This window comes from Microbulbifer maximicatervae (SeqCode), assembly GCF_052467825.1.
Genome location: NZ_CP174327.1, coordinates 4055831 through 4113501, shown reverse-complemented (window position 1 = coordinate 4113501; position 57671 = coordinate 4055831). Strand labels below are relative to the sequence as shown.

The following is a 57671-nucleotide window of genomic DNA, read 5'->3' as shown; positions in this document are numbered from 1 at the left end:
CAACATGTCGCAGAAGGAAACTTAACCACCCTTTTAAGTGAGCTCGAAGATAGGGATGAAGGGGTGTACGCAGTTTACCCCGGCAATCGATATATCGCGCCAAAAGTCAGGCTACTGATCGATTATCTTGCCGAGCATCTCACTTGAGAAAAGGGAAGAGGAAGATTTAGGGCTTGGTGTAGCAAAGGGTTCACAGTGGTTTATTACTAGCGGAGGTGGTTTCTTCAATTTGTTGGCTTACCCACTTGCTGCAGAATTCCGCAATCCGCTTCCATTTTGGCTCCAGCATTAAATAGTGACCATAACCTTCCGCTCGGTAGAAGGTGGTATTTTTTCCTTGCCACTCAGCAATTAACCTTGCTGTGGAAGGGGGGATTGCCAGGTCATCGGTTCCCGAAACCATTAAGGTGGGGCAATTGATTTTTTGATAGTCAATTCTGGTTGTTTTATTACTGTCAAAAATCCAGAAGAACAATTCAAATAGGACTTGCCCAGATTCAGGACCTAATCGATCAAAGACCTTGTGCTGGTCGCCTGGATTAAGTTTATTCAACCCGAATTTCGCCATTGTTGCGAAATCCGGTAACAGGATATCATTCCAAAATTCACCTGCAGCCATAAACAACTTGCCCAGCGCACGCTCTTCTTCTGTGGTGGGCAGTATTCCCCAGTTCACGCTTCCGTTAAGCAATACGATTGCCCGTGCCAAATCCATAGTTGCCAATTTTTGTGCAATAACACCGCCCAGGGAGTGGCCGACTACAACAGGTTTTTGATTTAAAGATTGTACAAATGCCCGGATGTCATCAACGTAGTCGGCAATACTCAGTCCTTTAAGGTGTTGCTGATTTTGTTCTGACTTTAGATCTTCATGGTAGCGGTAGCTTGGGCTGTGACAATAGAATCCTTCCTCTTCAAAATGCTGGTGGAAGTTCTCCATTGTCCAGGGGCCGGCATTGGTTCCGTGGATAAAGACGATAGGGGTATCCAAAGCCAGCTCCCGGTTTTTCAAGGCTTCCTTAGACTTTAGATGCGAGGATATCCGCAGTCATAATTTGTGGTTCTGATGCGAGCAGTTCATCCGCTTTACCAAGCAATGCTGCAGCGATCTTGCCGTTAAGATGTGCAGTTAAGCCGCCTTCATCGCTAAACGTGTCGAAAATAGCAAATCGCGTAGCGTTGATTTGTACGGCATACCAGCTCAGGGTTCCTCGCTCTTCCACAGCGAGCGGTTGGGCTGAGGTGAGCAGCGCCTTTACCTCATCAGCCTTATCCGCTTTGGCGTCGATCAGTGCCACGATGGCCAGCTTAGCTTCAGTCATTGTTTTCTCTCACGTTGTTTGGTGATGAGTATCCTAGGGGAAGCTCAGGCTTGACTATCAGTGTCCAAAAAGACAATGATCAGACAAAATTCGCCACTTTGAGGATTTATGGCCCAGATAGTCATCTTGTCTATGCCGGGAGTTTTGCCGTCGGCTCTGGCTGGCGTTCAAGATATGTTTGCCCTAGGTGGCCTCCGCTTATCTGAAAGCCAGCACTCCCTGGACCCTGCCTATCAACAGTCCTGGTCCCCCGAAATCCTGGTCGCCAGTTCTGATGGCGCCGACATTATAGACAGGCAGGGCAGGTACTTTGCTGTAAGTCATGGGGTATCACAAATATCCAGTTGCGATGCCGTGATAGTCCCCGGATTTATGCCCAACCAGTTTGGTGTGCCCCCTGAAAAGTTACTGGACCAATCGACTTGCGAATGGTTGCGAACCCAATATAGGCGCGGGGCAATTATCGCGGGTTCTTGTAGTGGCGTTTTGGCGCTGGGTGAAGCGGGTCTGCTAAATGGACGACAGTGCACAACCACCTGGTGGTTACACAATGAGTTGAAATCCCGCTTTATCAATGCCTGCCCGCTATGGGCCAGTGGACTGTTAGTAGACGAAAATATAGTGACAGCGGGTGGCCCTTTATCTTGGGTAGATGTAACTCTACAAGTGATCAAGATGCTAGCTGGTGAAGAAGTTGCAACCAAAGTGGCTGATCTCGCTGTTGTGGATTCCCACCCGCGTTCGCAAACTTTGCATGTACCAAAAGGCTACAAGGTATCAAAAGAGCAGTTTCTGGTGGATGCAGAGAATGTAGTTCGCCAATATTTTGGCCAACAGTTAAGCAGTCAGTTGCTGGCAAAAGAACTGTCGATATCTGAGCGAACATTACACCGGCGTCTAAAACAATTAACAGGCCAAGCGCCTAAGCAATTCATTGATAGCGTCCGTATGGAATATGCACGCAGCCTTTTACTAAACCCAGCCAATAAGGTTGCCAGTGTCGCGCAAGAATTAGGCTATTCCGATGATGCAGTATTCCGACGTGTATTTAAGTCGCATGTGGGGATGAGTCCCAGTCAATTTAGGCAGAAATATCAGAAAAGCTGATTATCTTGGTGATAGAAGTCAGTGCCCCAGGTTCCTGGAAAAAGCCCAGCTAATTTGGCGGTAGATAGACATTCACCGTCTGTGCAATCTCCTGCGATAGTTCTTTCCCAAATAAGCAGGTGACGAGTTCAAAAGCGAACTCGATAGCGGTCCCGGGTGATTGACTGGTCACCAAATTCCGGTCGACTACCACTCTTTGATCACTAGTTTCCTTTACATATTGACTAAGTTCACCGCGAAAAGTCTTGTAGCAAGTGGCCTTGAAATTGGTAATTAACCCTTGCCGACCAAGAACGATTACCGGAGCAGTGCAAATTGCCCCTAGCCAGCGGCCCGACTCAACTTGCTCTCGGATGAGCTTTATTAGGGGGGCCGAGTTATGCATTTGCTCGGCACCTTCCTTGCCGCCTGGCAGAGCTATTAGATCCCACGTAGAGTCCAAACAATCCTCTATGGAGCAGGGGGCTTCAATAACAAGGTTACGCAGGGTAGTTATACGCCTACTTGGCATAATCGATGCTAAGGCAAGCTCTGCATCCGTTCGGCTCAAAATATCGTAGATGGCAATGGTTTCGATATCCTCATTACCATCGGCGACGGGAATCAATATGTTGGGCATTGATATAACTCCAAATTAGTTAGATTATCTATACGCTTTTAAAACTGAAAATATACCTTTGTATCTTTCGTCTTTAATAATTTATAGCTAATGTGCATTGCGAAAATGTTTGTGCCAATTTGAATGCTATTTGAGTTGGATAAGGATTGCTGGTGTAAGTCAAACTAAATTGTAGTTGAGCAGCTGTATTTAGCTGATTTTTGTACCATTTATATGGCTGACTATCATTTAAAGGCAGAACTAAAGGTGATTTTTAATTGTTTCATCATTAATGACATGAGTGGACTTATTCTTAAGGGGGGGTTAAATGCAAGAATAGAATGCAAACCACTCATATTAGGAGTATGCAATATACTAACCATAACTGCCAAAATGTTCGAAGTGCCAAAATTTTTGGTACGGTTAATACAATTTGATACTTGAGGTCCTTAAAGAAATATAAGCTTTTATCTGATAGTATTAAACATTTAAAGTCAAAGTGATTTTGTTTCGTGGAACTAGGCAATTAAACCTTTGGGTCGACTATGCCGGTAGTTCTGTTATTCCTTTATATCTAATAAGTTGGGGCAGTTATGAATTGCATCTACAAGCAAGTACTTGTGATTTTAGCCGTTTTTCTTGTATCTGCATGCGGCGGCAGTGGCGGCGGAGATGGTGACGGTAATACGGGTGGTGGATCCAGTTTTCGAATCACAGAGGAGAATGCCAATGTGGTTGCTTCACAAGCCATGGACTCAACTGCCACTATATTAAAGCTTGGAATACAGCTACAAGAAGCTCTTGATGCCACAATTCTATCTGGAGAGGAAAGTTATGAGTTTTACTGTGACGGTTCTGGAAGTATCTCCATTGATGTGGTGAGCGAAGCAGAGGTGCTTGTAAAATTTAACAGTTGCGAGAACTCGCAGCTAGAGATTGGATTTAGTGGGCAGGCTGAGTTAATCCCCGAATCTGTATATTCTAATTCTGCTCAAGAAGTTTTCTTTCAAGGACGGGTCAATATTGATGAGGATTTAAGTTTACATGATAACACCTACGTATCTGTTCTAGGTAGCTTCACCCTCGGTTTACAGGCAACCTGGTACGGTGATGTTATTGATGTGAAACATATTTCTGAGAACCCACTCAAACTAAGAGATGAGTCAAACAGTATTACTTTTTCAAAGATAGAGGCAAATATTGAATATGACCTAGATCAAGGTTTAAATATGTGGCCTAGGTCGAACTTCTTTGGCGAATATTCTGTGAAGTTAAATAGTAGTTTACTAGGAGGCGAGATCAGTTGTGATACCAAAGAGCCATATGGTATGGGAGCGTGGAATCCGAAAGATTTTGAAATTTATTGTTCTGACAGTAACCCTGATGTTTTGCTTCTTAGTGAGGGGTATGCTGGAGGGACTATGGATGTATCAATTCTTGACGCAGATAGCCAGGAGTATCGCCCAGTTTTAGGCATGTACTGGAATGAGTTTGAGTCAGTTTATGAGTATCAACCTGGATTTCCTCAACCAACCTTTGAAGTTCCTGGACTCCCATCTATTGAATTCAGTATGGATATCAATGATGCGGTTTACTCCTCGAGTTCGGGCTATTTTTATATAGCCATACCTGACAATGGGTCAGAGTATGCCAATCACTTGATAGAGTATGAGCTATCGTCAATGAGTATCACCCGTAGTCTTGCACTAAAGGGGGAGGCTGGTCCGCTGGCAATATCTGGTGATGGAGCAATTTTGTATCTGGGTTATATTAATTTTCCTGAAGTGCAGCGTGTAGATCTTTCTGATTTTACCCTATCAACTTTACTTGATTTGGGAGAAGAGGATGGGAGACTGCATTATCCACGCAATATAACAGTATCTCCAGCTGCTAACGATACGGTTGCTGTTGCGACTTACCATCTAGGATTTGACTCGGATAGTAAATATTCGGCAAAAATAAAATTCTTCCGAGATGGGGTTGAGCAATCGGTTGTGGGAGACTGGTTTTCTAGTCCAACACGAATCACTTTTGATGAGATTGGAAGCAGATTAATTACATACACAGATGATTCAACCGCCTATGATATTGACGTTTTTTCGGTCGGTATAAATGGGTTGGATCATGTACTGAACTTAAAAGATTATGCAAGTGGACCTTCCGACATTCTTATGTATGACGGGGCTCTTTATAATGGAATTGGAACTGTAGTTAATCCAGACTCTGGGGAATTGTATGGTAGGAATTCAGTTGTTAACGGATATGATAATGAGGAATATCGAAAGCTTGCGCCTTTGATTACACCGGGTGGTGAATATACCTATATATTTGCTAAATATCTTGAGATATATGACCGGGATCGATATACCTACTTGGGAGTATTCGATCCAGGTGTGGAAGGTAAATTTCTACGTTTAATTAACATTAATGATAACAAATTTGCTTTCGTAACTGATGCTGGAGTTAAGATATTTAGTCATCAGGATGTTCCAGTTGATCGAGATGCGAATTGTGGGCAATATTTTATTCCCGATATGAGAGTTGATCTCGATATTAGCTTTTCCGGTTGTTTGTTCGGTGATGCAGTCTACAGTGCAGAGTATGATAAAATTTATGCATCAATTCCGGGAGTTGCAGGTGTCAATGGTAATTCTATAGCTGTTATAAATAGAGAATCACTGAATTTTGAAAAATATATACCTGTTGGTTCTGAACCTTACGAACTAGAAATAAGCAAGAATGACAAATTCCTTTACATTTCTTATCTGGGCACGAATAAATACTCTGTACTTAATTTAAACGATTTATCCCTCGAAATGAATGTAGACCTGGGAACAAGGGATAACTATTCTGGACCAATTTTTGCTGGTGATCTAGAACCTTTCCCTACAGATGAAGGCAGTGTGCTTATTTCTACAGCCAGGCAAGGGTATACCACAGATTTTGAAGGAATGGAGGTATATGTGGATGGCATTAAACTATCGACAGAATCAAGTGACATTCCTGCTGGAATCCGTGCAAATCGAATCCGTTTCGCAGGTGATAATTTAGTATTTGGTTATAATACTGATAGTACCGGTTTTGAAGTGAGTGAATTCAAAGTTGATTCTAGTGGAGTCACCTTCGTCAATGAGTATGATGATCTAATTTGGGGATTTCCAAATGAAATCGCTTATTCTTCCGAGAGACTATATAGCTCACTTGGATATGTGATTAATACTGATTCCATGGAGCTAGTTGGACAGATGGAAGGCTTGTCGACAGATAATTGGACACGCCATCATTTTGTAATTGATGAAAACCGGGGAGTGATGTATTTGTATGCATCAATGTTGACATCCGCCAATGATCCAGCACTCAAGGTGTTTAGTCTGGATACATTTGAAGAGTTAGCTTCAGTAAAAATGCCAACATTTGCGATTCTTCTGGGGGAAGGCAGGGCGCTCATTGATCTTAATGAAGATGAATTACTTGTCGTGCTTGGGGGTGTTATGTACAAAATTAATAAGGATGATATTTTACATTAAACAAGAAAATGGGCCCGGCAGGGCCCATTTTAGTTACACTGAATAAAAATTAAGTACCTTATACTAGAGTACGCTGCATCCGATATCTTCAATCTTCCATTTTTTAGTGACTGTGCTGCCACATTGCGCTTAATGACACTGCCGGCCCAGTTGGTATGTACTTCCGGACCTTTGGCGATATCCAGACCGCGAACTGTCACCTCGGTGGCCAGCAGAATTGAGGCGCTCAGGCAATTGCGAGTCTCAGTGTTGCTCCCTTTCCCCTATTCATAATTCAGCAGTCCAGCTAATGCCCTTTGCAATAATAGCCAATCCAAGAGAGTGGCTGCCCAGGGTAGTCGTAAGCGGAAAGAAGCGGGCTAAATTTGTTAGTTGTGATTATTTATGATGTATTCCAGGTGCCTTGTATCAGTGCCGCAGCAGCCGCCCAATATATTGAACCCGCTATTCTGATTTAAGCGAAGCATAAGATTACCCCATTCTGATATGCTGTCGGAGTGCGTTGTTTTGCTGTTTTCTAGTTCATTGTGCGTTAGTGATGAAGCATTGGCTTGTATGCCGATTAGTCTGTCAGGTAATTGACTTGAAGCGTTTATAAAAGAAGGATGAGAACAATTAATAAAGTACCCAGAAGGTTTAGGCGAAACCTGGCGATCAATATGTGAAATTGCTTTTTGAATGGTATGTCCATCTAAAAGGCGACCATCTGAGCCAATGACAAAGCTAATAAAATATGGCTTAGAGTGCTTTGACATTAGAGATGCAATGCCAAGTGCCTCTGGTATAGATGGTAGGGTTACTCCCATGAGGTAGTCAGCATTAGAGGCTCCGAGCTTATCAATTTGCCAACGATGATAAGAAAGAGATTCTTTGTAAGTTAGGCCTTGCTCTGGTTTGTAGCAGTCATTTTTACAGCCGACTAGGCCTCCTACATATACATTTCCTTCTTTTGGCAAGATATTCGAAAGAAAATTAACAGCGTCTTCATTGATAGACGTAGGTGCCTTGGCTAGAGAAACTCTCTCTGAGCTAGCCCTCCATGTGGGAGTTGCAAGCAAAAGAGGGAGTTTTGCATCAATTGCAAGGTTTATGTATTCACTGTAGATTCGTTTAAGGCTTTCAGCACCAGCTTTGCTATAGATTAATTTAGCATGGTCGACATGGCTGCAAAGGCTTATATCTTTGTTACGCCTGACTCTTTCGAGTATGGCCGCTTCAGTAAGAATCAACTTTTCTGAAAGAATTCCTTGCATGATGCTCTCCGGTGTAAGCTGTCGGGCGCTGAAGTTGAACACCCAGTTATATTTAAACTTTATACTGCCGCCATTAAAATTGCCATGCAAGAAAGACTAGGATTAAAACCCAGCTACTGACAAAGTAAACTCCAACGAGTCATAAAGTGTACTTGGTACTTTTGGAGCGAATGAGCTGCACAACCAATTCCCACTAGCAAAACTAGCGAGTGTAAGGGCAGGAAATATGATTAGCTGGATGTCGTTAGTGGTTAATAACTCAGCCCTAGATTTGAAAGCTCTGAAATTCGATATTATGCGCCTCTATCTCCTGACGTTCTTTAGCTAATCCAAGCTCATATTCTTCGCTATTTTCTAACAAGGATACAACTTTAGAAATTCCTATCTTAGAAAAATATTTGGCGTCTTCAGTCAACAATTTTGAAGAGGTTTTAGGCATTGCATGAAGCGTACCGTTACCAATCTTTGTCACTTCAAAAACTGAAGGGATCATAAAAATCCTTCTCACATAATACTTATGGATGCTCCAAGGGCTGGAGTATCCTGTCTGCGATTGTTATTGTTTATGGAATCCTGGGCACATTTCACGAAGTTGACTGCTTGCCAATTGCACCATACTCTTGTTGAAATTTTGAGCAAAGCTTCTGGCCTGCGCTATAAGATCTTCATGGTTAACACAATACTGAGAATCAGCTCCAACCCAAAGTATCTCCCATTTAGTATTTTTAAAAACACATGAAGTAAATGGAATATCGAAGCCTGGGCGAGAAGGGCCAATTCCATCTGCTACTACGATGAAGTAAACATTATCCTCTTTAAACGCCTTCTCTGCTAAGATCGCTGCAGTTTCAGGTTTGTAACTATCCTTTTTCGATTCAAAAGAGCAATCAGAAAGTGCCTTGCCAGAAGCCAACCATAGTAGAGCTAAAGTCAGTATTTTTTTCATGTCTGTACCAACGTCGCGAGTAAGAGCAGCCGAAGTAGAGTATAAGCAGCCCAACCATCGAGTGGGTGATCTTGCAGGGCTTGTTGAGTTAAAACGAAGCTATAGTGCCAGATTGTAGGAAAACTCTCAGGAATCGTGTGCTCAGGTAGAGGTTAATTCTTGCAGAAAATACAAGCCACCTAAAAATTGACTGCCAGAATAACGCTTAACCGGTTGAAACGGAGTTGTTTTTTCACGCTAGCGTAGTATTACGGAGTGAACGAATCAACGCAGTGGAAGTCGGGTTAACTATTTTTTTAGCTGCGTATCCTGCCCGATAGCACAGCCTTGACAAATGGCCATTTGTTTTCAGTGTAGGCTTCACGGTCTTGAGGGTTATCTTGGGCAAGCTTTTGTTTTAATACTGCGTATTTCTGAGCGATGGTACGGTTATTACGCAATATATCGCGAAATTTAAGGCGCTCTTGCCAAAGATTACTTTTGAATGGGATAAGGTGAAGATGATGCGTGCGGTATTCAGGTTTAGGTTTACAAAACCAATGCATAACATCATCTTTGTATGGGTAATAGCAATAATTAATCACCGATAGGGCTTCAATAGCAGGTTTGGAGCTGGGTAAGTCTTTTACCCCAAACATTATGTCGATGATGGGTTTTGCAGATAGACCCGGAACTGAAGTGCTACCAACGTGCTCGACAGCTCCGCACAGCCATTCGCCAGCTACATTTAGAAGGATTCCTTTCTCCTTCTCAAATGCATCAGGCCAAGCACTATTGTAGTTTTCTAATTCAATTTTCATTTCAAAGAAGAAAGGCTGTTGACGCCCGATTAATTGGTAGGCCGATATTACCCCAAACTGATACGTAGCGAAAACTTCATAATATTGGCTTATCCATCTGAGTTGTTTGCTAGCAGTAAACTAAACCCATACATCATTTTCTGCCATTAACCTGCTTTCAGTACCGCCAGTGTTAACAACACCTTTAGGCTCAACAATCATGATTTGGCATTCATCTGTTGCAGATGGTTTATGTTCAACACCCCTTGGGATAACAAACATTTCACCTGAGTTAATTTCAACCTTGCCATCACGGAGTTCAATAAGTAGTGACCCTTCAATTACAATAAACACTTAATCTGTTTCAGGGTGATTATGCCATGCAAAGTCACCTTCAACTTTAACCAGTTTAAATTGATAATCATTCATCTCTGCGATAACACGCGGAGACCAATGTTCGGTAAATTTTGCGTATTTCTCTTTAAGATTTATTGCATTGAACTCCATTCAGAATCCTTTCTGCTAAGTGCCGCTAACGAGTGTGTAGAAAAACTCACCCCTCACTTTATATTGTACTTTTACGTGAAAAATAGCCTACTGACCAGTGAAAACTCAGCCAGAATTTTCGTAGAATCGCCACTTGAGGTTAATATTTGATCACACCTAAGGGAGCAAAAACACACATTAGTTTTCTACAGCCTGAACCACTGGATAAGGCACGCCGTACTAACGCACTAGTTTTATGTTAACTTGCGAAGCCGGTGAGCAACCCAAAAGCGAAGTAGAAATGTAGGCGTTGCCCCTCATTCATTATGTTTTTCAGCGCATTTCTAGATATGCAATCGACGCCGGAACCTTCTTGGGTTCAACGTGTGTAGAATGCATCTGCTGTAGAACCCATTTACCATCTTCCTTGACCACCACAACACTTTCCAGCCATACAACGTCCCGCGTACCCTCTTCAGAGGAAAACACAGCTTTATTCCAGTAATTTATAAGGGCAATATCTTCTCTCACATCAGTAGAGATAAGGCTGTAGTAGTTCTCCCTCTTGTATTCAGCAGGTGGAACAGCGGCGATAAGTTCATCAATACCCCAAACTTCTCCATTCTCAAGAAGCTCAAATTTTTCTGTTACGGACCTCTTCATAGCAGAATGATCAAACTTAGAAATAGCTGAAAAGAGTGCAACAACCGGTTCAAATACTGGATCTGATTCTGCTACAGCAGGTCCAGAGAACAGTGACAAAACCAATACAATTTTTCTTAGTGTTTTCATGGTTCCCTCCTAAAAAAATAACGTTGCTAGCAAGAGCAGTCGAAGTGGCGCGTAGTTTTCAAGCGCTGCCACCGCTTGCTAAATTCACAGGGAGAAATATCATATTTTTCCCACTAAATAACTATCTGATTGGATCTCTATAATGTGGAGCTGGCTTACTTGATTTGTTAGTTTAAAACGAGGGTGCTCAAACAAAACCATGATACCAGTTTCAGGAGGGATCATTGGGTAGTTGCGCTCAGGTATACTATGGTGCTTGCTGAAACTAAAGAGTTTTCATTTTTTGGGGCAAAGCTTGCCTGGCATGATAAGTCTCTGCTCCAACTAAAATACCATTTTCGTCAGCTTGCTAGTCGATCCCGCGGTATTTCGATTGGCAAGACTCTGAAAGAGCTTACCGTGTTTCTCCGTGGTTGGATCAATTGTTTTGGTATAGTCCAAGGCTATAAAAATGTATTGATTTGGACTATTGGATACGGCAGAGATTAAGAATGATTTATTGGAAGAATTGGCGCAGGGAGAGCGAAAGTCCGAAACTTATTGCGCATAGGTGTAAGTGAATCGCTGGCAGTTTATCAGTAATTGTTAGCCACTTTTTCGTAGTTGCTCACTACATATTTCCTGTATCACAGCATGGCCAACTACCTTTGAACCCTCTCGAGCCTTTAGATTGGCACCTACCTCGAAGCATTTTAGATATGCCTCTGGTGTGGTGAATTTATCAAGCACCTGGGTGCCGCAACTCCTGTATCAATTAACCAATGAATTGTAGTCGTGAGGTAGTCAGCTTTAACCTTATTATGAGGTCAGTATCCATTCTTTACGGAGAATTTTTTCCAGAAAAATAAATCTGTACATAAGTACCAGGTTTCCAGTCCGGGTTTTCATTTCTATTGAAGTTATCATAAATCTCATTTAATAGTTGAGTACATGAATTTCACTTGAACAATCTGTGAACGGTGCGACTTATCCACCCCTGATGTTTAGTCATTTCTTTCCTCACATAGGGAGAATAATCTTTGTCGTCGTTCTTAATGTGATTTGTCAACCAGATTTTTAAATCACTCATAAGTCTACGAGTTATATCCTTTCCGTTTTCGTGTTGCTCAACATATGAGTCTATCTGCGCAACAAAGGATCTGTGGACTTTCTTGTGAGTGTCCGACAGAGGATAACCTGATCTTTCCATCAAATCTTCTTCGAAATCGAAGTGGGTGGACGTGTAATCGGCAAGGCCTATAAGTACTTTTGATATTCTCTCTTTATCATTTTCAATATGTGCCAAATCAAGCTCGTTTATATAATCTACGATTCTCCTATGCTGCTCATCAATGAGGTTTATACCCACTGACAACGACGCATCCCAGGACCAATAGCTCATTTTTCTTCACCAGGTTTTTATGTAACACTCGACTTTGTAGCAGGCGCGGAGCCGCAAAGCGGCGGAATAAGCATCCCAAAGCCGAAAGCGTGATAACAGCTGCTTGTGAGTTCTTTTTTTGTAATTTTTCACTGTTTCTCAAAATTCTGATTTTCGTGCAGTGGGACAATCTATTTATTCGACCAACTGACCTTCAACTAGTAATCTCAATTTTGACTCCCTGTTTATACTTGAAACTTATGAGGCCTTGAAAGCCAAGAGAGTTTCATACATTGGCGTGAAACAATGCGGGTATACCAATTCGTATTCTGTAAGACCTTAGTTACCACGTTTATCTTGAGCGTACTTATGCGTCTTGAAGGCCTTTTTTTACTTCACGATGCGAAGCCAGTCGGGATGCCTTTCTCGTACATACCTAGCCTGATTATGGCTGGCGTGTTTCAGGCAGACGACTAGCACTGTACTAGCCAACAGCTTGGCTGGCCACTGCCCAATATTTACGAGGAAAAAATACCAAACTATCCCCACCCAATTTCTTTCTTACTGGCACCCAGTGAAATTTCAGCGAATTGCCCCTATCTACCACGCCCAAGCGAACACCCTAGGAACGAAACCGCTTGACTTTCAATCTGGCAATTAGCAAAACGCTGAATGCCAAATTAGTACTTAATATTCTATGTTGGCATAATCAACAATTTATATGGTCTGCTACCATAACGCCTCCACTAAGTTTTATACACAGACGTTTTGCGCTTTCTTGATGTAAATCAATAATTTGTAGCTTTATCTCAATTTAACTGTGTCTTATATGGAGTTGTTATGCAAGATTGGGGAACTGATGGATTTAAAAATTAAGCCGTGGGGGATACTCGATTGGGCTCTTTATGGATTCCAGGGAGTTGGAGTTTTGAGATCCTATCAATAAAATTAGCTATAAACGGATGCCGGAGTAACTCATAGGCAGTCCGGTGGAGGCTGTTTCTTGGTCAGAACGTACTTAATGACTTTGTTAAATGTTTTTGGTTGAAATTTTCTACTCTTCAAGACAGTCATTGATATATTCTTCAATGTTTGAAGCTAGCTTCATATTTGAAATTTCTTTGTGGTTAAAATCTTCTTCATGGTCTGCTATATATATAGAGGTATCTTGTTGGCTTAAATTGATAAAATAATAATTTCCGAAGCCGTCGAAGCCTATTGCAAAAAAATGATTTGGCCAATGATCTTGATAACAGAAACCATCTTCACGAAGCTTCCGATTAGTTTTTATAAGCCAGTCTAAGTCTTTTACAAGTTCTCCCTCAATCCGGTCTAGAACATCAGATTGTGGGAATGGATAATTTATAAGAGTATCGGTATAGAAAGATGGTAACTCAATGTCAAAGGCATTGTTAATTGTGTTAATTGTATTTTTCATGTATTTGTGTATTGCCCACGTATAGCATTTATATAGTAATCATACGGATCACTATTATCCTGATTACTATTTCAGAATCAATTTCTTCGCTAAAACGAAAATATTGTTATAAAGTCATTGGATTAAATTTAGTTGTCACGGCCGTGCAAACTGCAAAAAGGATCACTTTGACTACTACCACATTTCTTATGTCACTCTGTAACTCTTTGATTCATAGTTGATTATTATATTTTTCGTCAGCTTTTGAAATAACAATCAGGATAACCATGAACCCGAAGCGAGCGCCAAAGGGCAATCCCCCGGCGTTGCCAGGGGATAGTCACTCGACTTAGCCTCGAATACGCCGCACCCGGAATTTGCGCCCTTTCAACTTGCCGTTTTCTATTTTCTTAAGTGCTTGAGATGCCACATTGCGTTTAATCGCAACATAGGCGGTCATGTCCAGTACGTTGATCTTGCCAACATCTTTACCGTCAATCGGGCGATCACCTCCGGTTAGGGCTCCCAGGATATCGCCGGGGCGGACCTTTTGCTTCTTGCCGCCATCGATTTGCAGGGTAGCCATCGGTGCCTGGAAAGGGGGTTCACTTAATATGCTGGCGGGTGGCGGTGTATCTGGATCGGATAGTGGGTCCTGGGTTAGGTCCATACGAACCAGTTTGTGGCCTTCTTTCTCGGCAAAAAAGGAGTAAGCGCAACCGCGCTCACCGGCGCGGCCTGTCCGTCCGATGCGGTGGGTGTGAACTTCCGGGTCTTTGGCGATATGAAAGTTGATAACGGCATCCAGCTTGTCGATATCAAGGCCGCGTGCAGCCACATCAGTAGCTACCAGAATTGAAGCGCTGCCATTGGCAAATCGAATCAGGGTTTCACTGCGCTGGCGCTGCTCCATATCACCATGCAGGGCGAGGACATTGAAGCCAGCCTGTTTCAGATCATCGGCCACCTCATCGGTTTCGCGTTTGGTGTTGCAGAAAACCAGGGTATTGACTGGCTTATCATTGAGCAGGACACGCCGAGTCATCTCCAGGCGATCCTCGAAACTCTCAGTTCTGTAAAAGCGTTGTTCGATCACCTCGTCGCTATGGGCAGAATCAATTTTAACCATCACCGGTTTTTGCATCACTCGGGCGCTGAGCTTTTCAATTTCATCGGGATAGGTAGCGCTGAATAGTAACGACTGCCGCCCAGTTGGCACCTGCGCCAGAATAGTGTCGATAACGTCCTGGAATCCCATATCGAGCATTCGGTCGGCTTCGTCAAAGACCAGCGTATCGACATGCTCTAAGGAGAGTGTTCCTTTGCGCAGGTGTTCTTCGATGCGTCCTGGAGTACCAACGATGATATGGGCTCCATGGGCCAGGGAGCCGATTTGAGGGCCGAAAGGCATGCCGCCGCAGAGAGTCAGAATCTTAATGTTGTGAATTGCCCGTGCCAGTCGGCGCAGTTCCTGCGCAACCTGGTCCGCCAATTCCCGTGTTGGGCACAGAATCAGCGATTGAATCCGAAAGCGGCTGACATTGAGCCGATGCAGCACCCCCAAACCGAAGGCGGCCGTTTTACCGGAACCGGTTTTTGCCTTGGCGATAACGTCCTTGCCGTCAAGAATGATCGGAAGCGTTTTGGCCTGAACCTCGGTCATGGACTTGTAGTTGAGTGACGCCAGGTTTTTCAGCAGGGCGGGGTTTAGGGGAAGATCGGAAAAAGGTGCAGTCAAGGTGAATCCTGGAGTCGTTAAATGTCAAATACGCGTATTACACAAGCAGTAGGGAAAGTGATCGTCACCTACTTAGCCTTTGTGATCGCTGCAATTTTGCAGTTTGTGCGATACAAAATCTGTATGGAATTTTAACAGTTAACCCTGAAGAAACCTATGAATCACCTTGTTCCCATCATAGTCTCTTCTATTCAGATTATCTTCTTGTGAAATGAGAACTGAGGCACTGGGTAGCATAAACCCGGTGCCCCAATTTACTAACGTCAGCTTTGCTTTCCTTCGCGGGCCTTCCACTGATAGAAAACCCCGGGCATCACTAACAATACAAACAGCAGTGTGGTTATGGTGCCGCCCACCATTGGTGCTGCGATCCGTTTCATAACATCTGCGCCGGTGCCATCGGAAACCATGACTGGTATCAATGAAATTAACAGTGTCAGGCTGGTCATTAGCATCGGGCGAATACGGCCAGCTGCCGCTTCGGCAACAGTCGCTGTATTGCCGCGCTCCGAGTTATTCCCAGCGGCAGATAAGTAGTGCAGCATTAATAACCCCATCTCAGCGGCGAGACCAGCCATAGCAATCATGCCGACCCATACAGCAACGCTCAGTTTGTAGTCGAGCAGGTATAACAGCCAGAAGGCGCCGATTAGTGCCATTGGCATGGCGGTGAGTACAAACAGGGTGTCGGATAGCCTGCCTCGATGCAGATACAGCAGGAAGCACACAGCCAATAAGGTCAGGGGCACTAACCATTGCAGGCGGGACTTGGCGCGCTCCAGGTATTGGTATTGGCCGGCCCAGGCGATACGTTGCCCGGGAATCAGATTAACCTGATCGGCAACAACCTGCTTTGCGCGATTAACATATTCTGCAACGCCGATATCGCCCTTCAAGTCGACAAATACCAAGCCCACCAACTGCCCATCCTCATTGCGGATCATGGGCGGCCCAGTGCGGAAGTCCAGATCAGCCAGCTGGTTCAGGGGCACTTGGGAACCATCAGAGGCGGGGACCAGAATTTGTTCAAGCTGTTCAGGAGTATCCCGGTAGTCGCGGGCATAGCGCACTAACACATCGTAACGTTCGCGGCCTTCGATGGTCTGGGTTGCGGCCAGGCCACCAGCCGCTGCGGCGATCACATCTTCGATATCCTGTACATTCAAGCCGTGGCGAGAGGCCCGTGCGCGATCGATATCAAAGTCCAGGAAGTAACCGCCGGTTAGGCGCTCGGCGAAGACGCTTCGGGTTTGTTCCGCAGTGCGTTGGTCGCTCCGCAATGCTTCTTCGATAGCCAAAGCGGTCTGTTCGATTTCCTTCAGGTTATCTCCAAACACTTTGATGCCGAGCTGGCTGCGAATGCCGGTGGCGAGCATCTCAGTGCGGGTTTGGATGGGCATCCACCAGATATTGGGCATGCCCGGATAGCGCAGCTTTTCATCCATTTCCGCCAGCAGGTCGTCCCAAGTCATGCCGGGGCGCCACTCACTTTTAGGCTTCAGGGTGATTACGGTTTCTACCATTGAGAGCGGTGCAGGATCGGTGGCGCTATTGGAGCGGCCGATCTTGCCAAAGACATGCTCTACTTCTGGGAAGGCTTTCAGTTCCTCGTCCATTTGTTGCAGCACCTTGCCCGCTTCGGTAACCGACATGCCGGGTAGGGCGGTAGGCATATACAGGATGCTGCCCTCATTGAGCGGTGGCATAAATTCACCACCTAGCTTGCTAATGGGGTAGGCCACAGAAACCAGAGCTAATACCGCGAGAGTGGCTACAACTTTGCGTTGCCGCACACAGAAGTGAATCACTGGCTGTAGTGTATGGACTAAAACGCGGGAAATCGGGTTTTCCCTGTTGCGAATTTTGCCGCGCATTAGCAGTACCGCGAGCGCTGGAATCAAGGTGATTGCCAATAGGGCGGCGAAAGCCATGCTGTAGGTTTTGGTGTAGGCGAGGGGTTTGAATAGGCGGCCCTCGGTAGCTTCCAGCGCGAATACCGGCAGGAATGAAACCGTGATAATAATCAGGGAGAAGAAAATACTCGGCCCGACTTCCTGCATTGCCCGAACGATTAGCGTTCTTTTCTCGCCTGGAGACAACTCCTTATCCCCATCGGCTGCCAGCTTTTTGTGGATGTTATCCACCATTACCACTGCCGCATCCACCATGGCACCGATGGCTACGGCAATACCTCCCAGTGACATAATGTTGGCGGTAAGCCCTTGTAGGGACAGTGGAATAAAGGCCAGTAAAACTGCAATCGGCAGAGTGATTACAGCTACCAATGCGGAGCGGGCGTGGAGTAGGAAAATAGCGATCACAGCGGCGACCACCAGCATCTCTTCAATCAGGGTGTTCTTGAGATTGTCGATCGCACTATTAATTAATTTTGAGCGATCATAGGTCACTACCAGCTCAACGCCTTCCGGTAAGCCCGCACGGACTTGCTTGATACGCTCTTTAACTCTCTCAATAACCTTGAGGGCATTTTCACCGTAGCGCATCACCACGATGCCACCTACGGTCTGGCCCTCGCCGTCCAGCTCGGCAATACCGCGCTGCATCGCAGGCCCCAGAGTAATATCCGCTACCTGATCCAAAGTCACCGGAATCTTTGCCGCATTGACCCCGATCACCACCTCTTCGAGATCGTCAACACTGCGGATATAGCCACGGCCACGCACCATATGTTCGTGGCCCGCGATCTCCAGTACTCTTCCTCCGGTGTCGTTGTTACTGCGGCGAATGGCCTCGACCACTTTACCAAGCGGAACCTTAAACATCTGCAAGCGATGGGGGTCGATTTGGACCTGGTACTCCTTTTCGTAGCCTCCAATGGAGGCAACTTCGGCCACGCCTTCAACAGAAGTGAGCCAATAGCGCAACTTGAAATCCTGTAGTGCGCGCAGTTCTTGCAGGTCGTTATTACCGCTTCGATCAACCAGCGCGTACTGGAACACCCAGCCCACTCCGGTAGCATCCGGGCCAAGCTTTGGCTGAACACCTTCTGGGAGCTGGTCGGCTACCTGGTTGAGGTACTCCAGAACCCGTGAGCGGGCCCAGTAAATATCGGTGCCGTCTTCAAAGATGGCGTAGACAAAGCTGAGACCGAAAAAGCTCTGGCCTCGCACATATTTGACTTTGGGCAGCCCTAACATTGCGGTGGAAAGCGGGTAGGTGATTTGATCCTCGACCAGGTCAGGGCTGCGCCCCGGCCAGTCTGTCATCACAATCACCTGGGCGTCGGACAGGTCCGGAATAGCATCCAGGGGGACACTGGTTAGCGCCCGGTATCCAGCCAGGGCTGCGATCGCTACAAGAATCAAAGTGATCCCCGGCTTACCGGCGCAGGCCCCAATAATTCGGGCAATCAGCCCTTTGGGTTCAGAATTTACCACTGCTGTACCCCCGACTTCAGGCGGCTTTCCGCCGCGATCAGGAATACTCCAGAGGTGACAATTTTATCTCCTGCCTGGAGGCCAGAACGGATAACAATCCTGTCGCTGTCGCCATAACCGGTGCGTACCTGCACCGGCTCCAGACGACCCTGGCCCAAGTCGCGGAAAACAATGCGTTTCTTGCCGGAGATCAATACTGAATCCCTGGGTACCACCAGGAGGTTTCCCAGTTCGGCGGTTAACATGATGTCCGCAAACAGTCCCGGGCGCAGTTCACCATCGGTATTGGGCAGGGTCACACGCAGCCGTGCACTGCGGTTATTGTGATTAAGGAAGGGATCAATCTGGGTGAGGGTGGCAGGGATTTCCTCGTGGTAGACGTTGGTTAAACGCACTTTGGCCGGCATGCCTTTTTCTATCAGTGGCAACTGATCTTCGTAGGCGTGGGCTTCAATCCAAACCTGGCTGAGATCGGCTATACGCAGCAGGTTGTCGCCCTTTTCAAACGCAGAGCCCGCGACAATATTCTTCTCAATAATCACACCACTGGCGGGTGCAAAAATCGGGATATAGTCCTGCGCTTTTTGTTGTTCAACCAGCCAGTCGATTTGCTCTTCAGAGAGACCCCACAACAGTAGACGCCTTCGTGCTGCTTTCTCCAAGGCATCGCCACGGCGGCGGGCCTTTAGATACTCGTCCTGGACTGCGAGCAACTCGGGGCTGTAAACAGAAAACAGTACTTCGCCGCGCTTAACCTGCTTTCCTTCAAAATCTGCATCTAACTCACCAATCCAGCCGTCGAAGCGTAGGCTGATATCGCGCAAGCGGGTTTCGTCATAGGTGACCTGGCCGTGCAGGTGAATGGGCAAGGCGAATGGCTGTCGCTCGACGATACCGGTTTTGATACCAATGGCCTGGCGCCGGCCGCTATCCACCACAATGCTGCCACTTTGCAGTTCATCGTGGCTCACAGGTTGCAGGTTCATACCGCAAATAGGGCAAGTACCGGCTTCGGCAGCTCTTACCGATGGGTGCATTGAGCAGGTGTAATAGGCAGTATCTGAAGCCTCAGGCGCAGATTTCAGGCGCAGGCCTTTGCGATTGGTGCTCATATCAAAGGCCAAATCGACATGCTTATCGTAGCCTGTCGCTACATCTACCACCATGGGCCAGGAGCCCACCATGGCCAGCTCAATTTCACCGGTGAAGATACCGGGGCTGGATTCACTGATATCGGCGACGGCACGCATAGCTGGCATGGCGCCCATGGCGGGCATCTCGGCTACCGCGCGAACTTCGGCTCCAGCTACTGGCTCATTGTCAGCATTGCGAACTTCAATTCGAATTTGGTTTTTACCCGCTTGGGGTTGTAGCGGATCAACCGAGACGGCAATTTGGAAGGGTCCAGCCTGCACAAAATCGGCATTTGGAATTTCTGCTTGTGCAGAAATTTTCTTCCAATAAAAGGCCGCGCCGGCAGCCGCCAACAGCAGGGTAAGGGCGATTAAGCTCAATGTTCTTTGCTGGCTCATAGGGCACCCTCCTGAATGAAGGAAAGGGGCATCTGCGCGCAAAGCACGTTATCAATGAGCAGGCCACCAATGGCCGCTATAGCTTGTTGGGAAATCAAAAGGTTCACTCCTAGAACAATCTTTCTGAAGCCGCCAGCAAACATGGGCTGGGGGCATATTTCGCTAGTCAGAGAGAAAGGGAGTGATCAAATACGCAGGCGCAAAGTGGCAAGCCAGGTTCGGTTGCCGGGGTGGGATTCTGTCGCAGTAGGAGATAATTCAGGCGTACCGAAAGGCGGAGCCAGAATTTGGGGCCATTGGTAAGTTGGCGGTGGCGCCAACTGGGGAAGTTCCAGATTCAAGTGTGCGGCGGTGACGGCGACTTGGTGGTCGTCCAACGAAGTCTTCAGGGAGACCTGGGCATCATAGCCACAACAGTCATCATCTGAGTCTGACCCCTTGGCCATATCATCGCAGCAACATTCCGCTGCCGGCTTGGGTTCCTCCATCATTTCGCAGGCGAGCACAGTCTGCACCTGCAACATCAGCAGGAGCAGGGCCGCCATGGCTATCAGCTTGGCGCGAAATGTGGACGAATAGTTCTTCATTACTGATAAATCATACACCAGAGGCCGGTTGCACGACAAAGGTTGCTTTCGCTATGTGACCAAGGGGCACTTCTAAGTTTTTCTTTCTTCTATTAGGGGTAATTACGGCACAGGTTAACCCTTCGGCAGAGATTTCTTGACGATAGTTAGTAGATTCCCTTCGATAAATGCCACTACAACAGCACCACAAGGTGTCTCTATGAAATTAACTCCATCGGCTTTCCTCTTTCTGCTTTATTTGTTGGCGGTACCTTCTTTTGCAGCCTCCAACGGCATATCTCTAGAGGAGTTATTTACGACTACTTATAAGCACAATGAAGAGATTAACAGGGAGTGGGTGTTGAGTAGGGAGCGGAACTTGGCTGCCTGGCAAAGAATGAGGGCTGTTAGGGAAGCTGCTGAAAGGGGGGAAGACTTGTCTTACCTCAGTAAGTATGGGCTTGAGAAGAAGTCCGCTTGGTACGAAATTGATTTAGGAGAGAATCCTGAGTGGGTGACATCATATAGGCTGCTGAGGATACTCTCCTCTTGGCATATGTTGCCGATGAATCAGGAGGAGCTTTATGAGCTTGGTATGACTGTGACTGAAGTGGAAAAGTTGGGTCGCTATGTTATCGCCAATGACATCAAAGAAATTAGTATTCAGGCAAGATTGGATTACTTCCACAAAGAGGAAGCTGGCTACATTGGCCGAATTCTTCAGGGCGGTGAGGACTTTTCCGCTATTTATCTAGAGCTTAAAGATAATATTGAAGCTCTTGAACACCTGGTGGGAACTAATTGGACCATAGACTTATTCAGCCAGTTTGATAATGAGGCTCAAGAGATATTACTGACCTATAGCTTATCGAAATATAAGTCACGAAATGGAATGGGGCCCAGTGATTACAGTTTGGATCAAGAGGCCGAAATGTTTGTAAATCAATTTCTCTCTGGAGAGATCAGCGCAATGATGAGGGAGGGTTTGGAAAGTCATAGGGAAAGAAGATTGGCTCAAAAAGCTAAGATCAATGTGGAATTTAAGCCCCCGGTTGATTCGCCCGTAAATGAGTGCAAGTGTCCTCCCGATCAATGTTCCTACAACAATTCTTGATTATACTTAATTTAATAGATTTCCCATCATAATCGACCGCGTGGCATGGTCTTCACTTCGAGTGGTAGTTGTAATGACTGTAACAAGGATCTGTTTTTGGCTTGTCGCGCTTTTCTATTCCTTATCCCCCTTTGCAGATGAATACATAGTCCAGAGTGAGGACTACGACCCGTTTACCCAGATGACAGAACTCTGGCTAAAGGGTGAAATATCAAATCGTCAGATAAGGGATTTGGCACTAAGAGGCCGATATCAAAACAGCTCTGCCGCTAATAGTGCTCATGTCTCCTTCTTTCTTGATGAAATGCAGGTGATTGCGCGGGGGAATTCTGTATCGGGTCGTTCGGCCCAGATATCCGTCCAGGTTGATGAGTCAATTTTTGACTTGGATTATGACCTTGTTTCTATGCATATGATGATCAATGGTCATGGAAATGGGTTATCGAGCAAGCAGAAATTCCTTTTGGTTACTTTTATGTACCGGTTAGCAGCAGAAGGCTGGAGCAAGTCTTCTGGGGTCGATGAAATGGAGAAACATCTTATTTATCGAACTCTCGATTACTTATCTGAAATGCCTGCAGATTATAAAATGTGGGTGATAGCTAAAGAGATACAGTATCCGGTTCATTAGAATAGTCCCTAAGCAGTATATACTTTCAAAAGTCAACTTGACAATTTTTTCCTGCCCTTATTGCAGTATATTTTTTTGGAAATAAATATTAAATGGAATCCAGGGCTGCTAATGTAAGGTAGGTCCTAGCGAAGCCGGCCTCGCGGGGTTCTGGAGGCTTAATTAGTTTCAGTGCGATAAAATAAGTAACACCAAGGCTATATTGGTTCAAAGGTTGCCGTTGTCTTAAACTAACAAAGTGCAATTCTAATTGTGGAATACCAATTCTTACCTCAACATAAGTTTTTTCAGCAAAGAGGCGTCAGTACAATTTTGTCTTGGTTTAGCTATTTGTATACCGTAAAAAAAGATTTGGAGTAGAATCTTTTCTTTGGTAAGAAGGATATGCTTATTTAATTTTTCTATGCTGTTAATAGATTTTAGGAGCGAGTTATGTGAGCCTATCTCCTTTTTTTTGTTATGGTTGTTTGCTTTTGCTTGTTTAGGTTTGTTATTCTTGTCTGCAAAAGTGGTTATCGATAATATCAAAGATGAGTGTGAGTCCGTAAGCGTATTAGGTCTCTAGGCTATTTTTCTAAGATCGCAGTTCAAATACACTGCTAAATAACGGCGCGATGAGAATTTGCTAAAGTTTTTGTCATTTTGGCCCGGATAGGATCCGCGAATAGCATTGACCTTTTACACGATAAAGGCACTCTCATTGTTGACTTGTAAAATATCACAATTGGTTTGGAGGTTTTAACTAAATATTGAAGTTAGTACAATTATTTCGTTTGGCGAGAATTGAGGCAAAACTGTAAGCTGAGGCTTATAAATTATCAGTTTAGCGGTTCGAAAGAAGCGCGCTGAAGATGGCTGCAGTGACGGTCGAGATAGTATTTGTAATCTTGGCTAACGATTGTACTTTTTGAGTTTATACGGCCCACTATTATTTCAATAGCCCTTTATTGCTTGTAGGGTTTTCTTCTACTAGCTTATCGATTGCTAGATACTCTTGGGACAATGCTAGTATGGACATCCATACTTGATAGATTATGAGAGAAGTTATCTTAGAATTTGGGAGTATTTAGGACCATACTGCCTCCATGGTTGTTAGGCTTGACTCAAGGGCATAGCAAATGAGTCAAGCCGATTCGTGTCAGATCCGTATGGTGCCCCCACTAGCAACTAGTATTTGATTGCCCTCTGCATAGAGGTGGCATTTTCCTAAAACTCTATAATGTTCATTGTGTTTTTCACATGCACTCAGGGCTTCTTGGTTTGCTTGTTCTTGGCTGGATCTATTCCAAATGTACCCTATTGATAAGGCACCTCTATGATCAATTGCTATGGCCAGCGCTTTTATACCAGGTAAGCTTCGATATTCTGTAATCATGTTAACAAGTCCTGAATCGCTCTCAAAAGTACCAGCTTGTTGTTGTAGCTCCCTTAGCATTGCCCTTAATGATTCTTGCGAATCTTGGTTGGTGATCTGCATTAATAGAGGGCGGCTAACTTCTGCAAAGTAGTCTTTATCGCGTTCTATATAGAGTTCATGGGCATACCACCAGGCAATGTCGAGATCCCTGGGGGCGCGTAGATATGCTTGCTCTAGCATTTCAAGATAACTGCTTCTAGGGCTTCCTAATACCTGCATGGAAATAGCAAGGCCGTGCCAATACGCAGCAATGCTATCGTCTAATTCAATTAATCGAATATATTGGTCTCTTATATCACTTAACCGATCCATACTGATTGCAGGCCCGGCAGCCATCTCTTCAGATAAACTTGCTCTCGCTTGAACTTCAATAAACCAATTCTTGCTGTGAAACTCTTTTGGGATAGTGCTGAGTATTTTACTGGCTCGTGTAAAATTCCCTGCTGAAATTTCAGAGGACGCTAGGGCGATATCTAGCTCTTTATCATAAAAACCATCCTCTCCGGTGGATCGGATAAATTCTTGAGTCTCACTCGTTGACTGCTGAGTGATTGATATATAGCGGGCTATTTCCCTAAGTGCGATTTGAGGACTTATTGAGTTTATCGATAAGCCTATATTTGCATCATAACCTTCAAGAGTACTTGTGAAATATCCAAACTTGGACCTGGGTAGTTGTTGGTACTCTACTTCTAATTCCTCAAGGGACATATTGAGGGAGTCCGCAAGTGTATTAACTGTACTTGTACCATTATTATACTCATTCAGGTAGTCAAGTAGCGCTTGACGTCGATTGGAATCGAAAAGCATCCAATGAGTAAGCATCCATCCACTTGAGTATAAGGATAAAAACTCTTCATCATTTAATGATCCTTTTTTTGCCATTAACAATTTTTCAAGGGGGAGAACTCTGCCTTGGCGTATAGAATATGCTTGGCCAATTGGGATTTTCCCCAATTCAAACCTTTTTTTGCCTTTTAATTGAACCGTAGAGAATAACTCCGCAATTCCTTCGCTATACCAATAGGGGATATTTTGAGAGCTTCGTGCATACGTTAGGAAATGTGTGTATTCATGAAATAGGGTCTCTCGGGCGGGGTTTCCAGGGAGATGCGAATTGCCGGTTAAATCTATTAATGCAAAGCTGCCATAAGAGGTGTTATTAAAAGTTCCTATGATTTGATTGCCTAGACTTTCCCCGCGCCTTGATGCTTCTCTGAAAGAGTATTTATCGGATAATGCAAAGATCGTTAGCTTCTGATTGTCGGGGCCATTACCTAAGTACTTATTGGTGATATATCTAAACTTCTCGAGGTCTGTTGCGAGTTTTTCAACTTTCCGTGGAGAGCCATCTGTCACGATACGAAAGTTGGATGTTTCAATTTCAAACCAGTTAGAATTGGCTAATCTTGCTGAGCTAGAACACCCTGTGACATTAGGTAGAAATATTAGCAATGCTGAAATCAAAGCTAAGAGCTCTTTGCCTTTCCTGAGGTTCCTGACTTTCATTGACTTCCTTTTCATTTCATCTTAATACTAAGAAAATTTTAGCTTATATGCTCATAAAAAGTTAGATCTGCAAATAATGTACCTTCACGTCGCAAGGCAATCCTTGTGCTAGAAGCTTCGCACTGAAATTAAGTAATTTGTTAGCATCTTGACGATGCTTGCTATTTTGCAACTGAAATCCTCGAATATACTGAATGGAAAGTGGTCAAAGGTATTATGATTAAGATCTCCTTAAAGAGTTTCCAATAGTGGGGAAGCTGGAAGCAAATAAACGGCAGTCTCAATTCCTTTAATTCTGAATGATGTAGCTCGTTATGTTTTGAAGCGTACTAGGTATTGATGTTAATGTTGAATTTATGGGGGGATTTATAGCGTATGAAGGTGCAGTGTGTTCTTTCTGATTTAGTACTAATCGATAGTTTTTCTGTCTATGGCTTTCTCGCGGACACTACAAAGAAGTAACCCAATGCTCGTCTGCACTGAGAGTCTTCGAAGCCGGCTTTTTCAAGCATCTCATATAGCTTATCGATAGAATAGAGCTGAGATCCGTGATTCATAAATAGGTGAAAGCAAAACAAACTCGGGGTCAGGCGGGTTTCATCGAGAAGCATGTCGTGAATAAAGAGATGCCCCCCATTTGGCAAGAGTGCGAAGGCTTTATCAATTAAAAATTGGCAGGTTTCAGCACGCCAATCGTGCAAAATATTACTTAAGCAAATCCCGTCACAGCCTTCTGGCCAAGAGCCTGTAAAGAAGTCGCCGGGTACAATTCGAACCCGCTCTTTTTTGCCGAATTTTTGTACATACTCCCTTGCTACTGCACACACGGGCGTTAAGTCAAATAGTACTGCCTTGCGTTTCGGGTAGGAATCGCAAAATGGTAGGGCAATTGCCCCTGAGCCACCACCCGCATCCATTAAGCAATGAACCTCTTCAAAAATCCCATTAGAGACAGCTGTGACTGCCGAGGAAAATCCTTGGGAGTGCATCAGGTGTGTAAAGGCTGCAGCGGATTCTGAGTCCATATCGTTGTTTTGCCACATATCGGTTACCGAACGGCCTTTACACTCAAGTTCATACTCTCGCTCCAGGCTGGTTAGTATCTTTTTATCTAGATGATTGACGTTGTAGATATGGAAGGGGTCTAGTAACACTTCGCCCCAGTAGTAGAGACTGTCTTTTGATAGATAAGACTGGCTCAATTCCGTATTTTTTAAGCGATGATTATCGTAATAGACGTACCCTAAATGACTTAAAACCAGAAGAAAAAATCTCATTCCCTTATCGCTGAGCTGCAACTTATGACTGAGCGACTTACAGGTGTCATATCCCTGCTCAATCAACCCCGTAATATCTAGCTGAGCCGAAACCATTAGACAGGCAAAATTGTAGTTTCCCATCAACCGGTCCCACATAGGGCCATCGGAAACTGTCGGTGGTGTTATCTTGTGGGTTTTACTATTGCTCATCGTCTGTTACCCATATGACCTGGGGGATTTTGTTAGTCCGCGGAATACGTCTGAGTTGGTGTACTTTTTTGGCGTTGAAGGACTGTGGGTATTGTTTGACTACAGAGGCCAGGTTATGGATATTTGCCCGCACATATTCACTGACTTTGCTGGCATCCGCACTGCCAGTAAACTGTAAGGTAATCCTGTCTGCTGACTTTTGATCGGGTGAGCGGCAACTGAGTAAAAGCTGGACCTCTTCTACACCAGTACAGTCATAGGCGAGGCTTGTGATCTTACTGGTGCTTAAAAGGGCGCTACAGAGGCTGATAGCATCGTCTGCTCGCCCTTCAATCAAAAGTGCTCTGGGGCGGCCACAGCGGCATGTTGTTGGCTTGATCAGATCTCCCAAGCGATAGCGAATAATCGGTACTGTCCAGCCTTCACCAATTCGTGTGAGAAGGGCGCCTTGGTCGTCGGTTTCAATGAGCTGCCCTTCCAATAAGTGGTACTTCTCCAGGTCACACTCAGGGGAATTGACAGCAATGCTATTGGTTTCTACCGATCCATAGTCGCACCACAGCCCAGCATTAGGGAAAGCCTTACGTATGACCTTCAACTTTGCTTTGGTCCAAGGTTCCCCCATCCAGATAATTGTCTTTATTGGGAGTTGGCTGCCTGAATTTAGTATACCTTCGGCAAAATCTGCCAGTCCCGTGGGTGCGCCAGCGAGTGAGTCCACATCGATGTTATGTAGAAGTTCCAGCCAATTCTCCACCTCACCAGGTATAAAGGGGCCTGTAGGTGCAATGGTGCATTTGGAAGCCTCTGCCAATGTTTGAATAAAGTAGTGTGCACCCCATAGCCGCCCTGGATTAAAGAGATTAAGAAGAACACTTTGAGAGCTGAGCGGGCGCCATTCCTTCAGCAATCTTTGAGCTGCCTGGTGATAAGGTGTATAGGCCAGCTTCGGCTTTCCAGTTGTTCCGCCGCTAGACATGATAATGGCACCGTGTTCCTGCGCGGCATTTTGGCTGATATGTTTAAGCTCAGCGGGGCCACAAACGGGGATGTCATCGAGACAGGCGGCAGAAACAGGTATATCTGGTCCACCGTAGGGTGAAAGACTGCGGGCGTGGGCGAGAATGGCATTCCAATCCAGGTGGCCAATGTTCATAGCGTTAAGGTAGCTCCCGTTCAATCCCGTCTTCCTGGGGTGGTGAGGTATCGGATGGAACTGAGGAAATTGTAGTAACAGGGCGCCTAGGTAGAGAGTGGCCTGGCCAATTGGGAGTTATCCTCATCAGTACCGATGCATTTCAGCAGCAATAGATCACGCCAGCTTTTGCCAGGGACTCCACTTCATCTTGTGGGATACCCAGGTCACCAAGGATCTCTCGAGTGTTCTCTCCGTAAAGTGGTGCTTGCTGAAAAGGCACTGGAGGAGTGTCGGGAATAGAGAAGGGGGCGTTTATAAATTGTATTGAGTCACGGCTTGTACTGCGTGTATAGGGAATTGATACAGTCTTGTTGTTATCTCGGACATAGGGGTTGTTAAGCGCCTCGGCGATATCATAGACCGGGGCACAGGGGATTTTACCCTCCATTTGAGCACACCATTCTTTTGTTGTTCTCTTCTGGAAGTACTGGTCTAGAGCTTCTGTCAGTAGCTCTCTGTTTTGCATTCTGCTTTCATTGGTCAAAAAGCGGGCATCAGTTTGTAAAATATCGGAGCTTAACTCGTGACAAAGCAATTCCCAGAATTTCTGGGTTAAGCAGGCCACATAAAACCAACCATCTGCTGTCTTTACTAATTGACAAGGTGCTTGGGATGAGTGGGCTGAGCGAGGTTGCTTCCCTGGAACTATCCCCTCGTTGAGAAACCATAACCCTTGGTAGCAGAGGCAATTTAGCGCTATATCGAATAAGTTAGTGTCAAAATCACCACCTTTTCCTGTGACTTCGGTCCGCAGTAACCCAGAAACGGTACAGAGGGCTGAATAGACACTCCCCAGGAGATCCACTACTGACACGCCAACTTTGGTTGGGATTGACCCTGGTTCTCCAGTCACTGACATCCAACCAGTTTCTGCCTGCATAAGGAAATCATATCCTGGCCAGTGTTTTCTATTGTTGTCTCTGCCATACCCTGAGAGATGAGTACAAACTATCTTGGGGTTAGCCACTTTGAGATCAGCATAGGTAACGCCTAACTCTTCGGGCAAAGAACCTCGAAAGTTGTCGATAACAGCATGTGAGTTATTCACAAGCTTCAAGAATACCTCCCTGCCAGTGGGATCCCTGATATCCAGGGCCAAGCTCTTCTTGTTGTGGAGCGTCGATTCACTTGTCTCATTGTCTTCGCGAGCTTCATCAAGATAGATAGATCCCATTTTTCTAAGTGGATTCCCACCTTGTTTGGGATCTTCAATATTGACTACTTCTGCGCCCAGAAAAGCTAGTAAAGTGCCATGAAAGGAACCTGCGCCCCAGGTTTCGAATGAAAGGATACGCTTTCCGTGGAGAGGGAGCATTATGATATACCTGATTTGCGCAAACAAATTAATGGCCAGCCAAGTTTTGCCACTTAGTTACAAGTGGGTATTAGTTTATAGATCACTGTGTAAATCTGATGTGGGAAAATAGAGTACGAAGTTTGCATTGGTTATTAGGATCTATTTAAGTTACGGCGGACATTGAGTGTTTTATTATTCCTTATAGGTTTGGCTGACAAATAGTATCCCGATCCGAGGAATAGTTTTTACCTAGTAGTAAGTCTAAGTATGTGCCACCAACGCACAACTGGGCATTGCGAACTAGACTCCTTGAGATCCAGTTAATAGCTTTTAAGGATGTGAATATGGATCGTTTTCATATCAGCAGGGTGGAGCTATATGCGATAGCCGATAAAAATGCGCCGCCAATTTGTTGGACTGCTAATCAAACTCCGTTGTTATACACCAACAACGTTATTCGCATTATAACCAGTAATGGTATCGAAGGTATTGGTGCGACATTGAGTTATACCGAGAACGGTTTTGATCGATGTATTATTGAATCCATGCGCACAATTGCACCTGGTATTTTGGGTAAAAACCCATTGAGGACAGAGGAATTATATAACTGGTTAATGGAACGGTGTACTTGGGGCGGGTTGCCTGCTAAATCGCCTTTTGATATTGCTGCATGGGACATAAAAGGCAAAAAGGCCGAGATGCCGATTTATGAACTTTTAGGTGGGGCACGCTCAAAAATACAATCTTATGCATCCTCTCCTATGTTTGACACTGTGGAGGAATACGAAACATATATCGAAGATTGTATAGCGGAGGGGTTTACAGCAATAAAATTTCATTGCTCTTGTATATATGAGAGAGATATGGAATTAGTTTCAGCAATTCAAGCACGTTTTGAGGGGGAGTGTGTGCGTTTCATGCTGGATACAGCCTCTCTATATACTCCTGCTGAAGCTATGGGCATGGCCAAGTGGTTGAGTGAAAACAACTGGGAGTGGTTTGAAGCTCCAGTTCCAGATTCTGATTGTAGGACTTATCGAGATCTTGTTAATAAATTCGATATACGAATATTAAGTGATAGTAATTCCTTGTTAACACCACATGAGATAACTAATGCGTTGAACTTGGATACCTGGACTAGTGTTCACCTGGATGCCACTGTTTGTGGAGGAATTACGCATTTAAATAAATGTTTTGCCATTGCGGAAGGGTTTGGTAAAACGTTAGAGATACAAAGTATGGGATTTACGCTTACACAAGCTGCTAACCTACACGTTGCCCTTGCACATAAAAATTGCAATTATTTTGAGCAGTTTTTCCCTTATGAAGGTTTTGAGCTTGCGAGTAAGGTGTTTATTCGAACTGATAAGGAGGGTTATGTCCATGCCCCTCAGGGAAATGGGCTGGGAATAGCCATGGATTGGGAAAAGGTAAAGGATAACTGTTTTTGTCAATATGTGTTTGAGTAGGGTGATCTAGACTATGCAGGAATCGGATGCCAAGAAATATATTATGGATAATAAGTTAACATTGGTTAGTTTCTTTTTGGTTTTACTTCTTGGTGTTGTTGCAGTTATTTATCCTGAAGGTACTAAGGACTTTATGAAAGAAATGTTAGCTCTAACTATAATAGACTTAGGGGCAATATTTCTTTGGTATACCCTTTTAGGGACCTTGGCCCTTTTGTTTTTAGCCTTTTCAAAATATGGCAAGCTTCGTTTGGGAGAGGGGAAGGCAAAGTATTCTCTTGTTCAGCTTTTTTCTATGGCTCTCTGTGCAGGTATGGGAGCTTCGACGATGTATTGGGCATATATTGAAGTAATTCATTACTATATGGACCCCCAGTTCGGTATTTCTGCCGAATCAATTAAGATGGAGTACGCAACGGCTTTCAACATTTTCCACTGGGGGTCGGCAGGATGGGTTATCAATTTGATGGTGGCGATCCCTTTTTCTGTGAGTTTTCATATTAAAAAGAATCGAACCCTTAAGTTGTCCTCTGTATTAAATAATATGCTTGATGATCGTATGCCTGAGTGGTTGAAAAAAGGCGTAGATTTATTGTTCATTGTGACCACGCTTTCGGCTACGACATTAACCCTTGGTCTTGCGATTCCAATGATTTCGTATAATGTCAGCGCCTTAACGGGTATTCCGGATAGTCTTTCTACAGGAATAGCCATTATCATAGGTTTGTCTCTCCTTTTCTCATTGTCGTCATTTATTGGCATTGAGAAGGGGATGTCACGTATATCTGGGTGGACCATCTATATAGCAATATTCCTACTTTTATATACGTTTATTGTTGGGCCAAGTGCTCTTGTTGCAAATAATGTAACGAATAGTTTGGGGATATTGTTTTCTGAATATTTCCGCATGTCCTTGAGTACAGACCCATATGGGAGTACTCATTTTCCTCAGTATTGGACAATTTTCTTTTGGGCAACCTGGATATCCTATTCGCCGGGTGTAGGTGTGTTTGTTACAAAAATTTCTCAGGGGCACCGTCTGAGAGATGTGATTTTAACTTTGATCCTTGGAGGAGGGCTTAGTAGCGCATTTATCTTTGGGATAGCGGGAACTTACGCTGTAGATCTTATGAACCAAGGGGCTGTTAATGCAGTGCAAGAGCTTTCCAGTGGGGAGCCTCTACGTCTCGCCCATGATATTTTAAGTCAATTGCCGCTTCCTGAGTTGGCGATAGCCATTTTTCTGCTGTCAATGATACTGTTTTGCGTGACAACCTTGGATGCAACTTCATATTCATTGACCGGGGTTGTCACAAAAAATCTTGATGCTGAGGCAAATGTTATGCCGGCATATCGAGTTTTTTGGTGCGGATTGCTAACGGTGATACCCATTGTGTTTTTATTTATTAACGCCGATATGGATACGCTAAAATCTTTTCCCGTTTTAATTGTAATCCCTCTCCTTCCTATATTGGTAATTCTATGTGTTAAAACAGGAGCTTATCTGTCGTCCCAATTTGGCGACATGTCTGAGGGCGAAATTGAAGCGTATAGAGCACCTGCTAAGATGTAACGTGCAGGAATTGATTGAGTTGTACATTAATTGTAGAGTGTAACTCTGTGCTAAATAGCTGGCTAAATGACATGAAAAGATAAGTGGTCGCGGAGTGTTCCGATTTTCAGCCTTCCTCCTTGAGTTGTCCGATATAAAAGTATCGGTAATGTTAGCGTGTCGGTTTTGAATGTAGTTTATATCGAAATTCAGAGTGTTTAAACGGGGTGTATAAATTTAATCGCTGCGCTCATATATTGTTGGTTTATGCCCGTTCATCACATTGTTAAGACCTTTCGGTACCCTGGCAGTAAATTGAGCCCTGGAAGTTTGGAGTTACTGCTACTTTTAAATTCATAGGAGTATAGATTTGCTTTGAATCCATAGCTGTTCATTGCAGAAGAAAGTCATTTATCGATATTAAGATGAGAGTGTTGACAAATAGTGTTTTGTTACGCCGTAAAGGGCAATGAATCATATCGATAAATCGTTGTATTAGATATTGCGTGGGGTTTGAGTTGTGTAAAGCGACAAGGAGGTTACTATGCGCCTGCACTCAGCTGTCATTATTGGAACACTTATTTTTTCCATGGAGGCCATAGCTGCTGACTATGGTAGCCTAGAAAACCCGTGGGGGTTTCGTCCATATGTTTCACTGAATGGTGGAGTTAATAGGCTGGAGGTTAAGCAGGATTATCGTACTGTAGGGGTATTTTATGACCCATATTTCTACTACGATTATTTTTACGAATATAGTTACTACAAAACCTCAAGTTCAGGAAGTGAGCCTTGGGGCAGCGTCGATATCGGGATTGACTTCAATGGCTACCCATTTGAACTTCGCTTTAGCTATGGCAGAACAAATTTAGGGCGATCGATAACGGTAGAAAATATCGATTATATTGATGACGAAGTTACAGTTGTTGAGCGATACCAGGTCGATCAGAAACATCGCTTGGATGTATTTTCAATTACAGGAACTTTGGATTTATCTTGGTATTGCGACAGGTCCTGCATGTATTTGTTGTTGGGGTATAGTTTTGCGCAGCTGGACTGGTCATATACCATGGATGAATTTTACGCTGGTGGTAACTATTATGGATCAAATGAATTCAGTAAAAGCTATTTCCATGTAGGTCTAGGTGCGCGATACAACTTTAATAACTCTTTACGTATAAGTGCCGAATACATGCTGCACAATGTTGGTAAGGTGGGGGAGTATTATATAAATGACTTTGACCATATAGAATTTGATTTAAGGAATCTTAATGTGTTGCAAGTTGGTATATCCTTTATATTCTGATTTATACTTCTTGTTTATCTAAAATGAAAGTATGGATTAAAGCCATACTTTCATGAATATGGGAGCTCAATCTCTCAAATAGTACTAATCGATAAGATCTAAGAGCTTACTCTTATCAACTTTCCCGACTGCGGTAACCGGCAGACGAGATAACACTTTAAGCTGTTCAGGTAGCTTAAAGCTGGCCAGGCCCCTTTCGGTTAAGAAGTCGCGCAACGTTTGCAAGCTTGGCGCTTTATCTGCACATACGATAGTCGCTCCAACTTGCTCTCCCATCTCTTGGTCTGGCAAGGGAATGATAGCCGCTTGTTGAATGCTGGGATGGGCGAGTAGATGCTCTTCAATTTCGTCACATGCAAAAGTTTCCCCGCCCCGATTTACAACATCTTTGAGGCGTCCAGTAACTACAATATTGCCGTTATCTAGAATGCGTACACGATCCCCGCTGCGATAGAAACCATCTGGGGTAAAAGCGCGTCGGTTATGTTCTTCTGCTCGGTAATAGCCTCTCAGTGTATAGGGGCCGCGAGTAAGCAGTTCTCCTTCTTCTCCGGCTTTCACTTCCTGCCCGTACTCATCAACCACTTTTAGAGTATCGAGGGAACTCATAGGTCTTCCTTGAGTATTGGTGATGGTTTCATTGTTATCTTCGCAATGGGTGTAACAAATCAACCCTTCGGCCATTCCGAATACCTGCTGTAGTGCACCGGGAAAAGCATCTATCGCAGCATTGGCGTCAGTTGGACTCAGCTTTGAGCCACCAACTTGAAGTAAGCGGAGAGAGCTTAAATCAGCATCTTCCCATTCTGTCGCTACAGTCCAGACTTGAGCCAGTGCTGGGACCAGGGCTGTGGCGGTTACGCCGTAACGCTCTATCAGCTCAAAGCAGTAGTCCGGGCTTGCATCTTTGGTGAATATTACCTGCCCACCCATGGATAGCGTGCCCAGAATGCCGGGGCAACCCAATGGAAAATTATGGGCGGCGGGGAGTACTGCCAGATAGATTTCATCTTTTCCTAAATTACAAGCAGCCGTAGCGCAGGTAATGTTGTAGCGATAGTCATTGTGGGAGCGTGGAATAAGTTTCGGAAGTCCTGTAGTGCCACCGGAAACGAGGAATAGAGCTGGGGCGTTGGGGTCTACGGGAACAGGGGTGAAGCCTTGGCATTCTCTTCTGGGCAGGGAGGGGAATGTGTCATTTTCATCAGAACTGTATATGCCTCGCAAAGTCGGAGATTGCGAAGCAATTTGTTCTATCATGCTGGGGCGACTTCCATCAGTTTCAGCTCCTGAAGTGATATAGATACTGGCACCCGAGACTTGTGCAAAATGGCATATTTCATTTTGGCGATGTGCTGGCAAAGCTAATACAGGAACCAATCCCGCTCGAAATAAACCGAGTAGGGCTGTGATGAAACTGACTTTATTGCTCCACTGGAGTATTGCCCGCTCCCCAACTTTGTAGCCTTGTTCCACCAGGCCTGCAGCAATGCTATCGGCCTCATTAACCAATTCAGCATAAGTTAATTGATCCGATAGGTCCCGAACTGCGCATTGATTGGGAAAGTTTTTCGCATTACGTGTGATCAGCTCCCAAATAGGTTGGTTATCCCAAATTCCTTGTTGCTGATAGAAATCCTCTAGTTCCTTTGGGTGAGGCGTGTAACCATTAAGTAAATTATTTTCCATGCTGGTCTCCTGAAATGTTTGGGTGGAGCAGGGGAGTGTTTTTTTGAATCTTCTTCAGATTTCTAAATTAAGAATTAACAGTTAGTATTCACGGCTTCAAATTTCTTATTGAGATAAATCTATGTCCGGCGCTTGGCTACAAATCCCTCGCCCTCAACCTAAAGCGGCTATCCGACTTTTGTGTTTGCCTCATGCTGGTGGTACAGCATCACTTTACCGGCCCTGGGCGAAATTATTGCCAGATTCCATAGAATTGGTTCTCGTATGTTTACCGGGTAGGGAGCAACGCTGTAATGAAGCTATGCCCGCAGATATGCAAACTTTAATTGCTTTGTTAAGTAGGGCTATCAAACCTGTCATCGATAAACCCTGGGCAGTATTTGGGCACAGTATGGGAGCTACAGTTGCTCATGAATTGGCTCTCTCCTTGTATCGCGAAAAATTGCACGGTCCTGAACACATATTTGTCTCTGCGCGTGAAGCGCCACAATTTCAAAAGAGTGGAAACATACACCAGTTAAGTGATGAATCTCTGTGCCAACAACTCATTGAGCTTGGCGGCACCTCTCCTGAATTATTGGAAATTCCTGAGTTAAGGGCTCTACTACTTCCTGCTATACGCCAGGATTATCGATTGATCGAAACCAGCAATATGTCCTCGGACCAACTTCTAGATTGCCCCATCACCGCGATGCTAGGACGGGATGATCCTGAGTTGAGTACCGTTGAAGCTCAGGGTTGGCAGCAGTGGACCAATGGTGAGTTCCAATTGAATGAATACGCAGGTAACCATTTTTATCTGTCAGATTGCCCCGATCTGGTGGTTGGCCATATTGTTCAGAAGCTCCGCTTGGCCTAACTGTATGTGAAGTTATGTTGGCCGTATAAAATATTTCTGTTTCTTGTAACGCTATCGAAATTAATTGTTGGGAGAATAGGGCTGTTGAGCGGCCCTATATTCTCCATCGTTCAATAGATAGCGGATCTCTGCCTCGATTAATCCGGGATCATTATTTTTGATGATGTTCGAATTATTTCTCTTTAGTAACAAGTAGCACACACTCTCTCCACCCTGACGCCCAAATCCAAAACAAACATCCCGTTGATTTCGCAAATGATATGTTATAACGTTTCATTATCGATGGGAAGATGAACAGCTTAGGTGATGGAGTTTCTATGCAAGCAACGAAGCTACCAATGGAGTGTGAAAATCTGAATGAGATCCGCCAAGGTATCGATTCCATTGATCGCGAGATCATCAGGCTGTTGCAGCGGCGTATGGGGTATGTTTTGTCAGCAGCCCAGTTCAAGCCGGATGAAACGAGTATTCCTGCTCCAGACCGGGTTGCGGAGATGTTGATTGACCGCCGTCGTTGGGCTGAGAAAGAACAACTTTCCGCAGATTATATAGAGCAGCTTTTTACCGGGATTATTCACTGGTTTATCAATCAGCAAAAGCTGCATTGGCGCGCTGAGCGCGGCTTGCCCGTTGAGGAAGGTGTATGAAGGGCCGCTCTAAATATGCTGGCCTGGAAGCCTGTTTGCAGGAAGCGAAGTCCAGGGTAAGCCGGGGACAGCCAGAGGTTCTGGCATCTTTTTCATCTCCATGTCATAGACGCAACCCAATAGGGTTGTTTGCCTCCGGCTATCAGCATGAAAGGTTCGCGTCTCTGTGGGGTGTGCCCTCTAGAGATGAATATGCTGTGACCTTTGGCTCTGCCTGTGAATTTAGTTGTGCCCCAGGGGAATCTTGGTCTGAAATCCAAGCCAATTGGCAAAAATTGATGTCCTCCGCTGTGGTAAGCGGGGGGCATCGGCCGGTTTTGTGTGGTGGGTTTGCTTTTGATAGCCAAAAAGATTCCTCATCCTTGTGGCAAGACTTTCCCGCAGGGGCGCTTACGTTGCCTGAGTTGGCCCTTTACTGTGAAGGGGATCGCAGTTATCTGGTAATGAATTTTATCGTTACCGATCAAACAGAATGCAATCAGGCTGCGGAGCGGCTGAAGGCGCGGTGGCAGCATATTTTGTCTCGTAGCTCTGACTTTTCTGCGAATGACAATTTGTTTTCGGTGGAGTCTGATTTTAGCCAAAATTATGCAGGCCAAATGGCTTGGCAGCAGCGTGTAGTAGGCGCGGTCGAATCAATCAAGCGCAACGAATTTCAAAAAGTAGTTCTCGCTCGTTCTGAATCACTGAGCGCGGATTGCTGCCCGGGAAGTATTCTCGGATATTTACAAGAATCTTACCCCGATGCCTATTTATTTGCCTTTTCCCGCGGAAAAAGTTGCTTTCTTGGGGCTTCGCCTGAGCGCTTAGCGGCTGGTAAAGACGGGCGTATTAGCACAGTGGCTTTGGCCGGTAGCGCACCTCGGGGAAAAGACCTGGCAACTGATTACAAATTGGGGATATCTCTGCTTGACAGCGAGAAGGACCGATTTGAACACGACCTGGTTGTCCAACATCTCCTTTCTATTTTGCGCAAATACTGCCACAGCGTAGCGGAACCTGAACCGCCCCAACTTTGTAAATTAAAGCAAATTCAGCATTTACTGTCGCCTCTAGAGGGCTTGGTGAAAGATGGTGTAAATCTGTTGGATATCTTATCGGATTTACACCCCAGTGCTGCGGTGGGAGGCCTGCCGAGGAAAAAAGCACTGAAGTATATCCGTGAAAATGAAGACCTGGATCGCGGTTGGTATGCCGGACCTGTTGGTTGGCTCAATGCCGAGGGGGAAGGGGAGTTTGCTGTTGCGCTGCGTTCTGCACTTATTACTCCGGGCAAGGTAACACTATTTGCCGGTTGTGGCCTGGTTGAGGCTTCCCTTCCTACCCACGAGTATCGTGAAAGTTGCATCAAAATGCGTGTTATCCGAGACGCAATAAGGAGCGTATCTCTTGTCGCCGAAGCCGCAGAATAAATCAGAGCCAATCAGTCCGGCCAGTTTGTTAAAGGATTTAGTTTGTCAGGCTATTGATGCCGATATTAATGGCATTCATCCGCAAGCTGACTTAATTGCACTGGGGCTTAACTCAGTACAAATCATGAAGATGGCTGGTCAATTAAGGCAGAAAAAGATCAAAGTAAAATTTGCTGATCTTATTGCAGTGCCTCAATTGGAAGCCTGGCTTTCTCTACCTCAGTTGGCTACTGGAACTGAAGAAAGTACCAGTGAACATTTATCTGTGCAGGGAGTCTTTGATGAAGGCACTCCCTTTGATTTGGCACCGATGCAACATGCCTATTGGATTGGACGAGACCCGAACCAATATTTAGGGGGTGTAGCCGCACATTTTTATCATGAGTTTGATGGCCAGGATGTAGTACCTGAGCAACTGGAACAGGCTGTGCGCTCCCTATTCGAGCGGCATGGGATGCTGCGTGTTCAAATCCTCGATGATGGTCGACAGCAGATTCCCACAGAAGTGAGCTGGCCCGGTTTAAAGGTTCATGATTTCAGGCATCAGGCTGCCGCAGAAGCGGAGCAGAGTCTTATCGCTGTTAGGGAGCAACTCTCCCATCGGCAGCTGGATATATCGCAGGGCGAGGTTTTTGATGTACAGCTCTCATTGTTACCTGCGGAATTAAAAGCTGGCGGCACACGCCTGCATATTAATCTGGATATGGTAGCTGCAGATGCCTTTAGTCTGCGCGTATTACTGAATGACCTGGCCAAGCTTTACCTGGAACCAGAGCAGTCTCTGGTACCGCTTAATTACAGTTATCCGCGCTACCAGGCTGACCGCAGCGCTCTTCACTCAAAGGAAGAGCGGCAGGCTGAGAAGCTGCGGGCTAAGGCGCACTGGCAGGATCGCCTGGCAGATTTGCCCGGTGCTCCTCAATTACCCACTGCAATAGGTATTGAGTCTAAAGACACTCGTCGCGTTGTTCGTCGCCACTATAGTCTGTCTGCTGATCGGAAAAACCAGCTGGCAGAACTTGCGAGCCGTCACCGTATTACTTTGTCCATGACCCTGGCAGCGGCGCTTGCTGAAGTGCTTACGGTCTATAGCGAAGAATCAGACTTTCTGCTGAATCTCCCCCTGTTCGACCGGGAATCCCTGCACCGGGATGTCAACTCCCTGGTAGGAGACTTTACTTCTTCGATCTTGCTTGCCTGGCAGGGCAGCCAGAGTGGAACCTTCGTTGAGCGTGCACAGCGTTTACAACACAACTTCCGTCAGGATGTAGCGCACGGGAGTTATTCCGGCGTAGAGGTGCTGCGTGACCTCAGCAGGCAACAGGGACAAACGGTGTTTGCGCCGGTTGTCTTTACCAGTGCGCTTGGGCTGGGAGAATTATTTGGCGAGTCAGTTCGCAGTGCCTTTGGAGATGTCAATTGGATTATCTCCCAAGGGCCACAAGTGTGGCTGGACGTACAGGTTATGGAGCTCAAAGGCGGCCTGTCTGTAAACTGGGATGCGCGGGAAACTGCTTTTGCTCCCGGCGTTCTGGATGGCATGTTTGCGGCCTTTACGCAGTTACTGGAATGCCTGATCGGTAGCCCGGAATTCTGGGCCCAGCCCATACCATCGCTGCTGCCAGCGGAGCAAAAGCACCAGCGGCAGCAGGTAAATTCCACAGCCAAGCCATACCAGTCTCACCAATTACACGAACATTTTTTTAGCAATGCTAAAAACTGCCCGGAAGCAGTGGCTCTCTATTGGAACGGTGAACAAATCCGTTACGGGGAGTTGGCCCACAGTGCTTTGGCGATGGCCGCGTATTTACAGCTTCAAAGTGTTGAGCCCGGTGATTTGGTCGGTATTTTATTACCCAAGGGGCCGGAGCAGATTATTGCAGCCTTGGGCGTATTAGCGGCAGGAGCGGCTTATCTGCCACTGGGTATAGACCAGCCACCGTTGCGTAGAGAGCGCGTACTGAAACTTGCTGGAGCCAAGCTGGTTATAGATAACTTGTCTGTGCTCTCCGGTGTCGCGCCTTTATCCAAGCCTGTTGTGGGAGAGGCAAAAGATCTCGCCTATACCATTTTTACCTCTGGCTCTACCGGTGAACCTAAGGGCGTCGAAATTAGTCACGGGAGTGCCTGGAACACCATAGCGGACATTAACGCGCGCTTTTCGGTTAATGAAAATGATCGCGTGCTGGCCGTATCGGCATTGGATTTTGACCTTTCCGTTTACGATATTTTTGGGCTCTTGTCCGCCGGCGGAGCATTGGTATTGGTTGAAGAGGAATCCCGGCGGGATGCTGAGCGCTGGCATCAGCTGGTGTGCCAACATGGCGTTACTGTTTGGAATACGGTGCCGGCGCTGTTGGATATGCTGCTGACCACGGGTGGTAATACCCCAGCTGGAGAGCTGCGCCTGGTATTAAATTCTGGCGACTGGATCAGCCTCGACCTGCCGGAACGATTAAAGCGCGTAAACCCAGGTTGCCGCTTTATCGCTTTGGGCGGCGCCACCGAAGCTTCTATCTGGACGAACAATTTTGAAGTCAAAGAAGTTGATCCCTCTTGGCGATCTATTCCCTATGGTTACCCTTTAGCCAACCAGCAATTCAGAGTGGTGGATACCCTGGGGCGCGATTGCCCCAACTGGGTGACAGGGGAGTTGTGGATCGGTGGTGCTGGCGTTGCTTTAGGGTATCGCGGTGCTCCCGGTATCACCGCAGCCCGTTTTGTGACAGACGAAGGGGAGCGCTGGTACCGCACCGGAGACTTGGGCCGTTACTGGCCGAACGGGTGCCTGGAGTTTTTGGGCCGCGCCGATAACCAAGTCAAGGTGCGTGGACACCGCATTGAACTCGGCGAGATTGAAGCGGCACTGACCGCACACAAAGGGATTGCGCAAGCGGTTGCACTGCTGACTCAGCGAGGTGTGGTTGCGGTTGTCGTTCTGGAATCCAAGTTATCGCAAGGGAATATAAATCCAGAAAAGTGCTTTGTCGATTTGCAGCAGTTGCAGGAACCCTTGAACGACCTGCGTGAATTCCTGACCCGGCGATTGACCAGCGCCATGCTGCCCAGTGAGCTTTGCTATCTCGCTGAAATACCTCTTACCGCCAATGGCAAAATTGATCGCGGCGGTTTACAGCAGTTTGCCGATGAATCTATAGCGCAACACCAGGCAAAGCAGAACCCACCGCAAGGTAAATTAGAGCAGCAGGTGGCTGCCACCTGGTGCAAATTCCTCGATGTTAATGATGTAGCCCGGGATGATAATTTCTTCGCACTTGGAGGTGACTCCCTGTTAGCAACCCGTGTTGTGCGAGATCTGCGCGAGTCTGGCTTTGAAGGTGTCACACTGTCGGAATTATTTAGCCAGCCCAGCTTGGCCGACTTTGCTGCGACATTAGTTCAAGATTCAACTGAGAACCCACAGCGAAATAAAGGCACTACCGAAATTACTGTTACACCCTGGCAATCGGATAAGGCCAATCGGTACGCCGCTTTTGAACCTACCGATGTCCAGCGGGCCTATTGGCTGGGAAGGGACCCAGAATTTGTTTTGGGTGGTATCGGTTGTCATTTTTATCGCGAATATGACGTTGTTGATCTCGATCTGGAGCGCTTGGAATCTGCGCTAAATGCCATGATTGCCCGCCATGAAATGCTGCGGGCTGTATTCGACAGCGAAGGTCGACAGCGCGTCCTTGCCAATGTACCGAGATTTTCCATTGATGTTACAGAGGTAGACAGCGATCCAGCTTCTGCTTTTGCGCAACTGCGACAGGAGTGCGCGGAGCAGGTGTTTGAGCCCAGCCGGTGGCCACTGTTTGATGTCCGTGCTGTGCGGTGTGGCCGCAATACCCGATTGGCTATCGGTTTGGATAATTTGATTCTCGATGCTTTCAGTATTCTGCTGTTTTATCGTGAGTTAAATATCCTCTATCAGAGCCCCGATACTGATCTACCTTCTATCGAACTCTCTTTCCGCGACTATGTGCGCAATGTATTGCCGCAAACTACCGCAGTATTTGATAGTGATCTTCCAGAAGGTCCCCTGGCTGCCGCAAAAACATTTTGGCAGAACAAATTATCGGAGCTGCCTCCCGCGCCCCAGCTGCCCATTGTGCGGGAGCCGGCATCCATTGAGCGCCCGCACTTTGTGCGTCATCAACAGCATATTGATAAAGGGACCTGGCAAAACCTGGTTGCACGCGCGGCTGAGCAGGGAATCACGCCGTCAAGTCTGCTTCTAACCGCTTTTGCCGAAGTGCTTAGCCGCTGGAGCAGTCGCCCCGACCTGAGCCTTAACCTTACCTTGTTCGATCGCCGTGAAGTCCATCCGGATATCTATCGGGTGATGGGGGATTTCACCTCCCTGACACTGGTGGGTTACCGGCCAGAGGCCGGTGACAGCTGGTTGGTGAGAGCGAAAAAAATACAAGGGGAAGTTGGCGCGGCCCTGGAACATCGCGATATTTCCAGTGTTAGCCTGATGCGGGAATTAGCCCGCCGACAGAGCGATGCGGAAGCCACAATGCCCGTGGTCTTCACCAGTGCCCTGGGTATTCCCGGTGGCACAGCGGCACCGGAGGATGGGCCTCTGCGGAAACCTATCTGGGCCCTGACACAAACACCGCAAGTCTGGCTGGATCACCAAGTGGTCGAAGTCGAGGGTGGCGTTTTCTTAAATTGGGATGTTGTCGAAGCGCTTTTCCCAGAGGGGATGTGCGCGGAAATGTTCCAGGCCTATATCGGCTTGCTCCAATGGGCGGGTGACGCTGAATGGGATTCCACACCGCCTGATTTATTACCCAGTGCTCAACGGGAACTGAGAACCCAGCTTGAAAAGCGTACCGCGATTGACCCAACGGATAATTTGTCGCAGCGATTTTTCCAGCAAGCAAAAGCGAACCCTGAGAATATCGCCTTGTATTGGGGGGACGATAATTCCCTGAGTTATGGCGTCCTGGCAGAGCGTGCTTTACGTATCGCTGCCTGGTTATTGGAAAGTCAGGTTTCATCTGCCGAGGTGGTGGCCGTCAACCTGCCGAAAGGGCCCGACCAGATTGCCGCTGTTCTGGGAGTACTCGCAGCGGGAGCCGCTTACTTACCTGTCGGTATCGATCAACCGCAGGCAAGGCGCGAGTCAATGTTGCGCCGTGCCGATGTAAAAGTGGTACTCGACCAAAGTGCAATTCAACAGGCCGAACAGTTCGCTCCTATAGATAAGCCTATTGCAACAGAACCCAAGCAACTGGCTTATATCATTTTCACTTCCGGCTCCACGGGCGAACCCAAGGGCGTCGAGATCAGTCACGGTGCCGCCTGGAATACCATTTCCGATATCAACGAACGTTTCTCTGTTGATGGAAATGATCGTGTATTGGCCATTTCAGCCCTGGATTTTGACCTCTCTGTTTACGATATTTTTGGACTGCTATCGGTCGGTGGTGCGCTGGTCTTGATTGAGGAGGAGGACCGACGGGATGCCGAGTGCTGGCATCAACGGGTATGTCAGTACGGCATCACCATCTGGAATACGGTACCGGCGCTACTGGATATGTTACTCGCTGTCGGTGCCGCTACACCGCCTGGCAATTTGCGTTTGGTATTAAATTCCGGCGATTGGATTGGCCTGGATTTACCCCAGCGATTAAAACAAGTACAGCCCGAATGCCGTTTTATCGCACTGGGTGGCGCCACTGAAGCTTCTATTTGGTCTAACAGTTTTGAAGTAAAAGAAGTTGACCCAAGCTGGCATTCGATTCCCTATGGATACCCACTGGCCAACCAGCAATTTAGGGTGGTGGATACCCAAGGGCGCGATTGCCCTGACTGGGTTACAGGTGAACTGTGGATTGGCGGTGACGGAGTCGCCATGGGCTATCGCGCAGCACCAGAGTTAACCGAAACGCGCTTTGTCACAGTCAATGGTGAGCGCTGGTATCGCACAGGGGATCTTGGGCGCTATTGGTCGAATGGCTGCCTGGAATTTTTGGGACGTGCCGATAGCCAGGTCAAAGTGCGTGGCCATCGTATTGAGTTGGGTGAAATCGAAAGCGTACTTACTCGCCAAGTGTTTGTGCAGCAGGCCCTGGTGCTGGCTAATGCACAAAAGTTGGTTGCTACCGTTGTGCTCGGGCCCCAGTGCCCAACAGATTTTAATACTGACGACCTACGGGAATACCTTCGCTCCCAGCTGCCTTCTTATATGGTCCCGGATTTCGTTGTGACTTTGCCGGAAATGCCCCTGAGTGCAAATGGCAAAGTGGATCGCGCTTTGGTTTTAAAGCAAGTAAATGCAGCAGAAAAACCGGAAAAACAAAAAGCCCCTGAACTGGTAACAGACAACGAACGCTTGGTGGCGCAGATTTGGCAGGAGCTTCTCAGCTTGCCAAAGATTAACCGCGATCAAAGTTTCTTCGAACTCGGTGGCGATAGTTTATTGGCGACACGCTTTATTGACCGCCTAAAACAGCAGCACCGTTTGCTCCTTCCCCTCAGACGTTTATTTGCCTCTCCGAGACTGGCAGATGTTGCCGGTGCCCTAAGCACAATGGAACCGCCAGTGGATATTGATGCGGATATGGTGGAAGAGGGCGTGATATGAATTTGATAAGTAAATTATTTTTCAGCGATTGGACGGAGTTTTAACCCCATGACGGCTATGGAACTGATCGACGAACTACAAGGGCTTGGGGTTGAACTTTGGACCGAGTCTGAACAATTGCGTTTCCGCGCAGCCAAAGGCCTGCTGACCGAGCAGCACAAGCAAAGGTTACGGGAGCATAAGTTACAAATTATTGAAATATTAAACGCTGCTCAATCAGGCGCTGGCAATGACTCTGGTTTGGGGGTGGTGGTCGAGGCCGACACAGAAAATCGGCATGAGCCTTTCCCTTTAACCGATGTACAGACTGCCTATTTGTTGGGGCGGCAAAATGCATTTGGCTATGGTGGCGTTGCCTGTCACGGTTACCTGGAGCTGGAATATCCCGGATTAAACCCAAAAGGTTTGCAGGAAGCCTGGAACCAGCTGATTGAGCGTCACCCTATGTTGAGGGCGGTTATTGAGCAGGAGGGATATCAGCGGGTCCTCCAGGAAGTGCCGCACTACCAGATGATCAGTCAGGACCTCACCGGCATGGATGAGGAAGCCCTGGAGCTCGCCCTTAAATCGGTGAGAGATGAACTGGACCACCGTGTGTACACCATTGGTGAGTGGCCGATGTTCGAGCTGCGCCATACCCGCACGGATAAAGGACATATCGTACATTTCTCTATGGATGCACTGATCGCAGACTGGGCCAGTGCGGGCATATTGTTTAGCGAGCTTGATGTTCTGCTAGCGAATCCCAGTGCGTCCCTACCTGCACTGGAAATCGATTTTCGCGATTACCTACTGGCCGAACGGAGTCTACTGGACAGCCAGGGTTACCAAAACGATCGCCGCTATTGGTTGGACCGCCTCGATCAACTGCCGGCAGCACCTGAGCTACCGGTATTGCCGCCAGCCTCAGAAGTGGAATCTGTGCGCTTTAATCGCCATCACTACCGCCTGGATATTACCCATTGGCAGAAACTGAAGCAGCGAGCCGGTGCTGCTGGACTGACCGCATCAGTTGCCGTACTGGCTGCTTACGCCGCGGTATTGCAACGTTGGAGTCGTCAGCCACGCTTCAGCCTGAGTCTTACTTTATTGAATCGATTGCCCTTACACCCTCAGGTGAATCAGCTGATCGGGGATTTTACTTCGGTCAGTGTATTGGCGATTGGTCATTCCACAGGAAAGTCCTTTCGCGATTGGGCGGCCAGTATCGGCGAGCAGCTGTTCAATGATATTGATCACCGCTTGTTCTCCGGCGTGGAATTACTGCGGGAGCTATCCCGTGCACGAGGACCGGAGGCCGCATTGATGCCGGTGGTATTTACCAGTGCTATTGGCCTGGGAGATACAGAAAAACCTGCCAGCGGTAGAGAGTCTGGCAGAGGAATTACCCAGACACCGCAAGTCACCTTGGACTGCCAGGTGAGAGATGACGCCGATGGTCTGGAAATCAACTGGGATGTGCGCCAGGGCGTTTTTCCATCGGGCCTGGTGGAAGATATGTTCGCGGCATTTACCGGCTTGTTGAATGAGCTTTCCACGAGTGGCGATGGGCAATGGCTGAGTACATCTCCGGTTTCTTTACCCGAGTGGCAGCAACAGGAGAGACATCAGGTTAATCAAACCGATGGACCTGTTCCTTCAGCGTTATTGCATCAGGGCGTATTTGCACAGGCAACGGCGACGCCGGAAGCTACCGCCATTATTGATTGCAATGGCAGTGTCAGTTATGGCGACTTGGCAAAAAAAGCGGCGGGCATCGCCAAAGCTCTGGCCAAAGAAGGTTTCCAGCTGGGGGGCCGCGTTGCTATTGCAATGCCGAAAGGGCGAGAGCAAATAGCGGCGACTCTTGGTGTGCTCCTGGCCGGTGGTATCTATTTGCCACTGGATGCGGCACAACCGGAAATACGGCTCAATAAATTATTGCTCAGTGCAGAGGCGGAACAGGTCCTGACTCTCAGTGACCTCGCCAGCCAAGTTCAGTGGCCATCAGAAGTACAGGTGATCAGTGTCGATACCCTGGCTCCTGAAACTGAAATTCCTCTGGCCAGCAACGGTGACCCGGAGCAGCTCGCTTACGTTATCTATACGTCCGGTTCTACCGGCGATCCCAAAGGGGTGATGATTAATCATCGGGCCGCTTTGAATACGGTGCTGGATATTAATCGGCGTTTCGAGGTGGGCTCGAGCGATCGTATCTTGGGTTTGGCTCAACTCAGTTTTGATTTGTCGGTCTACGATATTTTCGGCCCCTTGGCAGTGGGTGCGACTTTGGTATTGACCGATCCGGCCCGTGGCGCAGACCCTTCGCACTGGGCGGAGGTCATGGATGAGCACCGGGTGACATTGTGGAACTCTGTTCCTGCGCAGTTACAAATGCTGGCTACCTATTTGGATACAGAACCTCGTCCATTGTCTGAGTGGCGATTGGCAATGCTGTCGGGAGACTGGATTCCGGTTACTTTACCGGAACATATCAGGCGCCATGTGCCAGCACTCGACCTGATCGGTATGGGTGGGGCTACAGAAGCTGCGATTTGGTCCAATTACCACCGTATTGAGAGAGTCGACCCTGCTTGGAGCAGTATTCCCTATGGCGTGCCGCTGACGAACCAGGGCTTCAGGGTATTGGATAGCCAATTGCGCGATGCCCCTGTGTGGGTAGCGGGTGAGCTGATGATTACTGGCCTCGGATTGGCCGATGGTTATCTCGGTGATGCGGCGCTCTCTGAACAGAAGTTCTTTTCTCATCCGGTGGATGGCCAGCGCCTTTATCGCACTGGTGACTTGGGCCGCTATTTACCCGGTGGTGAACTCGAGTTCCTGGGCCGTGAAGACGGACAGGTAAAAATTCGCGGACACCGTATTGAGCTGGGAGAAGTGGAGTCTGCATTATTGGCCCACCCCGCAGTATCAACAGCAGCGGCGGTAATTGAGAAGAAAGAGGGAGGCTCGAGAGCGGATTTAAATCTGTTGGGCTTTGTAGAAAGTCGTCGCATGGATGATGCCGAGCCGGCGGTTATCGATCCCGAGCTGGTAAATTCAGTGCGTCAGTTTGCGCACTACCAGGCCGGTGAGCCAGAAGCTGTCAGTGTCGGCGATTATGTGCAGGCACTTGAAAATGCATCCCTGTTATCGATGCTTCACGGTCTGGTGGAATTAGGGGCGTTTACAAATTGTGAGCAGGGATATAGTTCAGAAGAAGTTCTCTCCTTAGCCAAAGTACATGAAAAGCATCACTGGTTAGTGCGTCGTTGGTTGGACCTTCTCGTTAACGCAAAGCTGCTCAGCTTATCCACTGCCAGCTCCAGTACTGAGGAAAAATACACGCGAACCCAAGAAATTGATGCTTCCGCTGTTGATGCTGTGTGGAAGCGAGTTGAGCAGGGGATTGAAAGCAGCTTTTGTAATCGGGAATTCCTGCAATATCACCGGGATCATATCGAGTTATTACCGCAGTTATTAGCGAATCAACAAAACCCATTTGAGTTGTTGTTCCCCCAAGGCGACCAGCAGGTGGCTTTGGCTCTCTATCGAGATGACCTTATCGCCCGCTATAACAATGCCGCCGCTGCCGCATTAATTAACCGTATTGCCGCCCAGAGCGATAGAGGGTTAACGGTTCTTGAGTTGGGCGCTGGCACAGGGGCTACCAGCGCTTCTGTTATTCCTATGTTGGATGGATATGACGTCGATTATCTATTCACTGACATGACCGCATTTTTCCTGACTGAGGCTCGCCGCCAATTTAAAGAGTGGCCTTGGGTACGCTTTGGATTAATGGATCTCAATACCGACTATCGCGCCCAGGGTTTGGCTCCTAATAGCGCAGATGTCATTTTGTGTGCAGGTATGCTCAACAGTACCCGAGATCCAGAGGCGGCTATTGCCAGTGTTGTGGAGTTACTGGCACCCGGAGGCTGGTTAATCCTGACTGAGCCAACGGTGGATCACGCCCATATCTTACTCACCCAGGGTTTTATGATGGACCCCGCCGGTGATGATCGCTCTTGTGGTGCGACCAAGTTCCTTTCTATCGGGAAATGGCAGTCGCTGTTGAAAGCCAATGGAGCCGGACAGATTCTTTCCCTGCCTGAAGATGACCATCTTTTGTCTGCTTTCGGCATGAATCTACTGGCCGCGCAGATGAAAACTGACAGACAGGATTTGAGTGCCAGGACACTGCGGGACTTTTTAGCGAATCGGTTGCCCGCACATATGGTGCCCGCACATTTGCAAGTTCTCGACCAACTGCCGCTCACCGCCAATGGCAAGATCGATCGCAAAAAGCTGGCTGGTTGGCGTCCAGCAACGGGGGATACGCAAGAGGCTGCGAACTCAGAGCAAATGGACCCACTGGAAACTGCTCTGTGCAAACTCTGGGCGAATGCGTTGGGTCTCGATAATGTCGGCCGCCAGGATAGCTTTTTTGATCTCGGTGGTGATTCGCTGATTATGGCGCGGGTTGCAGGGCGATTGCTGGAAGAAATTCCGGAAGCGAAACCTTTCACTTACGACGCCTTGTTGCGACACATGCTCAACGGACCAACGGTTGCTGCATTGGCCAGAGCCCTGAGAGTTGAGCCGGATGCTGTTGCCGAGGGGCAGGAAGATACTGAGAGCGACACTTTGGTTGCCACTACCCGCGAGGGCAGCAATTCCTTGATGGTTCCTTTCAGTCATATAGGCGAGGGTAAAGGGGCCTCTAAAGAAGGGGCGCCGGTACGGATTATGTTCCATGCGGCCCTGGGTACCCTGGATTATTTCCAGCACTTGGGCAAAGCGCTTGCGGCTCAAGATCTGGGTCCAGTATTTGGGATTGCGGTAGCGAATACGGAAGAGTATTTGTCGATCGATGCAAAAGAATTAATCGAGCGCACCGCCGACGATTACGCCCAGCGAATAATTGACGAGGGCTACCAGCGCTGCCAGTTAATTGGTTACTGCCTGGGTGGTCTGCTGGCGACGGAAGTTTCGCGGAGATTGCTGGAGTGCGGGGTCGATGTGATTGACCTGAGCCTGATCGACAGTATCCCAATGTTTGTCGATACCGATGAAGAGCTGGCTTTCGAAGCGATTTTTGCCCCCAACCTAAATCTCGACCCAGTAAAAGCGGTATTTGGTGAGCATATCGAGAGCGAAGATATTTCCCGCGCGATCGAGACCTTAATGCAGAAACACAACGGTCGTGTTCCCGCCGGTGCAATGGCAGAACTCGACGGTGATGCAGGGCTTAAAACGGTCGCTGAAGCTGTGCGACAACGCTCACAACTTACCCAGGAACAGCGCCTGACCGGTTATACCGAGTTAGCCTCTGCCCAAGCGGGTGTGCCGGTCGAAGCCGCGATGATACCGGGGCTTTTCCGGGTGTGCCGACACAGTATGCGCGCCGCCTGTTTTGACCTTCCTCCCTATATTGGCGATATGACGTATTTGCGCTGCCAGGAAGAGCAATCCTTCGGTGTCACCGCCGGCGTAGGGCATATGGCTGCGCCTTATTGGCAGGAAGTTTGTCTGGGTGATTTTGAATTAATCGATGTGCCGGGCAATCACTTTAGCGTTATGGAACCGCCGCAGGTTGCCACCGTCGTCGAGCATTTGGCAAAACCATTACAGCGCGGTAAAGCGGGTAAATAGATGGCTGAGCAAATTTTGCCAAAGTCTGACCTGCGGGAACTGATGCGTCCATTTCGTGGCCTCGTGGGGCTGGGGGTGGCGCTCGGTGCTTGTGGTGCGCTCACTTCGCTGATCCCTTTTATCGGTATCGTTGAGTTGGCTCGCCTGCTCCTTGCGCCGGATATCAGTGATATTGCCGAGGCGATTATTCCTGTTGTGTTGGCGATAGTTGCCGGGCTGGCGATGGGCTGGATTTGCACCGTAATCGGTTTGTGGTTAACCCATATTGCCGACCAGCGTATGCAGGCGGAACTGCGACGTGCCCTGGTGCGGAAATTGGGGCAGGTGCCTCTGGGTTGGTACAGCGAGCACACTTCCGGTGCGGTCCGCAAGGCCGTGCAAGATGATCTCGATGATCTCCACCATATGGTTGCGCATCATCAGGTGGAGTTGGCCGCTGCGTTTGCACTGCCGCTGGCGGGCTTGGGCTACTTATTCTGGCTCGACTGGCGCTTGGCCCTGTTAGCGGTAGTTACCCTGCCAATTTACCTCGTGTCCTACGCCTGGATGATGCGTGGTTTCGGGGAAAAAATGCAGCAGCTGGATAAGGACTTTGGCCGGGTCAGTGCTGCGATTGTTGAATTTGTCCACGGCATTGCGGTGGTCAAGGTTTTCTCGCAAACCGGTCGCGCCCACAGGAATTATCAACAGGCCGTCGAGGATTTCAGTCGCCGTTATACAAGCTGGGTTACACCGCTTGTGCGTCTGGAGGCAGTCACCTCTCTGGCCCTGTCGGTGCCGGTCATTATGTTGGTGAGTCTGGCCGGAGGCGCTTGGCTGGTGGTGAATACAGGCATTCAGCCGATTGATGTTCTCGCAACAACGCTGATCGCTGTGATGATTCCCCAGACGATTCTCACCTTGAGTCAGGGGCTGACCGCCCAGCAAAAAGCCAAAGCTGCCGCAGGCAGGATCGATCAATTGTTGGAGGTTGAGCCTCTGGCTGTTACCTCTGAACCCAAAGAGCCCAAAGATGCAGGGCTGCTCTTTAAGCAGGTCAGCTTTGTCTATACCCAGGATCGGCCGGTATTAAGCGATATTACTTTGCGCTGTCACCCCGGCTCGATCACAGCTTTGGTGGGGAGCTCCGGTGCCGGGAAATCCACCTTGGCCAAACTAGTTCCCCGTTTTTATGACGTGGCCCAAGGTGCTGTGCTTCTGGGAGACGTCGATGTCCGTGATATAGATCCGGACAATTTATATCGACATGTTGGCTTTGTACTTCAAGAGACTCAGCTATTGGCTGGCACTGTGGCAGATAACCTGCGCCTTGGGCGCCCGGATGCCAGTGACCAGGAGTTGGTAGATGCAGCGCGCAGTGCCTGCATCCATGAAAAAATTTTAAGTTTCCCCCAAGGTTACCAGGCGGTTATTGGCAAGGATGCCTTTTTTTCTGGTGGAGAAGCGCAGCGTTTAAGTATCGCGCGGACGCTTTTAGCAGATGCCCCTGTGTTGATTTTGGATGAGGCCACAGCTCACGCCGATCCGGAATCCGAAGCCCAAATTCAGCAGGCATTGTCCTGCCTGGTGCGCAATCGCACGGTACTGGTGATTGCCCATAAGCTGCACACCATCACCGAAGTCGATCAGATTGCGGTCCTGGACGGCGGCCGCTTGGTTGAATGCGGAAGTCACCGACAACTGTTGGCTGAGAGCAAGCACTACGCGGAACTATGGCGTTTGTACAACAGTGCTGAACAAAACGAAGAAGCAATGAATGGTGGGGCTCAGGTTATTAGCGGGGTCTCATCATGATTCGTAGTTTGCTTGCCATTCTCGGACCCGCGCATCGCCGTGAAGTTGGCACTTATACAGTATGGCTTCTCGCCTATGGCGTGTTGCAGGGAATCGCGGTGACGCTTCTGGTACCTCTGCTCAGCGCACTGTTGGCATCTGAGATGGAGGCGGTTGGGTATTGGTTGCTTTCCCTGTTATCGGTAGTTGTGATTGCTTGTATTGCCCGTTACCAGCAAACCGTAAAAGGGGCTGCACTGGCCATCCTGGTATTGAAAACCCTGCACAATCGCTTGGGTGAACACCTCTCTCAACTTCCCCTCGGTTGGTTCAGTGCAGAAAAAGTCGGTCGTTTGTCCCGCAGCGCAACCGGGGGCACCTTGATGGTGACTAACGTTTTTGCCCACCTGTTGCCCCCTGTTGTCAGCGGTGTTGTCACTCCGCTGACAGTGGGGGTGGCAATGTTGTGGTTTGACTGGCGACTGGGGCTGACCGCTTTGTTGTTTGTGCCCTTGATTTATGTCGGCCATCGTTGGTCCTCCCAGTGGATCGGCGTCATGGAAACGGAAGTGGATGCTGCTGGTGCTCGCGCCAGCAACTGGGTAGTGGAGTTTGCGCGCAACCAGGCGGTAATGAGGGCATTTGGTAAAAACGTCAGTGGTTATCTCCCACTGGAAGAGGCGATTGCCGGGCAAAGCAGAGCGGCGGGTTCCATGTTGCAGCAGACCTTCCCCCGCTTGTTTGCCGGTGGATTTATGGTGCAACTCGCCTTTGCCGCAGTGATTGCCGTGGGTGTTTGGCTCACGCTCAATCAACAACTTCCCCCTATTGAATTGGTGGCTTTGCTAGCTTTAGCGGCCCGATTTACCGGTCCTCTGGCGGAACTCGCCGGGCGCAGTGGTCTGCTGCGCATGGCCGGTAATGATTTGCACAGACTGGCCGCTATCTTTTTTGAGCAGTCGCTACCTGAGCCATCCAGATCTCAGCCTTTTACCGAGCAGGGTGGGTTGGTTGAATTTTCAAATGTGAATTTTAGCTACGAGTCGGGGCAACCGGTATTGAAGGATCTTTCCTTTAGGGTTTCTCCGGGTACCACTACAGCGATAGTCGGTGCATCAGGCTCGGGTAAAACCACCATCACCCGTTTGTTATTGCGTTTTTTTGATACCGACCAGGGCCAGGTAAAAGTGGGCGGGGTGGATGTGCGGCAACTGCGCACAGAAGACCTGATGCGGCAGATCTCTATCGTTATGCAGGATGTGTATCTGTTCAGCGACACCCTGGAAGCGAATATTCGCTTGAGCTGTCCCGAAGCCAGTCAGGAAGAACTGGAACGTGTGGCGAAACTGGCTGGCGTGGATGAGATTATCGAGCGTTTGCCCCAGGGATGGCAGACGCAGGTAGGTGAGGGGGGCGCTGCACTTTCTGGTGGCGAACGCCAGCGGGTTTCTATCGCCCGTGCCCTATTAAAAGCTGCACCTATTGTTGTGTTGGATGAAGCAACAGCAGCACTCGATCCGCGCAATGAAAAGTACCTGAACAGTTCCCTGCAGCAATTAAAACAAGGGTCCACTGTCATTGTGATCGCCCATCAATTATCCACCATTATGAACGCGGATCAAATAATCGTACTTGAAGAAGGTGCGGTGGCTGAAGTTGGCAATCACCGCAAGTTGTTATCACAGCAGGGGCTGTATGCACATTTTTGGCACCAGCGCAGCCGTGCTACTGGCTGGCGTTTGGTTGAGTCCGATACGGAGGTAAGCCTATGACAATTGCGATTTTAGGTGGTTATGGCGATGTGGGCGCAGCGGTTACCGGTTATTTACAGTCCCTCGAGTTGGGTGCTATGCGTATTGGTGGTCGCAATGCACATAAACAGCCGCTATCAAATAGCTCAGATATTTCCTGTCAGGTTGTGGACTATCGGGATGTAAATTCACTTGATCAGTTTGTTTCAGGCTGCAAGGTTCTGATCAATTGTGCAGGACCTTCACATTTAATTGGCGACAGGGTTGCCAAAGTTGCGGCACAAGTGGGAGCAGCCTATATCGATGTTGCTGGCGATGAAGCCCTCTATGAGCAACTCGATGGATCCTATTACCAGAGCCATGGACTGACCGCAGTTTTATCAGCCGGCTTACAGCCGGGGCTCAGTAGTCTGCTACCACGCTGGCTGGCAGAGCAGGAGTTTTCACAGGTAGAGAGCCTGATCAGCTATTTCGGCTTGCGCGATCGATTTACCGATGTCGCCGCCGATGATTATTTGCAAGGTGCCAATGAACAGCACAGTAAACCCTTGGCAGCCTGGCGCAATGGACGCCGGGTGAGTGGAATATTGAAACGCCGTTCCGATGTCGAGCTGCCCTTTTTTCCTGAATCTACCACTGTGCTTCCGTATTTAAATAGCGAGGGCGAGCGCCTAGCTCAGGATTTATCCCTCTCTGATGGTGATTGGTATAACGCGGTTAGCGGCTCTTATATTTTATCCGCCTTTAATACTGCCCATGGTTTTAGCCGCGATGAAGCGCGTGCAGCCCTGTGTCGGGCCAGTGAACTGGATCTGGCGGGGCGCGATCCCTATGTGCTGATGCTTTTGCAACTTACCGGTAAATACAACGAGCAAGAGCGCACTCGCACAACTGCGTTGCGGGGCACTGGCAATGCAGATCTAACAGCAGCGGTAGCCGCAGTCACCACTATGGCTGTACTTCGCGATGAAATCCCACCGGGTTGTCATTACTGCGCCCAAGTATTGCCGCCGGCATTGGCGATGGAACGCATGTCGAAGATTGGGGCATTGAGTTTTTTAACCACCCTGGAAACAAGTATTGAAGATATGGTGTGCCTTGAGGAGGGAGCCATTTGAAAAACCTAACACCTCCACCCGCCGATACCGCCCATGAGGCTGGGCTGGCAGCTTTACCCGCTGAGCTTGCTACAGACAGTGGTTTGGCAAAACTGCCGGCTGCAATGCAGAGGCTTGAGTTCATCAGCCTGCGGGCGATTATGGAGTTATTTTCCTCCAGCGGAGCGCTGACTCCAGAGAGTGTTGGGCGCGGCAGTGAGGAAATTATTAATACGCTAGGTGCGGCCTGCCGACACCACTGGCTGGTTCGCCGCTGGCTGGTGGCCTTGGTTGAACGAGAGTTTTTGAGGCTCAGTAATGGCAACTACTCCTGGGAGCAAATTCCTGAGAGTGCAGTCGGAGCAGATAAATTACCGGAGGCCTACGGTGCGCTGGGATTCCCCCCTGAAATGGCCGAGTCACATCAAAAGCTCCTGACGCATTTGTCTGAACTGGTGCGGGATCAAGTCTCCATTAATCAATTGCTGTTCGAGAATGGAGAAATACTAACGGCACTGGCCGCCTACCAGAACAACTGGTTTACGACGTATCTCAATTATGCCGCAGCGTACATGGTAAAACAGGCCGTCAAGCCAGGGCCTATGCTGAGAGTGCTTGAATTGGGGGGAGGTGCAGGCCTAACCACTTCGGCAATTTTAGATACTTTAGCCGGAAGGCCGGTTAATTATCGCTTTACCGATGTATCGCCAGTATTTACCACTGCGGCACAGAAAAAATTTCGCAATCACATCGGTTTGCGTTGCAGCCTGCTCGATATCAATGTTGATTTTTCTGTGCAGTCAATTGCACCGGCAAGTACCGATATCGTTGTGGCTGGCAATGTTTTGCACAACGCTGCTCATATTGGCCAAACGCTAAAGCGTATTCGCAGGTCGCTTGTCCCTGGTGGCTGGCTATTGTTTAGCGAATCCACTCGGGATAACCACGCCATGTTAACGGCAATGCAGTTTCTGCTTTCCCCTGCTGAATCCGGGACTCTTTTGGGCAGTGAAGATCGGCGAGGGGGCTCGGATCAGGTATTTATCGATAGCGCAGCCTGGCAGGAAGAGCTGGTAAGCGGAGGCTTTGAGATTAAGTATTTCCTGGCACCCTCGACATCGCCGCTATCAGTAGCCGGCCAAACCTTATTTGTTGCAAGGGCGGTTTAAGGGACTGTGATGAAAATAGAAGCAATAGCAGCAAATATTTTAAGTGGTTTGGAACAGTTGGGTGAAGATCCCGCATTATCACTTGAAGGCTGTGACTGGAGTGGCAGTCAGGTGCTGACTTGGACTGGTTCCGTGGTTGCAAAGCTCAGTGAGCAGCTTGCAGAACAGGGCTCACAGCGAGGCAAAACACTACTCTGGCAAGCTGATAATTCTGGGAATGGGTTGCCTCTGCTGATGCACTTGGTGGCACTAAGGCTGGGTATCGGGTTTGAACTTGTGCCTGAGGCGAACCCAGAGAAGGATTGCTTGACCTTAGAGGTACAAATCCCGAATGCGTTAGAAGGCCATCGAGGTGAGTTTTCGGTATTGCTGGCAGAAAACACCACCGTGGAGACAAACCTGACCTTACTCGAAGCGCAGCAAGAAGCTCTGGGGCCTATTCAGGGAAAGGTCGCCGTATTTTCTCCGCTTAATGAATTTGCTCGCTTTGGTATTTTCGCAGCATGGAGTTGTGGGCTACCTGTGCGATTGCAGGACCCCGCTATCAACCCAGCTAAAGCGCTGGTTGCTCTGGAGCGTTCAGGGTTTTCCGGTGTGGTATTGACGTCAACTTTGCTAAAAGGCTTGGTCGCACACCCGGCATTGGCCTTGACCAATCTCAAAAGCCTGCAATGCCTTTTGTATGAAACCGATGTCTTGCTATCACAATCGTTGTTGCGGGATATTCAACGCTTATTGGCAAAAGATATTTCCGGTTGGGTCTGTACCGATAAAGGTATAGAACCCGTTGTAAAGGTCCAGCAAGCCCAGACCCAAAAGCTTGCGACTCTTGTTGAAAGTGTTGCGAAACACCCTGCGGTTGCCAGCTCCGTGACAATTCCCCTTGCTGGAGAGAATCGCTGGGCGGTCTTTGCGCAGCCCAAAATGCGGGCAGAGGCCAGTAACCTTGATATGGCAGGGTTGTTCGAGCGAATTAATAGCGAGCTGGATGCGGAATTTGCCCATATTGATTTGGAATATGCGGTAAAGATTACGGAACAACTTAACGCTACTGCTTTGCTATCCATGCTGAATGCTTTCAGCCACCTGGGATTGTTTTGCGATCGACATTCAGTACACAGCTTAGCGGAAATACTTGAAGCCCCTCCGGTGGCTCAGCAGCACCGAGCTTTGATCAAGCGCTGGATCAAGGTTTTGCAGGAGCAGCAGTTACTTCGTACTGATGGCGAGTATTGGTCGCCAGAGATAGATCCAGACAG

General features: G+C 47.6%; 40 protein-coding genes (2 of these 40 running past the window's edge). 19 read left to right on the top strand and 21 right to left on the bottom strand.

The features are described 5' to 3' along the window. A protein-coding gene (locus ACJJII_RS18315) for a LysR family transcriptional regulator (protein ID WP_444917243.1) crosses the window boundary here: on the top strand, positions 1 to 147 show its 3' end. The gene continues 723 nt to the left of window position 1, outside the view; 147 of the gene's 870 nt are visible here — the last part of the coding sequence; its start codon lies off the left edge, out of view; its stop codon occupies positions 145 to 147. Between the two features lie 43 nt (positions 148 to 190). Here ACJJII_RS18315 and ACJJII_RS18310 read toward each other — a convergent pair whose 3' ends face one another. Both ACJJII_RS18310 and ACJJII_RS18305 read right to left on the bottom strand, forming a co-directional pair. Beyond that, a complete protein-coding gene (locus ACJJII_RS18310) occupies positions 191 to 991 on the bottom strand; it encodes an alpha/beta hydrolase (protein WP_444917242.1) in 801 nt (266 codons plus the stop codon). A gap of 28 nt (positions 992 to 1019) precedes the next feature. Next, positions 1020 to 1322, bottom strand: a complete 303-nt coding sequence (locus ACJJII_RS18305) for a putative quinol monooxygenase (protein WP_444917241.1) — start codon at positions 1320 to 1322, stop codon at positions 1020 to 1022. Between the two features lie 108 nt (positions 1323 to 1430). On the opposite strand from ACJJII_RS18305, the gene ACJJII_RS18300 reads away from it, so the two are divergent. Continuing rightward, positions 1431 to 2429 (top strand): GlxA family transcriptional regulator, encoded by a 999-nt coding sequence (locus ACJJII_RS18300; RefSeq protein ID WP_444917240.1) that lies wholly within the window; start codon positions 1431 to 1433, stop codon positions 2427 to 2429. Between the two features lie 49 nt (positions 2430 to 2478). Here the strand turns inward: ACJJII_RS18300 and ACJJII_RS18295 are convergent, their stop codons facing one another. Then, a complete protein-coding gene (locus tag ACJJII_RS18295; RefSeq protein WP_444917239.1) occupies positions 2479 to 3048 on the bottom strand; it encodes a DJ-1 family glyoxalase III in 570 nt (189 codons plus the stop codon). A gap of 572 nt (positions 3049 to 3620) precedes the next feature. Between ACJJII_RS18295 and ACJJII_RS18290 the strand changes: the two genes are divergently transcribed. Next, positions 3621 to 6554, top strand: coding sequence for a YncE family protein (locus ACJJII_RS18290; protein ID WP_444917238.1), 2934 nt, complete (start codon positions 3621 to 3623; stop codon positions 6552 to 6554). Between the two features lie 368 nt (positions 6555 to 6922). Here ACJJII_RS18290 and ACJJII_RS18285 read toward each other — a convergent pair whose 3' ends face one another. The 7 genes from ACJJII_RS18285 to ACJJII_RS18255 form a co-directional block, all read right to left on the bottom strand. Next, a complete protein-coding gene (locus ACJJII_RS18285) occupies positions 6923 to 7807 on the bottom strand; it encodes a homocysteine S-methyltransferase family protein (protein WP_444917237.1) in 885 nt (294 codons plus the stop codon). A 265-nt stretch (positions 7808 to 8072) separates the two neighbouring features. After that, positions 8073 to 8300: a hypothetical protein gene (locus ACJJII_RS18280; RefSeq protein WP_444917236.1), complete on the bottom strand. Its 228-nt coding sequence runs from the start codon at positions 8298 to 8300 to the stop codon at positions 8073 to 8075. A gap of 63 nt (positions 8301 to 8363) precedes the next feature. Continuing rightward, positions 8364 to 8753 carry a hypothetical protein gene (locus ACJJII_RS18275; protein ID WP_444917235.1) on the bottom strand — a complete coding sequence of 130 codons (390 nt, stop codon included), beginning with the start codon at positions 8751 to 8753 and terminating at the stop codon, positions 8364 to 8366. Between the two features lie 296 nt (positions 8754 to 9049). Continuing rightward, positions 9050 to 9553, bottom strand: coding sequence for a GrpB family protein (locus tag ACJJII_RS18270; RefSeq protein WP_444917234.1), 504 nt, complete (start codon positions 9551 to 9553; stop codon positions 9050 to 9052). Between the two features lie 120 nt (positions 9554 to 9673). After that, positions 9674 to 9886 (bottom strand): cupin domain-containing protein, encoded by a 213-nt coding sequence (locus ACJJII_RS18265; protein WP_444917233.1) that lies wholly within the window; start codon positions 9884 to 9886, stop codon positions 9674 to 9676. Further along, positions 9887 to 10039 (bottom strand): cupin domain-containing protein, encoded by a 153-nt coding sequence (locus ACJJII_RS18260; protein ID WP_444917232.1) that lies wholly within the window; start codon positions 10037 to 10039, stop codon positions 9887 to 9889. 312 nt (positions 10040 to 10351) lie between these two features. Then, positions 10352 to 10810 (bottom strand): nuclear transport factor 2 family protein, encoded by a 459-nt coding sequence (locus ACJJII_RS18255; protein ID WP_444917231.1) that lies wholly within the window; start codon positions 10808 to 10810, stop codon positions 10352 to 10354. Positions 10811 to 11059: 249 nt separating this feature from the next. Between ACJJII_RS18255 and ACJJII_RS18250 the strand changes: the two genes are divergently transcribed. After that, on the top strand, positions 11060 to 11299 hold the full coding sequence (locus ACJJII_RS18250; RefSeq protein ID WP_444917230.1) for a hypothetical protein: 240 nt from the start codon (positions 11060 to 11062) through the stop codon (positions 11297 to 11299). A 448-nt stretch (positions 11300 to 11747) separates the two neighbouring features. Here the strand turns inward: ACJJII_RS18250 and ACJJII_RS18245 are convergent, their stop codons facing one another. From ACJJII_RS18245 to ACJJII_RS18220, 6 genes are all read right to left on the bottom strand, one after another. Further along, complete coding sequence (locus ACJJII_RS18245) at positions 11748 to 12191, bottom strand: bacteriohemerythrin (protein WP_444917229.1); 444 nt, start codon at positions 12189 to 12191, stop codon at positions 11748 to 11750. A gap of 1033 nt (positions 12192 to 13224) precedes the next feature. Next, the gene (locus ACJJII_RS18240; RefSeq protein WP_444917228.1) at positions 13225 to 13608 is read right to left on the bottom strand and encodes an SMI1/KNR4 family protein; all 384 of its coding nucleotides are present in this window, start codon (positions 13606 to 13608) and stop codon (positions 13225 to 13227) included. 328 nt (positions 13609 to 13936) lie between these two features. Further along, a complete protein-coding gene (gene dbpA, locus ACJJII_RS18235; RefSeq protein ID WP_444917227.1) occupies positions 13937 to 15325 on the bottom strand; it encodes an ATP-dependent RNA helicase DbpA in 1389 nt (462 codons plus the stop codon). A gap of 263 nt (positions 15326 to 15588) precedes the next feature. Next, positions 15589 to 18723 (bottom strand): efflux RND transporter permease subunit, encoded by a 3135-nt coding sequence (locus ACJJII_RS18230; RefSeq protein WP_444917226.1) that lies wholly within the window; start codon positions 18721 to 18723, stop codon positions 15589 to 15591. Next, positions 18717 to 20255, bottom strand: coding sequence for an efflux RND transporter periplasmic adaptor subunit (locus ACJJII_RS18225; protein WP_444917225.1), 1539 nt, complete (start codon positions 20253 to 20255; stop codon positions 18717 to 18719). The genes ACJJII_RS18230 and ACJJII_RS18225 overlap by 7 nt, the downstream gene beginning before the upstream one ends. Before the next feature lie 185 nt (positions 20256 to 20440). Beyond that, on the bottom strand, positions 20441 to 20842 hold the full coding sequence (locus tag ACJJII_RS18220) for a hypothetical protein (RefSeq protein WP_444917224.1): 402 nt from the start codon (positions 20840 to 20842) through the stop codon (positions 20441 to 20443). A gap of 199 nt (positions 20843 to 21041) precedes the next feature. On the opposite strand from ACJJII_RS18220, the gene ACJJII_RS18215 reads away from it, so the two are divergent. Together ACJJII_RS18215 and ACJJII_RS18210 are read left to right on the top strand one after the other, a co-directional pair. Further along, a complete protein-coding gene (locus ACJJII_RS18215) occupies positions 21042 to 21935 on the top strand; it encodes a hypothetical protein (protein WP_444917223.1) in 894 nt (297 codons plus the stop codon). Positions 21936 to 22008: 73 nt separating this feature from the next. Then, on the top strand, positions 22009 to 22566 hold the full coding sequence (locus tag ACJJII_RS18210; protein ID WP_282932883.1) for a hypothetical protein: 558 nt from the start codon (positions 22009 to 22011) through the stop codon (positions 22564 to 22566). Between the two features lie 1138 nt (positions 22567 to 23704). Here ACJJII_RS18210 and ACJJII_RS18205 read toward each other — a convergent pair. The 4 genes from ACJJII_RS18205 to ACJJII_RS18190 form a co-directional block, all read right to left on the bottom strand. Further along, on the bottom strand, positions 23705 to 25492 hold the full coding sequence (locus ACJJII_RS18205) for a hypothetical protein (RefSeq protein ID WP_444917222.1): 1788 nt from the start codon (positions 25490 to 25492) through the stop codon (positions 23705 to 23707). Between the two features lie 428 nt (positions 25493 to 25920). Continuing rightward, positions 25921 to 26961, bottom strand: coding sequence for a methyltransferase (locus ACJJII_RS18200; RefSeq protein WP_444917221.1), 1041 nt, complete (start codon positions 26959 to 26961; stop codon positions 25921 to 25923). Beyond that, a complete protein-coding gene (locus tag ACJJII_RS18195) occupies positions 26951 to 28141 on the bottom strand; it encodes an AMP-binding protein (protein ID WP_444917220.1) in 1191 nt (396 codons plus the stop codon). Before ACJJII_RS18195 ends, ACJJII_RS18200 begins: the two co-directional genes overlap by 11 nt. Before the next feature lie 118 nt (positions 28142 to 28259). Then, positions 28260 to 29474, bottom strand: a complete 1215-nt coding sequence (locus tag ACJJII_RS18190; RefSeq protein WP_444917219.1) for a CaiB/BaiF CoA transferase family protein — start codon at positions 29472 to 29474, stop codon at positions 28260 to 28262. A 326-nt stretch (positions 29475 to 29800) separates the two neighbouring features. Between ACJJII_RS18190 and ACJJII_RS18185 the strand changes: the two genes are divergently transcribed. The 3 genes from ACJJII_RS18185 to ACJJII_RS18175 all read left to right on the top strand — a co-directional run bounded on the left by ACJJII_RS18185 (position 29801) and on the right by ACJJII_RS18175 (position 33780). Continuing rightward, entirely contained in the window at positions 29801 to 30925 is a 1125-nt protein-coding gene (locus tag ACJJII_RS18185) for a mandelate racemase/muconate lactonizing enzyme family protein (protein WP_444917218.1), read from the top strand. Positions 30926 to 30938: 13 nt separating this feature from the next. Then, complete coding sequence (locus tag ACJJII_RS18180) at positions 30939 to 32498, top strand: BCCT family transporter (protein ID WP_444917217.1); 1560 nt, start codon at positions 30939 to 30941, stop codon at positions 32496 to 32498. A 523-nt stretch (positions 32499 to 33021) separates the two neighbouring features. Next, positions 33022 to 33780 carry an outer membrane protein gene (locus ACJJII_RS18175; protein ID WP_444917216.1) on the top strand — a complete coding sequence of 253 codons (759 nt, stop codon included), beginning with the start codon at positions 33022 to 33024 and terminating at the stop codon, positions 33778 to 33780. A gap of 84 nt (positions 33781 to 33864) precedes the next feature. On the opposite strand, the gene ACJJII_RS18170 is transcribed toward ACJJII_RS18175, so the two are convergent. Beyond that, positions 33865 to 35469 carry a (2,3-dihydroxybenzoyl)adenylate synthase gene (locus ACJJII_RS18170; protein ID WP_444917215.1) on the bottom strand — a complete coding sequence of 535 codons (1605 nt, stop codon included), beginning with the start codon at positions 35467 to 35469 and terminating at the stop codon, positions 33865 to 33867. 121 nt (positions 35470 to 35590) lie between these two features. Between ACJJII_RS18170 and ACJJII_RS18165 the strand changes: the two genes are divergently transcribed. From ACJJII_RS18165 to ACJJII_RS18120, 10 genes are all read left to right on the top strand, one after another. Then, a complete protein-coding gene (locus ACJJII_RS18165) occupies positions 35591 to 36328 on the top strand; it encodes a thioesterase II family protein (protein WP_444913889.1) in 738 nt (245 codons plus the stop codon). A 317-nt stretch (positions 36329 to 36645) separates the two neighbouring features. After that, complete coding sequence (locus ACJJII_RS18160; RefSeq protein WP_413662063.1) at positions 36646 to 36975, top strand: isochorismate lyase; 330 nt, start codon at positions 36646 to 36648, stop codon at positions 36973 to 36975. Beyond that, positions 36972 to 38387, top strand: a complete 1416-nt coding sequence (locus ACJJII_RS18155; protein ID WP_444917214.1) for an isochorismate synthase — start codon at positions 36972 to 36974, stop codon at positions 38385 to 38387. Before ACJJII_RS18160 ends, ACJJII_RS18155 begins: the two co-directional genes overlap by 4 nt. Continuing rightward, positions 38365 to 44988, top strand: a complete 6624-nt coding sequence (locus ACJJII_RS18150) for a non-ribosomal peptide synthetase (RefSeq protein ID WP_444917213.1) — start codon at positions 38365 to 38367, stop codon at positions 44986 to 44988. The genes ACJJII_RS18155 and ACJJII_RS18150 overlap by 23 nt, the downstream gene beginning before the upstream one ends. Before the next feature lie 48 nt (positions 44989 to 45036). After that, positions 45037 to 50622 (top strand): non-ribosomal peptide synthetase, encoded by a 5586-nt coding sequence (locus ACJJII_RS18145; RefSeq protein WP_444917212.1) that lies wholly within the window; start codon positions 45037 to 45039, stop codon positions 50620 to 50622. Further along, positions 50623 to 52416, top strand: a complete 1794-nt coding sequence (locus tag ACJJII_RS18140) for an ABC transporter ATP-binding protein (RefSeq protein WP_444917211.1) — start codon at positions 50623 to 50625, stop codon at positions 52414 to 52416. It begins immediately after the preceding gene. After that, positions 52413 to 54167 (top strand): ABC transporter ATP-binding protein, encoded by a 1755-nt coding sequence (locus ACJJII_RS18135; RefSeq protein WP_444917210.1) that lies wholly within the window; start codon positions 52413 to 52415, stop codon positions 54165 to 54167. Before ACJJII_RS18140 ends, ACJJII_RS18135 begins: the two co-directional genes overlap by 4 nt. Then, positions 54164 to 55264: a saccharopine dehydrogenase NADP-binding domain-containing protein gene (locus ACJJII_RS18130; protein ID WP_444917209.1), complete on the top strand. Its 1101-nt coding sequence runs from the start codon at positions 54164 to 54166 to the stop codon at positions 55262 to 55264. The genes ACJJII_RS18135 and ACJJII_RS18130 overlap by 4 nt, the downstream gene beginning before the upstream one ends. Then, the gene (locus ACJJII_RS18125; protein ID WP_444917208.1) at positions 55261 to 56412 is read left to right on the top strand and encodes a class I SAM-dependent methyltransferase; all 1152 of its coding nucleotides are present in this window, start codon (positions 55261 to 55263) and stop codon (positions 56410 to 56412) included. Before ACJJII_RS18130 ends, ACJJII_RS18125 begins: the two co-directional genes overlap by 4 nt. A 9-nt stretch (positions 56413 to 56421) precedes the next feature. Then, positions 56422 to 57671, top strand: partial view of a class I SAM-dependent methyltransferase gene (locus tag ACJJII_RS18120; RefSeq protein WP_444917207.1) — the 5' portion only. 1024 nt of this gene lie beyond the right edge of the window; 1250 of the gene's 2274 nt are visible here — the first part of the coding sequence; it begins with the start codon at positions 56422 to 56424; its stop codon lies beyond the right edge, outside the window.

Coding starts and splice junctions, on each gene's coding strand:
- ACJJII_RS18305 (WP_444917241.1), bottom strand. CDS start 1,322: ATGACTGAAGCTAAGCTGGCCATCGTGGCACTGATCGACGCCAAAGCG.
- ACJJII_RS18300 (WP_444917240.1), top strand. CDS start 1,431: ATGGCCCAGATAGTCATCTTGTCTATGCCGGGAGTTTTGCCGTCGGCT.
- ACJJII_RS18295 (WP_444917239.1), bottom strand. CDS start 3,048: ATGCCCAACATATTGATTCCCGTCGCCGATGGTAATGAGGATATCGAA.
- ACJJII_RS18290 (WP_444917238.1), top strand. CDS start 3,621: ATGAATTGCATCTACAAGCAAGTACTTGTGATTTTAGCCGTTTTTCTT.
- ACJJII_RS18285 (WP_444917237.1), bottom strand. CDS start 7,807: ATGCAAGGAATTCTTTCAGAAAAGTTGATTCTTACTGAAGCGGCCATA.
- ACJJII_RS18280 (WP_444917236.1), bottom strand. CDS start 8,300: ATGATCCCTTCAGTTTTTGAAGTGACAAAGATTGGTAACGGTACGCTT.
- ACJJII_RS18275 (WP_444917235.1), bottom strand. CDS start 8,753: ATGAAAAAAATACTGACTTTAGCTCTACTATGGTTGGCTTCTGGCAAG.
- ACJJII_RS18270 (WP_444917234.1), bottom strand. CDS start 9,553: ATGAAAATTGAATTAGAAAACTACAATAGTGCTTGGCCTGATGCATTT.
- ACJJII_RS18260 (WP_444917232.1), bottom strand. CDS start 10,039: ATGGAGTTCAATGCAATAAATCTTAAAGAGAAATACGCAAAATTTACC.
- ACJJII_RS18255 (WP_444917231.1), bottom strand. CDS start 10,810: ATGAAAACACTAAGAAAAATTGTATTGGTTTTGTCACTGTTCTCTGGA.
- ACJJII_RS18250 (WP_444917230.1), top strand. CDS start 11,060: ATGGTGCTTGCTGAAACTAAAGAGTTTTCATTTTTTGGGGCAAAGCTT.
- ACJJII_RS18245 (WP_444917229.1), bottom strand. CDS start 12,191: ATGAGCTATTGGTCCTGGGATGCGTCGTTGTCAGTGGGTATAAACCTC.
- ACJJII_RS18240 (WP_444917228.1), bottom strand. CDS start 13,608: ATGAAAAATACAATTAACACAATTAACAATGCCTTTGACATTGAGTTA.
- ACJJII_RS18225 (WP_444917225.1), bottom strand. CDS start 20,255: ATGAGCCAGCAAAGAACATTGAGCTTAATCGCCCTTACCCTGCTGTTG.
- ACJJII_RS18220 (WP_444917224.1), bottom strand. CDS start 20,842: ATGAAGAACTATTCGTCCACATTTCGCGCCAAGCTGATAGCCATGGCG.
- ACJJII_RS18215 (WP_444917223.1), top strand. CDS start 21,042: ATGAAATTAACTCCATCGGCTTTCCTCTTTCTGCTTTATTTGTTGGCG.
- ACJJII_RS18210 (WP_282932883.1), top strand. CDS start 22,009: ATGACTGTAACAAGGATCTGTTTTTGGCTTGTCGCGCTTTTCTATTCC.
- ACJJII_RS18205 (WP_444917222.1), bottom strand. CDS start 25,492: ATGAAAGTCAGGAACCTCAGGAAAGGCAAAGAGCTCTTAGCTTTGATT.
- ACJJII_RS18200 (WP_444917221.1), bottom strand. CDS start 26,961: ATGAGCAATAGTAAAACCCACAAGATAACACCACCGACAGTTTCCGAT.
- ACJJII_RS18190 (WP_444917219.1), bottom strand. CDS start 29,474: ATGCTCCCTCTCCACGGAAAGCGTATCCTTTCATTCGAAACCTGGGGC.
- ACJJII_RS18185 (WP_444917218.1), top strand. CDS start 29,801: ATGGATCGTTTTCATATCAGCAGGGTGGAGCTATATGCGATAGCCGAT.
- ACJJII_RS18180 (WP_444917217.1), top strand. CDS start 30,939: ATGCAGGAATCGGATGCCAAGAAATATATTATGGATAATAAGTTAACA.
- ACJJII_RS18175 (WP_444917216.1), top strand. CDS start 33,022: ATGCGCCTGCACTCAGCTGTCATTATTGGAACACTTATTTTTTCCATG.
- ACJJII_RS18170 (WP_444917215.1), bottom strand. CDS start 35,469: ATGGAAAATAATTTACTTAATGGTTACACGCCTCACCCAAAGGAACTA.
- ACJJII_RS18165 (WP_444913889.1), top strand. CDS start 35,591: ATGTCCGGCGCTTGGCTACAAATCCCTCGCCCTCAACCTAAAGCGGCT.
- ACJJII_RS18160 (WP_413662063.1), top strand. CDS start 36,646: ATGCAAGCAACGAAGCTACCAATGGAGTGTGAAAATCTGAATGAGATC.
- ACJJII_RS18155 (WP_444917214.1), top strand. CDS start 36,972: ATGAAGGGCCGCTCTAAATATGCTGGCCTGGAAGCCTGTTTGCAGGAA.
- ACJJII_RS18145 (WP_444917212.1), top strand. CDS start 45,037: ATGACGGCTATGGAACTGATCGACGAACTACAAGGGCTTGGGGTTGAA.
- ACJJII_RS18140 (WP_444917211.1), top strand. CDS start 50,623: ATGGCTGAGCAAATTTTGCCAAAGTCTGACCTGCGGGAACTGATGCGT.
- ACJJII_RS18135 (WP_444917210.1), top strand. CDS start 52,413: ATGATTCGTAGTTTGCTTGCCATTCTCGGACCCGCGCATCGCCGTGAA.
- ACJJII_RS18130 (WP_444917209.1), top strand. CDS start 54,164: ATGACAATTGCGATTTTAGGTGGTTATGGCGATGTGGGCGCAGCGGTT.